Annotated in this window: 51 protein-coding genes and 1 other RNA gene (1 of these 52 running past the window's edge); 38 read left to right on the forward strand and 14 right to left on the reverse strand. The window is 33.5% G+C overall.

Translation table 11 applies throughout. The annotated features are described in order from the left end of the window. Positions 1-298: hypothetical protein (locus tag DFR66_RS13960; protein ID WP_208630918.1), on the forward strand; the 298-nt coding region annotated here is incomplete at its 5' end. 78 nt (positions 299-376) lie between these two features. Next, complete coding sequence (locus DFR66_RS01995; protein ID WP_114753186.1) at positions 377-658, forward strand: GNAT family N-acetyltransferase; 282 nt, start codon at positions 377-379, stop codon at positions 656-658. Between the two features lie 70 nt (positions 659-728). Here DFR66_RS01995 and DFR66_RS02000 read toward each other — a convergent pair whose 3' ends face one another. From DFR66_RS02000 to hutH, 3 genes are read right to left on the reverse strand one after another with little or no spacing between them, the layout of a single operon-like run. Further along, on the reverse strand, positions 729-2,075 hold the full coding sequence (locus tag DFR66_RS02000; RefSeq protein ID WP_114753187.1) for an inorganic phosphate transporter: 1,347 nt from the start codon (positions 2,073-2,075) through the stop codon (positions 729-731). Positions 2,076-2,105: 30 nt separating this feature from the next. Continuing rightward, positions 2,106-2,750 (reverse strand): DUF47 domain-containing protein, encoded by a 645-nt coding sequence (locus DFR66_RS02005; protein ID WP_114753188.1) that lies wholly within the window; start codon positions 2,748-2,750, stop codon positions 2,106-2,108. A gap of 49 nt (positions 2,751-2,799) precedes the next feature. Beyond that, the gene (gene hutH, locus DFR66_RS02010; protein ID WP_114753189.1) at positions 2,800-4,314 is read right to left on the reverse strand and encodes a histidine ammonia-lyase; all 1,515 of its coding nucleotides are present in this window, start codon (positions 4,312-4,314) and stop codon (positions 2,800-2,802) included. Between the two features lie 633 nt (positions 4,315-4,947). Between hutH and thrA the strand changes: the two genes are divergently transcribed. From thrA to DFR66_RS02045, 7 genes are all read left to right on the forward strand, one after another. Beyond that, a complete protein-coding gene (gene thrA / locus DFR66_RS02015; protein ID WP_114753190.1) occupies positions 4,948-7,395 on the forward strand; it encodes a bifunctional aspartate kinase/homoserine dehydrogenase I in 2,448 nt (815 codons plus the stop codon). A gap of 108 nt (positions 7,396-7,503) precedes the next feature. Further along, positions 7,504-8,424 carry a homoserine kinase gene (locus tag DFR66_RS02020; RefSeq protein ID WP_114753191.1) on the forward strand — a complete coding sequence of 307 codons (921 nt, stop codon included), beginning with the start codon at positions 7,504-7,506 and terminating at the stop codon, positions 8,422-8,424. A gap of 132 nt (positions 8,425-8,556) precedes the next feature. Continuing rightward, positions 8,557-9,846, forward strand: coding sequence for a threonine synthase (gene thrC, locus DFR66_RS02025; RefSeq protein WP_114753192.1), 1,290 nt, complete (start codon positions 8,557-8,559; stop codon positions 9,844-9,846). A 394-nt stretch (positions 9,847-10,240) separates the two neighbouring features. Beyond that, positions 10,241-10,957: an FkbM family methyltransferase gene (locus DFR66_RS02030; RefSeq protein WP_114753193.1), complete on the forward strand. Its 717-nt coding sequence runs from the start codon at positions 10,241-10,243 to the stop codon at positions 10,955-10,957. 200 nt (positions 10,958-11,157) lie between these two features. Next, the gene (locus DFR66_RS02035) at positions 11,158-11,667 is read left to right on the forward strand and encodes a GNAT family N-acetyltransferase (protein WP_114753194.1); all 510 of its coding nucleotides are present in this window, start codon (positions 11,158-11,160) and stop codon (positions 11,665-11,667) included. A gap of 141 nt (positions 11,668-11,808) precedes the next feature. Next, positions 11,809-12,312 carry an SRPBCC family protein gene (locus tag DFR66_RS02040; RefSeq protein WP_114753195.1) on the forward strand — a complete coding sequence of 168 codons (504 nt, stop codon included), beginning with the start codon at positions 11,809-11,811 and terminating at the stop codon, positions 12,310-12,312. A 225-nt stretch (positions 12,313-12,537) separates the two neighbouring features. After that, entirely contained in the window at positions 12,538-13,728 is a 1,191-nt protein-coding gene (locus tag DFR66_RS02045; protein ID WP_114753196.1) for a BaiN/RdsA family NAD(P)/FAD-dependent oxidoreductase, read from the forward strand. 78 nt (positions 13,729-13,806) lie between these two features. Here the strand turns inward: DFR66_RS02045 and DFR66_RS02050 are convergent, their stop codons facing one another. From DFR66_RS02050 to DFR66_RS02060, 3 genes are all read right to left on the reverse strand, one after another. After that, positions 13,807-14,190 carry a DUF3037 domain-containing protein gene (locus tag DFR66_RS02050; protein ID WP_114753197.1) on the reverse strand — a complete coding sequence of 128 codons (384 nt, stop codon included), beginning with the start codon at positions 14,188-14,190 and terminating at the stop codon, positions 13,807-13,809. Continuing rightward, on the reverse strand, positions 14,168-14,962 hold the full coding sequence (locus DFR66_RS02055; RefSeq protein WP_114753441.1) for a HipA family kinase: 795 nt from the start codon (positions 14,960-14,962) through the stop codon (positions 14,168-14,170). Before DFR66_RS02055 ends, DFR66_RS02050 begins: the two co-directional genes overlap by 23 nt. 269 nt (positions 14,963-15,231) lie before the next feature. Beyond that, a complete protein-coding gene (locus DFR66_RS02060) occupies positions 15,232-16,086 on the reverse strand; it encodes an NAD(P)H-hydrate dehydratase (RefSeq protein ID WP_114753198.1) in 855 nt (284 codons plus the stop codon). Positions 16,087-16,459: 373 nt separating this feature from the next. Here DFR66_RS02060 and gcvT point away from each other — a divergent pair, with 373 nt between their 5' ends. The 3 genes from gcvT to DFR66_RS02075 all read left to right on the forward strand — a co-directional run bounded on the left by gcvT (position 16,460) and on the right by DFR66_RS02075 (position 20,786). Then, positions 16,460-17,542, forward strand: a complete 1,083-nt coding sequence (gcvT, locus tag DFR66_RS02065) for a glycine cleavage system aminomethyltransferase GcvT (protein WP_114753199.1) — start codon at positions 16,460-16,462, stop codon at positions 17,540-17,542. 58 nt (positions 17,543-17,600) lie between these two features. Beyond that, a complete protein-coding gene (locus tag DFR66_RS02070; RefSeq protein WP_114753200.1) occupies positions 17,601-18,314 on the forward strand; it encodes a YebC/PmpR family DNA-binding transcriptional regulator in 714 nt (237 codons plus the stop codon). Between the two features lie 399 nt (positions 18,315-18,713). Beyond that, entirely contained in the window at positions 18,714-20,786 is a 2,073-nt protein-coding gene (locus DFR66_RS02075) for a hypothetical protein (protein WP_114753201.1), read from the forward strand. 84 nt (positions 20,787-20,870) lie between these two features. Here DFR66_RS02075 and DFR66_RS02080 read toward each other — a convergent pair whose 3' ends face one another. Further along, a complete protein-coding gene (locus tag DFR66_RS02080; protein WP_114753202.1) occupies positions 20,871-21,911 on the reverse strand; it encodes a PLP-dependent cysteine synthase family protein in 1,041 nt (346 codons plus the stop codon). Positions 21,912-21,981: 70 nt separating this feature from the next. Then, positions 21,982-24,117 (reverse strand): S9 family peptidase, encoded by a 2,136-nt coding sequence (locus DFR66_RS02085; RefSeq protein WP_199755480.1) that lies wholly within the window; start codon positions 24,115-24,117, stop codon positions 21,982-21,984. A 69-nt stretch (positions 24,118-24,186) separates the two neighbouring features. Between DFR66_RS02085 and DFR66_RS02090 the strand changes: the two genes are divergently transcribed. Continuing rightward, entirely contained in the window at positions 24,187-24,507 is a 321-nt protein-coding gene (locus tag DFR66_RS02090; protein ID WP_114753204.1) for a YbaB/EbfC family nucleoid-associated protein, read from the forward strand. Between the two features lie 73 nt (positions 24,508-24,580). On the opposite strand, the gene DFR66_RS02095 is transcribed toward DFR66_RS02090, so the two are convergent. Next, positions 24,581-25,603 (reverse strand): threonine aldolase family protein, encoded by a 1,023-nt coding sequence (locus tag DFR66_RS02095; protein ID WP_114753442.1) that lies wholly within the window; start codon positions 25,601-25,603, stop codon positions 24,581-24,583. Positions 25,604-25,798: 195 nt separating this feature from the next. Between DFR66_RS02095 and prfB the strand changes: the two genes are divergently transcribed. From prfB to DFR66_RS02125, 6 genes are all read left to right on the forward strand, one after another. Further along, positions 25,799-26,894 (forward strand): peptide chain release factor 2 gene (prfB, locus tag DFR66_RS02100; protein WP_114753205.1). Its coding sequence is split into 2 segments (ribosomal slippage): positions 25,799-25,861 and positions 25,863-26,894, totalling 1,095 coding nucleotides; the frame shifts between segments, so codons are not numbered across the junction. A gap of 93 nt (positions 26,895-26,987) precedes the next feature. Beyond that, positions 26,988-27,713, forward strand: coding sequence for an energy transducer TonB (locus tag DFR66_RS02105; RefSeq protein WP_114753206.1), 726 nt, complete (start codon positions 26,988-26,990; stop codon positions 27,711-27,713). An 89-nt stretch (positions 27,714-27,802) separates the two neighbouring features. Further along, on the forward strand, positions 27,803-28,801 hold the full coding sequence (gene lpxD, locus DFR66_RS02110; RefSeq protein WP_114753207.1) for a UDP-3-O-(3-hydroxymyristoyl)glucosamine N-acyltransferase: 999 nt from the start codon (positions 27,803-27,805) through the stop codon (positions 28,799-28,801). A 165-nt stretch (positions 28,802-28,966) separates the two neighbouring features. Next, positions 28,967-30,595, forward strand: a complete 1,629-nt coding sequence (locus DFR66_RS02115; RefSeq protein ID WP_114753208.1) for an acyl-CoA carboxylase subunit beta — start codon at positions 28,967-28,969, stop codon at positions 30,593-30,595. Between the two features lie 255 nt (positions 30,596-30,850). Then, a complete protein-coding gene (locus DFR66_RS02120) occupies positions 30,851-31,672 on the forward strand; it encodes a carboxypeptidase-like regulatory domain-containing protein (RefSeq protein ID WP_114753209.1) in 822 nt (273 codons plus the stop codon). Between the two features lie 497 nt (positions 31,673-32,169). Then, the gene (locus tag DFR66_RS02125; protein WP_114753210.1) at positions 32,170-32,592 is read left to right on the forward strand and encodes a DoxX family protein; all 423 of its coding nucleotides are present in this window, start codon (positions 32,170-32,172) and stop codon (positions 32,590-32,592) included. A gap of 54 nt (positions 32,593-32,646) precedes the next feature. Here DFR66_RS02125 and DFR66_RS02130 read toward each other — a convergent pair whose 3' ends face one another. Beyond that, positions 32,647-33,696, reverse strand: a complete 1,050-nt coding sequence (locus tag DFR66_RS02130; RefSeq protein ID WP_114753211.1) for an AMP-binding protein — start codon at positions 33,694-33,696, stop codon at positions 32,647-32,649. Positions 33,697-33,737: 41 nt separating this feature from the next. After that, on the reverse strand, positions 33,738-34,649 hold the full coding sequence (locus tag DFR66_RS02135; RefSeq protein WP_114753212.1) for a CPBP family intramembrane glutamic endopeptidase: 912 nt from the start codon (positions 34,647-34,649) through the stop codon (positions 33,738-33,740). A gap of 97 nt (positions 34,650-34,746) precedes the next feature. On the opposite strand from DFR66_RS02135, the gene arsC reads away from it, so the two are divergent. Then, on the forward strand, positions 34,747-35,091 hold the full coding sequence (gene arsC / locus DFR66_RS02140) for an arsenate reductase (glutaredoxin) (protein WP_114753213.1): 345 nt from the start codon (positions 34,747-34,749) through the stop codon (positions 35,089-35,091). Positions 35,092-35,188: 97 nt separating this feature from the next. Continuing rightward, positions 35,189-37,648 (forward strand): outer membrane beta-barrel family protein, encoded by a 2,460-nt coding sequence (locus DFR66_RS02145; protein WP_114753214.1) that lies wholly within the window; start codon positions 35,189-35,191, stop codon positions 37,646-37,648. A 127-nt stretch (positions 37,649-37,775) separates the two neighbouring features. Here the strand turns inward: DFR66_RS02145 and DFR66_RS02150 are convergent, their stop codons facing one another. Beyond that, positions 37,776-37,973, reverse strand: a complete 198-nt coding sequence (locus DFR66_RS02150; protein ID WP_167400480.1) for a hypothetical protein — start codon at positions 37,971-37,973, stop codon at positions 37,776-37,778. A gap of 220 nt (positions 37,974-38,193) precedes the next feature. On the opposite strand from DFR66_RS02150, the gene fumC reads away from it, so the two are divergent. Beyond that, positions 38,194-39,591 carry a class II fumarate hydratase gene (fumC, locus tag DFR66_RS02155; protein WP_114753215.1) on the forward strand — a complete coding sequence of 466 codons (1,398 nt, stop codon included), beginning with the start codon at positions 38,194-38,196 and terminating at the stop codon, positions 39,589-39,591. Between the two features lie 103 nt (positions 39,592-39,694). On the opposite strand, the gene DFR66_RS02160 is transcribed toward fumC, so the two are convergent. Beyond that, positions 39,695-40,693, reverse strand: coding sequence for an LLM class flavin-dependent oxidoreductase (locus DFR66_RS02160; protein WP_114753216.1), 999 nt, complete (start codon positions 40,691-40,693; stop codon positions 39,695-39,697). Between the two features lie 171 nt (positions 40,694-40,864). Continuing rightward, the gene (locus DFR66_RS02165; protein WP_114753217.1) at positions 40,865-42,067 is read right to left on the reverse strand and encodes an NAD(P)-dependent oxidoreductase; all 1,203 of its coding nucleotides are present in this window, start codon (positions 42,065-42,067) and stop codon (positions 40,865-40,867) included. Between the two features lie 246 nt (positions 42,068-42,313). On the opposite strand from DFR66_RS02165, the gene DFR66_RS02170 reads away from it, so the two are divergent. From DFR66_RS02170 to DFR66_RS02245, 16 genes are all read left to right on the forward strand, one after another. Further along, positions 42,314-43,513: a serine hydrolase domain-containing protein gene (locus DFR66_RS02170; protein WP_114753218.1), complete on the forward strand. Its 1,200-nt coding sequence runs from the start codon at positions 42,314-42,316 to the stop codon at positions 43,511-43,513. Between the two features lie 108 nt (positions 43,514-43,621). Then, positions 43,622-44,018, forward strand: a transfer-messenger RNA (tmRNA) gene (gene ssrA, locus DFR66_RS02175). A gap of 260 nt (positions 44,019-44,278) precedes the next feature. Beyond that, positions 44,279-45,124 (forward strand): EamA family transporter, encoded by an 846-nt coding sequence (locus DFR66_RS02180; protein WP_114753219.1) that lies wholly within the window; start codon positions 44,279-44,281, stop codon positions 45,122-45,124. A gap of 230 nt (positions 45,125-45,354) precedes the next feature. Further along, positions 45,355-46,152 carry a sulfite exporter TauE/SafE family protein gene (locus tag DFR66_RS02185; RefSeq protein ID WP_114753220.1) on the forward strand — a complete coding sequence of 266 codons (798 nt, stop codon included), beginning with the start codon at positions 45,355-45,357 and terminating at the stop codon, positions 46,150-46,152. Between the two features lie 103 nt (positions 46,153-46,255). Further along, positions 46,256-46,924: a carbonic anhydrase gene (locus tag DFR66_RS02190; RefSeq protein WP_114753221.1), complete on the forward strand. Its 669-nt coding sequence runs from the start codon at positions 46,256-46,258 to the stop codon at positions 46,922-46,924. Between the two features lie 85 nt (positions 46,925-47,009). Continuing rightward, complete coding sequence (locus DFR66_RS02195) at positions 47,010-48,410, forward strand: MBL fold metallo-hydrolase (protein ID WP_114753222.1); 1,401 nt, start codon at positions 47,010-47,012, stop codon at positions 48,408-48,410. An 11-nt stretch (positions 48,411-48,421) separates the two neighbouring features. Next, positions 48,422-48,739, forward strand: coding sequence for a rhodanese-like domain-containing protein (locus DFR66_RS02200; protein WP_114753223.1), 318 nt, complete (start codon positions 48,422-48,424; stop codon positions 48,737-48,739). A 425-nt stretch (positions 48,740-49,164) separates the two neighbouring features. Continuing rightward, positions 49,165-49,473 (forward strand): DUF202 domain-containing protein, encoded by a 309-nt coding sequence (locus tag DFR66_RS02205; protein ID WP_114753224.1) that lies wholly within the window; start codon positions 49,165-49,167, stop codon positions 49,471-49,473. 49 nt (positions 49,474-49,522) lie between these two features. Continuing rightward, the gene (locus DFR66_RS02210) at positions 49,523-50,737 is read left to right on the forward strand and encodes an MFS transporter (RefSeq protein ID WP_242008622.1); all 1,215 of its coding nucleotides are present in this window, start codon (positions 49,523-49,525) and stop codon (positions 50,735-50,737) included. 60 nt (positions 50,738-50,797) lie between these two features. Further along, complete coding sequence (locus DFR66_RS02215; RefSeq protein WP_114753225.1) at positions 50,798-51,370, forward strand: TlpA family protein disulfide reductase; 573 nt, start codon at positions 50,798-50,800, stop codon at positions 51,368-51,370. A gap of 280 nt (positions 51,371-51,650) precedes the next feature. Then, positions 51,651-52,214 (forward strand): YeeE/YedE family protein, encoded by a 564-nt coding sequence (locus DFR66_RS02220; protein ID WP_114753445.1) that lies wholly within the window; start codon positions 51,651-51,653, stop codon positions 52,212-52,214. A 10-nt stretch (positions 52,215-52,224) separates the two neighbouring features. Continuing rightward, the gene (locus tag DFR66_RS02225) at positions 52,225-52,722 is read left to right on the forward strand and encodes a DUF6691 family protein (RefSeq protein WP_114753226.1); all 498 of its coding nucleotides are present in this window, start codon (positions 52,225-52,227) and stop codon (positions 52,720-52,722) included. A gap of 261 nt (positions 52,723-52,983) precedes the next feature. Next, entirely contained in the window at positions 52,984-54,048 is a 1,065-nt protein-coding gene (locus DFR66_RS02230; RefSeq protein WP_199755478.1) for a c-type cytochrome, read from the forward strand. 23 nt (positions 54,049-54,071) lie between these two features. Continuing rightward, entirely contained in the window at positions 54,072-54,497 is a 426-nt protein-coding gene (locus tag DFR66_RS02235; protein ID WP_114753227.1) for a DsrE family protein, read from the forward strand. 413 nt (positions 54,498-54,910) lie between these two features. Then, entirely contained in the window at positions 54,911-56,191 is a 1,281-nt protein-coding gene (locus tag DFR66_RS02240) for an OmpP1/FadL family transporter (protein ID WP_114753228.1), read from the forward strand. A gap of 31 nt (positions 56,192-56,222) precedes the next feature. Further along, positions 56,223-57,671 carry the 5' portion of a bifunctional metallophosphatase/5'-nucleotidase gene (locus DFR66_RS02245; protein ID WP_114753229.1) on the forward strand. The gene runs 252 nt beyond the window's last position, so only the first 1,449 of its 1,701 coding nucleotides appear in the window; its start codon is at positions 56,223-56,225; its stop codon lies beyond the right edge, outside the window.

The raw sequence follows: 57,671 nt of genomic DNA on the forward strand, positions 1-57,671 counted from the left end.
TTGGTTTGTTTTGCAACTTCAAGATACTGAATTTCAGTATCTTGACCAATATCTTTCCCCGATTTTTTTCCTTAATTTAATTTCACCCAACGGGTTACAAAATGTAATAAGTATAAAAAATGAACGAGTACTTTGCGATAATTCTTCGCAGCAGTGCCGTTTTTTTTTATATATCAATAGTGTTATTTCTATTAGGTTAAAAATATTTGTGACAACTGAACTGCGCAGCGATAATATTATTGCTACTTATCAATACCCCCTTTTAAAACGCTATGATAAAAACAAAACTAGTTTTTAGGGAGGTTTTCCCTAAGCGTAAATAGCAATAATTAAAAACTCTTAAATTGTAAAGTAACAAGAATTAAATAAGATATTCATGAAAATAGAACATATAAACGAAACTACAAGTGGCCATTTTAAAGCCGTTATACAAGAAGTAGAAATTGGAAAAATGACCTATACTTGGTCAGGAACTAAAACATTTATCATTGACCACACCGAGGTAAATCCTGATTTTAAAGGTCAAAGTGTGGGAAAGAAAATGATATTAGAAGCTGTACAATATGCTCGAGAAAACAATTTTAAAATTATACCCACTTGCTCTTTTGCAAAAAGCATATTTGATAAAACTAAGGAAATTCAGGATATACAATTGTAGAAGCTTAATTTTAGAGCATAAAAAAACCATTCATATAAGAATGGTTTTTTTGATGTTTGTAATTTAAGTATTAAATAAAAATACTAAATATATAATAAATGATTGCTGCTAATATTGCAGAAATTGGAATTGTTAAAACCCAAGCCCATAATAAGCTAACTGTCATTCCCCATCGTACAGCAGAAACTCTTTTAGTAAGTCCAACTCCAATAATAGATCCAGTGATAGTGTGTGTGGTACTTACAGGCACTTTAAAATGTTCCGTAAAATATAATGTCAAAGCTCCGGCGGTTTCTGCTGCAACACCTTCAAAAGAAGTTACTTTTGTGATTTTAGACCCCATTGTTTTCACAATTTTCCATCCTCCACTCAAAGTACCAGCTGCAATTGCAGAATAACAGGCAAGAGGAATCCACTCTGGCATTTTGAAAACCCCATTTTCGTCCGGAAGAACAACATCTAACCAATCTGGTAAACTTTCTTGAGCAATTCCACTAGTTTGAATGTAAACAGTTACTGCTGCGGCAATAATCCCCATAACTTTTTGAGAGTCATTACCACCGTGACCTAAACTAAAAGCTGCAGATGACAATAACTGCATTTTCTTTAACCAAAAAGTTGATTGGTGCAGGTTTAAACTACTAAAAAACAAACAAAAAGAACTTATAGATAGTATAATAAATGCAACTAAAAACCACTTAATATTATGCGATTCAAAAACTACACTCCAAAAATGAGAGTCAAATCGAGTTTTTTTGATGTCATCGAAATAAACCATTTGACTTTCCACAAACCAGATAGTCAATAACATTAATAAAATTGTAAAAATCTTAGGATATACACTTCTTCTAGAGGCATTTAGAAGCCATATTGAAATCAAATAAGACATCAAAGCACCCAATAAAGGAGCTAAAACGATAAAAGCGATAATTATTAAAACCCCAGAAGGGAAACCTCCATTTTTTCCTGCAGTATACCAGTTTACAGTATCATACCAGTATGCTGTATGAACTTGTGTTCCTTCAATAACTTCATATCCAAAAAAACCATGAACTGCAATAGCATGTGCAATGGCAGCTCCAGCAAATCCTCCGATAAGAGTATGTGATGAACTCGATGGAATTCCTTGCCACCAAGTGAACAAATTCCAAATAATTGCAGCTATAACTCCGGCAAGGATTACAACTAAATTAATTTCCAAAGTATTGGCTGTTTTTGCAACTGTATCAGCAACACCAAAACCAAAAACCCAATACGCCAAAAAGTTAAAGAATGCCGCCCAAACTACTGCTTGGAAAGGAGTTAATACTTTTGTAGCAACAACAGTCGCTATAGCATTAGCAGCATCATGAAAACCGTTGATGTAATCAAATATTAAAGCCAGAACTATAATGACTATAAGTAGAGTAAATTCCATAACTATAATTTCAGAATAAAACCGGTTGGGTTAAGAATGTTTAACAGAAATTGACTCTAAAACACTTGCTACACTTTTACATTTATCTGCCGCAGTTTCTAGAACTGACAATACTTCTTTGTACTTGATAATATTTTTTGCATCCGTTTCGTTTTCAAATAAATCAAGAACTGCTTTATCATAAACATTATCTGATTTATTCTCCAATTTATTTATTCTAACACAAGCATCAGTAATATTCTTGATTTTTTTCAAATCTCTCAACTCTCTAACCGCAATATCAATATTTTGACAAGCTTCAAGATTAATTTCAGTTAATTTACGAATTGATTTAGTGATTTTATCTACTTGATACAACCTCATTCTACTTGCTGCACCGTGAAGGTTATCTGCTACATTATCTATAGAAGTAATCAATGAGTGTATGTCTTCCCTATCAAAAGGTGTAATGAAATTTCTACTTAATTCTAAATTTGTTTGACGAGTAATATCTTCTCCTTTTTGCTCTAAAGCATCAATTTTCTGAAAAAGAACTTCACGTTCCCTCAAAGGAAGATTTACAGCTTCGTGCAAGTTTGTAGCAATTTCAATTAAATTACTAGATGCTTCTTCAAATAGAGGAAAGAACTTTTTGTCTTTAGGAACCAAAAATTGGAAAAAATTATTTATATTCATTTCATTAAAATTTAGTTTGGCAAAATTACTTCATTATTCAATGCTAATGTTAAGCCATTGTTAACAAATCATTTTCTATTTGAAAAGTGTTTAAAAACGAAACCGTATTCTCAATATCATAATGCAAGATTCTATCCTCTTTTATCAAAGGAACTTCCTGACGATAGGCGCTTAAAAACATTTCGATAAAATCGCTGGATTGCAATGGTCGTCTGTATTCAATAGCCTGAGAAGCATTCATAAGTTCAATCGCTAAAATACGTTCTAAATTATCTAAAACACGTAACGCTTTTGTAGCTGCATTAGCACCCATACTTACATGATCTTCTTGTCCGTTACTGGAAACAATACTGTCAATACTGGCAGGAGTTGCCAATTGTTTATTTTGACTGGCGATACTTGCCGCTGTATATTGTGGAATCATCAAACCGGAATTTAATCCTGGATTATCCACTAAAAATGCAGGAAGACTTCTCAAACCAGAAATCAACTGATAGGTTCTTCGTTCCGAAATACTTCCTAGTTCAGCTAAAGCAATTGCCATAAAATCTAAAGCTAATGCTAAAGGTTGCCCGTGAAAATTACCTCCAGAAATAATTTGGTCACTTTCAATGAATATATTAGGATTATCCGTCACCGAATTAATCTCTGTTTTAAAAACTTTCTTTACGTAATCAAATGCATCTTTTGATGCGCCGTGGACTTGAGGCATACATCTAAAAGAATAGGGATCTTGAACATGTTTTTTTTCTTGTTCGATGATTGTACTTCCTTCCAAAAATCCTTTTATACGATTTGCAGTTACAATTTGTCCTTTATGAGGTCTGATAAAATGTATCAATTCATGAAAAGGCTCTATTCTTCCATCAAAAGCTTCTAATGAAATAGTTCCTATTAAATCTGCCAAATAAGAAAATTTACTTACTTTCATCAAAATATGAGCTCCATAGGCACTCATAAATTGAGTCCCATTCAATAAAGCCAATCCTTCTTTAGACTGCAATACAATTGGTTCCCAATCAAATTGTTTCAAAACTAAACCTGAATGTACTTTCTTACCTTCAAAATGTACCTCGCCTTCACCTAATAATGGTAACGATAAATGTGCTAATGGAGCTAAATCTCCCGAGGCTCCTAGAGATCCTTGTGTATAAATTACAGGAAGAATATCATTATTGTAAAACGCAATCAATCGTTCCACCGTTTGTAATTGAATTCCGGAATGTCCATAACTCAATGACTGGATTTTAAGCAACAACATCAATTTTACAATTTCTGTTGGCACTTCCTCTCCTGTTCCACAAGAATGCGATTTGACTAAATTTTCTTGTAACTGTGATAAGTTTTCTTTTGAAATCTTCACATTACAAAGTGAACCAAATCCCGTATTAATTCCATAGATAGGCTCTGAATGAGAAGCCATTTTTTTATCTAAATAATCCCTACATTTCTGAATATTTACTTTAGCCTCTTCAGAAAGTGCTAATAATTTACCATGAGAAATAATCTCTTCTAAGGTTTCAAAACTGAGTAATTGCGTACTTATATAATGTGTGTTGTCCATTTTTATATCTTATTTAAAGGGTAAAATTCAATAAATCTATATTAATACACAACTTTTATTAACGATAATTAAAAATTCAAGCTAAAAAACAAACACACATAATTTTCACGAATGAATGATTGTAAATTAACCAACTTATAATCCGAGACATAAAGCACAATAATTAATAGTTATTTCCCTCTCAAAAATTTTAAAAAAGTTGCAAAATTCCTCAAAATGGCATTATTCATAGAATTAAAATATTTTTAAAAAGTGATATAACGAATCGCAAATCAATTAATTTTTTCCTAAAAATACGAATAGCTCCAACATAGACCTTGAAAACTAAACAATATTCAATAATCGTCTGAATGGTTTTGAAAAATTAAAATATTCGTAAAAAGGAAATTTGAGGCTTCCAATTTTATAAAAAACAGTACTTTTGAAAAATCAAATGATAAACAACAGAAAAACATATTACTCTTCTTTTACAACTCAACTTCGAGTTGTTTCTTCTGTTACATTTACAACAACTACTACCCCTTAGGGGTATACATTTTACATATAATCCTATTTATTATATTTTTTTTCTAAAGAAAGAAAGTACTTGGGTATATAATAAACATTTGCATTTTTTAAATTAAACAAACAAAAATGAAAGTATTAAAATTTGGAGGAACTTCAGTTGCCAATGCACAAAATATAAAACTGGTTTTAGATATTGTTATCAATAAAGCAAAAGAAGAAAAATTAATCGTTGTGGTTTCCGCTTTCAGCAAAATAACTGATTTGCTTCAACTTGCTTCGCAAAAAGCGGCTGCTGGAGATGAGAGTTTCAAAGATATTCTTGCAGAAATCGAGAAAAAGCACTTAGATGCCTTAAAAGAACTTATCCCTGTGAGCTCACAAAGCAGTCTTTTGAGCCACATCAAAAGAATCGTCAATCACCTGGAAACCTTATTGGATGGATGTTATCTTTTAGGTGAATTATCATCCAGAACTTCAGATACAATTTTGAGTTTTGGTGAATTGTTGTCTTCGTATATCATCGCAGAAGCTTTAAAACAAAATCTAGTAAATAGCAGTTATAAAGACAGTCGAGAATTAATAAAAACTAACAACCATTTTGGAAAAGCAGTTGTTAATTTTGATGTTTCCAATGAATTAATTGTGGACTATTTTGCTTCAAATGAAAATCAGGTGGTCGTTATGCCAGGATTTATTGCTGCTTCACTTGACGGAATCAATACTACTTTAGGTCGCGGTGGATCGGATTATACAGCCGCAATTCTTGCAGGCGCACTTGATGCAAATGAATTAGAAATTTGGACTGACGTTAACGGAATGTTTACTGCCAATCCAAAAATTGTAAAACAAGCACAACCTATCGCCTTCATTTCCTATCAGGAAGCTATGGAGCTTTCGCATTTTGGTGCCAAAGTTTTATACCCGCCAACTATTCAACCGGTATTGAGAAAGAATATTCCCATTCTGATTAAAAACACTTTCGAACCAGCAGCAGAAGGAACATACATTTCCAATCAGGTTTTTGCACAATCCAATCCCGTAAAAGGAATCACACACATTGATGCAATCACACTGATAACACTCGAAGGCTCTGGAATGATTGGTGTTTCCGGCTCTTCTAAAAGGCTTTTTGAAGTATTATCCAATAAAAATATCAACGTAATTTTCATTACTCAAGCCTCATCAGAACATTCTATTTGTATCGGAATATTAAATTCTGATGCCGATGTGGCGGAAGAAGCTATCAACAAAGCTTTTGAAGTGGAAATTTCACAAAATAAAGTAGAACCTTGCATTGTCGAGAAAAACCTTTGCATTATTGCTTTAGTCGGTGAAAACATGAAAAATCATCAAGGTCTAAGCGGTAGAATGTTTAGCACTTTAGGTAAAAACAATGTCAACATCAGAGCCATTGCACAAGGTGCTTCTGAAAGAAATATTTCAGCAGTTATCAATGAAAGAGATGTAAAAAAAGCATTGAATACGCTACACGAAAACTTTTTTGAAGAAAATACCAAACAGTTGAACCTATTTGTAATGGGCGTTGGAAATGTAGGTGAAAAATTCATAGAGCAAGTTCACCAACAAAAGAAATTCCTGAAAAATAATTTAAAAATAAACCTACGCGTTGTTGCTTTATCTAATTCCAGAAAGATGTACTTTGATGAAGATGGAATCGCATTAAAAGAATGGCAGTTTTTACTGGAAACAGGAGAACCTGCTGACAAAGAAAAGTTTATTTCAAATGTTAAAGAACTGAATTTACGCAACAGTATTTTTGTGGATATCACAGCAAATGAAAGTGTTTCTAAAACGTACGAACAGTATTTAAAACGAAATATTGCTGTAGTAACTTGTAACAAAATTGCCTGTGCTTCTGAGTATGACAATTACAAAAAACTGAAGAAATTATCCAGACAATTTAATGCACCTTTCCTTTTTGAAACAAATGTTGGAGCTGGATTACCAATTATTGATACGGTTAAAAACTTAGTTGCTTCTGGCGATAAAGTCAATAAAATTCAAGCCGTTTTATCTGGAAGTTTGAACTTTATCTTTAATAATTTTGATGAAAACAATACTTTTCATAATGTCGTTAAAGAAGCTGGTGTACAAGGATTTACAGAGCCGGATCCAAAGATAGATTTGAGCGGAATTGACGTTGCCAGAAAGATATTAATCTTGATTCGTGAAAGTGGTTACAAAATGGAAATTGATGAGATTGAAAACGAATCGTTTATGCCAGCGGAATGTTTGGATACTACTTCTAATGAAGCGTTTTTTGAATCTCTACAGACACATGCAGCTAATTTTGAAACTATTTATAAAGAAGCGTTAAGCAAAGAATCTCGTTTGAAATACGTAGCGCAATTCGAAAATGGAAAAGCAAATGTTGGTTTAAGATTCATCCCGAAAGACCATCCGTTTTACAATTTGGAAGGAAAAGACAATATCGTATTATTTTTCACTGATCGTTATGTGGATCAACCTTTATTAATAAAAGGTGCCGGTGCCGGAGCAGCAGTTACCGCTTCAGGAATATTTGCTGATGTGATTAGAATTGGAAACGTATAAACAAGTCGTAAAGTCGAATGTCGTAAAGTCTAAAAGTTATCTACTTGATTTTACTCTCATTACTTAGACTTTACCACTTTATGACTTTAGACTTTAAGACTATTATATATGAACGTAATAAAAATATTTTGCCCCGCCACAATCGCTAATCTTTCCTGCGGATTTGATGTCCTTGGACTGTGTTTGGAAACTGCAGGTGACGAAATGATTATTCGGAAATCAGATGTAAAAGGGATTCGCATCACAAAAATTGTGGGTGCCGACCTGCCTTTGGAAACCGAAAAAAATGTTGCAGGAGTTTCGGCTTTGGCGATGTTGGAAGCTATTGAAACCGAATTTGGATTCGAAATTGAAATTTACAAAAACATCAAAGCCGGAAGCGGAATTGGAAGCAGTGCCGCGAGTTCAGCGGGAGCAGTTTTTGGAATCAATGAATTACTCGGACGCCCATTTACGAGAAAAGAATTAGTATTATTTGCGATGCAAGGCGAAAAATTAGCCAGTGGAAACGCTCACGCTGATAATGTTGCTCCTGCCCTTTTGGGTGGATTTACATTAGTGAGAAGTTCGAATCCATTAGATATTATCAAAATAGAAAGTCCATCAGAATTGTACGCCACGGTTATCCATCCTCAAATTGAGTTAAAAACTTCGGATGCACGTTCAGTATTAAAACAAACCGTTTCCTTGAAAAGTGCGATTACGCAATGGGGAAATGTGGGCGGATTAATCGCCGGATTGTACACTAAAGATTACGACTTAATCGGACGTTCGTTGCATGACGAAATCGTAGAACCGTTGCGAAGTGTTTTGATTCCCGGATTTGATTTAATTAAGAAAACATCCTACGAAAATGGCGCTTTAGGTTCCGGAATATCAGGTTCTGGTCCTTCCATTTTTGCTTTAAGCAAAGGAAAGGAAACCGCTGATAAAATCGCAAAGGCCATGAGCGCCGTCTATGACGAAATGAATTTACCATATGAAATTCACGTTTCTAAGGTGAATGACGAAGGGATGAAAATTATATAATCCCCCTAACCCCCGAAGGGGGAATAAAAGGAATACGATTATTGATTTTAAAATTACAACAACACATTCTGAATCCAGTTTCGTCTCCCTTCCCTTCGGGGAGGTTTGGGGATTCAACAATTACTAAACACAATGAAATACTACAGTTTAAACCATAACGCACCCACAGTTTCTTTTCAAGAAGCTGTAATTCAAGGATTAGCATCTGATAAAGGATTGTATTTTCCGGAAAACATAACACCATTACCACAAGATTTTTTTGATACAATCGAAAATTTAAGTAATGAAGAAATTGCTTTTCAAGCGATACAACAATTTGTGGGTGACGAAATAGCCGAAGATACTTTAAAACAAATCATTGCTGAAACTTTATGTTTCGATTTCCCTGTGGTCGAAGTCGAAAAAGGCATTTATTCCCTAGAATTATTTCATGGTCCAACGATGGCTTTCAAGGACGTAGGCGCGCGATTCATGTCGCGTTGTTTGGGTTATTTTAATAAAGATAAATCCGACAGTGAAAACACCGTTCTTGTAGCGACTTCTGGCGATACCGGAGGAGCTGTGGCCAGCGGTTTCCTAGGTGTTAAAGGCGTTGAAGTAATTATCCTCTATCCCTCAGGGAAAGTGAGTGATATTCAGGAACGACAATTGACAACATTAGGACAAAATATAAAAGCGCTTGAAGTAGACGGAGTTTTTGATGATTGCCAAGATATGGTCAAAAAAGCGTTCTTGGACGAAAGTCTAAAACATAAAAACTTGACATCAGCTAATTCGATAAATATTGCGCGCTGGTTACCTCAAATGTTTTATTTCTTCTTTGCCTATAAAGCATTAAAGAAACAAAACAAACCATTAGTTTTCTCTTGCCCAAGCGGGAATTTTGGGAATATTTGTGCGGGAATTATTGCCAAAAAAATGGGATTGCCTGTTGAACATTTCGTAGCTGCTACGAATGTGAATGATACAGTTCCAAGATTTTTAGAAAACGGAATCTATGACCCAAAACCTTCTATTGCTACTATTTCGAATGCGATGGATGTGGGAAATCCAAGTAATTTCATCCGAATTCAGGAAATGTATCACAATGATTTGGAGCAGTTCAAAAAGGATTTTTCATCCTTTACCTTTTCAGATGCAGAAACGATTGAAGCCATGAAAACCATTTACAATACCGATGGTTACGTTTCAGAACCGCACGGAGCTGTTGGATATCTAGGATTGAAAAAAGAATTACATAACCACCTGAATGCTATTGGTATTTTCCTAGAAACTGCCCATCCGATAAAGTTTTTGGATACGGTTGAACCAACATTAAATGTACAATTACCGATTCCAACACAAATTGAAAGTGTTTTAGGTAAGGAAAAAGTTAGCGTTAAAATTAAAACATACGAGGAATTGAAAGCGTTTTTGACGTAATATTTCAATACTCGAAAAAAATTACAAACCGACTGAAAAGTGATTTTCGGGCGGTTTTTTTATGGATTAGTTTTCTGTAAGTAAAATTATAAGGTTTGACTAAATACAGAAACACGCTATTTGAAGAATAAAGCTAATCAATTTTTAAAATGACTTATAGCTTATTTAATGATTTATTGACTGGTGAACCGAGAGCAACAAGCTAATAAAAGTGATTTATGTATTTTCCCAAATATTTCTACCCTTTTTACAAACAAATAAGCTTCTGTATTTAAATTCACACACTGTTCATTCAAAAAAATTCTGTAATATTGGACAGCTAACATAAATGCAAACTGCTATACATTGTAATAATAAAAAGTCAATTAATTTTAACTAGTACGAATAATTAAAAATGATATCGAAAAGAAAAATAAGAGAATTTGCAAGAAATTTTGGCATTGACATCATAAAATATAACTCAGACACACGGGGAATTGACTCTTATCATGATATTTTCCAAATAATTAATTGTGAAAAACCTATGGTTTTTGATATAGGAGCTAATACAGGTCAAACAATATACAATTTTAAAAAAATTTTTAAAAATTGTACTATTAACTCTTTTGAACCTAGTCCTTCAACTTTTGAAATATTAAAAAAGAACAGCAGTACTATTGAAAATGTCCAAATTTGGAATTCAGGAATTGGCTCTTCCATAAGTACACTAATGTTAAATGAAAATTCAGGGTCAGATATGAGTTCTTTTCTTGAGTTAGGTAACGAAGGCTGGGGTGAAATTAAGAACAAGACAGAAGTAGCGGTAACCACGATTGACCAGTTTTGTCAAGAGCAAAATATTGAAATAATTGATGTTTTAAAAATAGACACACAAGGATATGAACTTGAAGTATTTAAGGGTGCTGTAAACTCGATGCTTGAGAATAAAATTGGTTTACTTTATTTTGAAGTTACTTTTATCGATATGTATAAAGGACTTCCATCTTTTTCAACATTATATGATTTTGCTACAAATCATGGATTTGAGTTAATTGCCATTTATCCCATTAAATATAAAAATAATAAAGCGGGTTGGACTGATGTACTCTTTAAGCACAAAAACTACAAATAGCTATTTTGTATTATTATAGTCTTGTCTGAAAATAGGTTTAATAAAAAGTGTAAAATATGATTATCAATGTTTTGATTATTCCAACTGCAAGATTAATCTAAATCAAAAAATATTTATAAAAAAGTGAATCTCTATCGATATACAATTGTATTTAGCTTTTTTTTACCTTTGAAAATTACTAAAACATAAGAGTATTACGGATGATTACAAAAGCAACACAAGAAGACGTTTCGCAATTAAATACATTAATCAATTCAGCATATCGTGGCGAATCCTCAAAAAAAGGATGGACTACTGAAGCAAATATATTAGAAGGCCTCCGAACGACTGAAGATGAACTGTCAACCACAATTTTGAATCCAAAAAATTCGATTCTCAAGTTTACTGAAAATAATCAAATTATAGGTTGTGTTTTGTTAGTTGAAAAAGATCAAGAATTGTATTTAGGCATGCTAACCGTTTCCCCCGAATTACAAAACAGTGGCATTGGAAAAAAATTATTGCAACAGGCCGAAATACAAGCTAAAGAGTTAAAATTGCCGAAAATTGTCATGACTGTAATATCTGTTAGAGATGAATTAATTGCTTGGTACAAACGCAACGGTTATGAAGATACTGGCTCAAGACAACCCTTTCCGGCAAGTGATGTTCATATTCCAATTACAGAAGAGCCCTTGGAATTTGTTGTTTTGAAAAAAAATATTTTGTAATTTTAATCGATTGATTTACAGTTAATTGTATATTTTTTTAAATAAAATTAATTTTATTTATTTTGTTTTCGTTCTTAGTAATAAAGCTATCAATAACTTTAATCTAATAGTTTTATATTTTCAATCTTAAATCGAAATAAAATGGAAAATACTCCCAAAACACTTGTTGTAAAAGATTTAGAAGAAAAAACAATTCTAGTTTCAAGCACATTTAGTGCCGAACTAGAAAAAGTTTGGCGTGCCTATACAGAAAATGAATTGTTAGAACAATGGTGGGCACCAAAACCCTGGAAAGCTGAAACCAAAAGGATGGATTTTTCTGTTGGCGGACACTGGTTGTATGCCATGGTAGGTCCTGAAAATGAAAAACATTGGGGACGCATGGACTACACAGCCATTACGCCGCAATTAAGTTTTGAAATTAAAGATAGTTTTTGTGATGAAGAAGGAAATGTAAATACTTCGTTTCCGATTGCTACAGGAATTATTGTTTTTACAAAAACAGCATCTGGAACATTGGTAGAATTCAAAATGTTTTATTCCAATGAAAAAGAGATTGAAACCATGATTGAAATGGGTTTTGAACAAGGGATTACTGCTTGTATTGAGCAATTGAAAATGTTATTTCAAGAAAATAAAATCTAGCAATAAGCCAAATTTTTCCTCATTTTCGAGATGCTCGCGTAAGGGATTGCGGCGGCATCCTTTATTTTTTTTCTTTAAAAAAATAAAGATAGAGCCAAAAGCCCGACCCCAAAGTTGCAGATACGTAAATGGAAAGAAAAATTTTCTGCTTTAGGGTTACGCCCAAACCCTAATATAAAACCTATTATTATGGGTAATGGGTAAAACAAAACCTATTTTTGTGGTGTGAAAAAATCAGTTTCAATTATTGGAGGAGGACCCGCAGCGCTTATACTTGCTGCATTATTAGATTGTAATAAATTCACGGTTACTGTTTACGAGAAAAATAAAACACTGGGTCGAAAATTTCTAGTAGCTGGAAAAGGAGGATTCAACCTCACCCATTCGGAACCCATTGGGGAGTTGATTGCGCGCTACACTCCACCCCATTTTCTGGAGAAAGCACTCCTTGATTTTGATAACGAAGACTTTAGAAAGTGGATTGATTCGATTGGTATTCCAACATACATAGGCAGTAGTAAGCGCGTGTATCCTGAAAGTGGTATCAAACCTATAACAGTTCTCAACGCTATTATGGATGTGCTGAATAAGCAAGGTGTTGCGATTGAGTACCAACACACTTGGAAGGGATGGACGAGCAATGATACTCTTGTTTTTAATACCGATACTACAATAAAATCCGACTATACCATTTTTGCCATGGGCGGCGGGAGCTGGAAAGTTACTGGTTCTGATGGCATCTGGCTTGATTTATTTGAAAGAGAAAATATTCCTGTAGTTCTTTTTCAATCTTCGAATTGTGCGTATCGTGTGGCATGGCCGGAAGATTTTATCTTAGAACATGAGGGCAGTCCGCTTAAAAATATTGCGATTAGCTGTTTGAATAAAAGGCAAAAAGGGGAAGCGGTAATTACGCGTTTCGGTTTAGAAGGCAACGCTATTTATGCGCTTAGTCCGCAAATTCGGGAGGAATTGGAGCGCCATCAAAAAGCTATAATTTCCCTAGATTTGAAACCAACCTTGCGGTATGAAGATTTGCTAGACAAAATCAGAAAATCAACTTTCAAAAAGACAAGCGAAACATTATTGAAAGAAATAAAATTGAGTCCTGCACAGATAGGACTGTTGAAAAAATACCTTTCAAAAGAAACGTATTTGAATTCGGAATTATTGGCACAAAACATAAAAAGACTGAATATCGAAATCACTGGCACTGCACTATTGAATGATGCAATATCTACAACAGGAGGCATACAACTAGATGCAGTGGATGAAAATTTCCAACTAAAAAATAAAAAAAACAATTATTGTATTGGTGAAATGCTCGACTGGGATGCGCCCACCGGTGGTTATCTTCTTCAGGCTTGCTTTAGTATGGGGATGCATCTTGCGCGTCACTTGAATAGCACAGCCTAATTTTTAATATTTACTGATGTTGATCGTCCAATAATTATTTTCTTTATAAAATAACTTTTTAACAGTTTTAAAATTTATTTACAATACCATTTCTTCAAACAAACGTTGCGTCGTTTGTTCCAAATCATCACACAAACCCGGGTGTGGTCTTGAGGTTTGAATCGCTGAACTGCGAAGCGCTGTTAACCAACGGAAACGCGATGGAATATCAAATTGCGATATAGGCCCGCCAGATTTTTCACCATGAGCTACTTTTGCAAATGCTTGTACATTTAAATGCAGTTGTTCCACATCCAAATCATCTGCAAAAAGTTGGAGTTTTGCTTCATTTACCAAATACAAAACCTTTATAAATTTTGCTTTTTTACAAAAAAGAATAATACCCACATTGAGGAATTCTTCGCGTTCTACCCTAGGCACAACACGGATTACGGCATACTCATATAAGTGCTTCTCTTGCATTTTGTGCTTCGTTTATAAAAATTTCGGAATGGTTCAAACGTATGGATAAAAACTGAAAATAGACTTCCCGAATAGCTTCGGGGGTTTCATCGCTGTCTTCCCACTGTAGCCAAACTTCTGGAATAAGATTTACGATATTTTGTAATACCTCTTTCGTCAATATTTTTTTGAAAGTCTCGTCCGTTTCAGGCAATAAAGAAGCCTGAGGCAACAAAACATGATCTTTTATTAGTGCAAAAGGACTTTGTGCGTGTTTTTCCCAATTGGTCCAAGAATGATGAAAATAAAGACTTGCTCCATGATCGATCAGCCATAATTCTTTATGCCAAATCAACATATTGGTGTTTCTAAAGGTTCTGTCGACATTAGTAATAAAAGCATCCAACCAAACAATTTGGGAAGCTAGTTTTGGGTCAACCAAAGTCACAACTGGATCAAAATTAATGGCTCCAGATAAATAATGTAATGCCAAGTTAAGTCCCTGACTCCCTTGAAGCAAGTCTTGAATTTCTTCGTCGGCTTCACTACGTCCAAAAGCTTCATCGAGATTGGCATAAACCAATTCCGGCATTTTCAAGTTTAAAACACGTGCAATTTCGCCGCCAATTAATTCGGCAATTAAGGCTTTTACGCCATGACCCGCACCTTTAAATTTCAGTACATACTTAAAATCATCATCGGCTTCAGCGAGCGCAGGCAAAGAACCGCCTTCCCGCAATGGAGTAATGTATCGCGTAACATTTACGGTTCTAAGATGAGGTGTTTTTTCCATAATTGAATTGGATAAAGCAATTTTGCTTGGATACAAACTTACGAATAAGTGGTGTAAAATTCATTATCATTTTCTTGAATGATTGGTAGTAAACTATCATTCCGACGAAGGAGGAATCTCATCATAAACATTTTTTCATCATTACATTACATCCATAATAAGGTGATGAATACGCAGTTTATAAATAAAATACGCACTTAAAACTATAATGAGATTTCTCCTTCGTCGGAATGACAAAAGGAACAGAAATTAAAAGAAAACACAAATTACTACTCCTGTTTTTCTAAACTCAAAAAAGCTTTCCCAATATTCGCAATCACATCTGAAGCGATAAAAGACTGATAACCGGTTTCCGGCAGCGCAATATCAGCGGTTAATCCGTGTAGATAAACGCCAAGTATTGCGGCGCTAACAGGTTCATAGGATTGAGCCAATAAACTGCTAATCATTCCCGTTAAAACATCGCCAGTTCCGGCGGTTGCAAGCGCGGCATTACCGGTGGTGTTTTCATAAACAGTTTCGCCATCGATGATTCTGGTGGGTGCGCCTTTCATTACGATTATCACATCGTATTGTTTGGAGAGGGAGATTGTTCTGCTCATTTTTTCCTCTTCGGAATCCCATTTTCCTATCAATCGTTCCAGTTCTTTGGGATGTGGCGTGATGACCGTTTTTGGTTTTACTAAAGCTAATAATTTTTTATTATTAGAGATAATATTCAATGCGTCAGCGTCTATAACTAGCGGAATTGTGTTCCTTTTTAGGAATTCATACAGCGCATTTTGGGTTTCTACGGCTTGACCCAAACCGGGACCAATTCCGATAGCTTGAGGTGTAATTTCGAAAGTGATATTAGAAATTATTTCCTCCTGAATATCTGTAAGAACCATAACTTCGGGAATTGCGGTTTGCAGAATAGTGTAGCCACATTTAGGAATAAAAACGGAGACTAATCCGCAACCAGTTTTTAAACAAGCTTTAGAGGACAAACTCACTGCTCCTATTTTGCCATAACTTCCGCCAATGATTAATGCATGTCCTTGAATTCCTTTGTGTGTATGTTTATCGGGTTCTTTGTAATGTTTCAGAATTTCTTTTTGGTCGATATAAATAGGATTCGTCATGAAAATTTGTTTGTCTAAAAATACAGATTTTATAGGAAACAAATTCGTTAGTGGAACCGAAATTAACTAGCCCTAATTACTTCACTTTACTACTATTCTATTAGGTGTTCAGTGAACTTCGTTTAAAGCGGCATCTCCCGCTTTAGAAAAATAAGGCTTTTTAGCCGTAGTTTTTGTTAAGCGGGAATACAGCGGATACAGGACCCGAGCGAAGCGAAGTGACGAAGTAAATAGCTCCTAAGAAAATGGTTGTAAACTCTATAATATGAATTGTTTCGAAAACGTTTGAAACTTTAAATTTTGCTTCGCTCTGCCTTTGTAACCCGAAATAAAATCAATAAATTAGCCACTTCAAATTTTATATAAAAACACAATGAAAAATACTGCGCTTACGCACATACACGAGAGTTTGGGAGCAAAAATGCTTCCGTTTGCCGGATACAATATGCCCATTTTATATGAAGGCGTGAATGCTGAACATGAAACGGTGCGTAATGCCGTGGGTGTTTTTGACGTTTCTCACATGGGTGAATTCCTGCTTACGGGACCAAATGCATTGGCTTTGATTCAAAAAGTGACTTCAAATGATGCTTCGACTTTGACTATTGGAAAAGCGCAATATTCTTGCTTGCCAAACAATGATGGTGGAATTGTAGACGATTTGCTGGTTTATAAAATGAAAGACGAGCAGTACTTATTAGTGGTAAATGCATCGAATATTGACAAGGATTGGGATTGGATTTCGGCTCAAAATGATTTGGGTGTGGAGATGAAAAACCTTTCGGATGATTATTCTTTATTGGCGATTCAAGGACCCAAAGCGGTTGAAGCGATGCAATCGTTGACTTCAAAAGATCTATCAGCGATTCCGTATTATCATTTTGAAGTGGGTGAATTTGCAGGTATTGAAAACGTAATAATATCAGCAACGGGTTATACTGGTTCTGGAGGTTTTGAAATATATTGTAAAAACGAAGAGATAGAACAAATTTGGAATAAAGTTTTTGAAGCGGGTGCGAATTTTGGCATCAAGCCAATTGGTCTTGCGGCTCGTGACACGTTGCGATTAGAAATGGGTTTCTGTTTATACGGAAATGACATCAATGACACAACTTCCCCTTTGGAAGCAGGTTTGGGCTGGATTACGAAATTCACTAAAGAATTCACCAATTCAGAAAACTTGAAAACACAAAAAGAAGCTGGGGTTACTAAAAAATTAGTAGCTTTTGAAATGCAAGAGCGCGCGGTGCCAAGACATGATTATGAAATCGTAGATGCAGCTGGAAATGTAATAGGGATTGTGACTTCCGGAACGATGTCGCCATCTATGAATAAGGGAATAGGAATGGGTTATGTAACTGTTGAAAACAGTGCTTTAGAGAGCGATATTTTTATCAGAATTCGTAAAAATGATGTTCCTGCCAAAGTGGTAAAATTACCTTTTTACAAGAAATAAAATCATTGCATAAAGTTTAGAATAAGTGTATTTTTGCAGTTCAAAATAAGAAAAAGAAATGGGAAGAGCGTTTGAGTTTAGAAAAGGAAGAAAAATGAAACGTTGGTCAGCAATGGCCAAAGCATTTACCAGAATAGGTAAAGATATTGTAATGGCGGTTAAAGAAGGTGGTCCAAATCCAGAGGCCAACTCCAGACTAAGAGCTGTCATCCAAAACTCGAAGGCAGTAAACATGCCTAAAGAAAATGTAGAGCGTGCTATCAAAAAAGCTACCGATAAAGATACTGCAAACTACAAAGAACAATTATTTGAAGGCTATGCACCACACGGGATTGCAATTTTGATAGAAACGGCAACGGATAACAATAACCGAACTGTAGCTAACATAAGAAGCTATTTTAATAAATGCAACGGTACCTTAGGAACACAAGGTTCTGTTGAGTTTATGTTTGATCATACTTGTAATTTTAGAATTCCAAATAACAATCAAGACGTAGAAGAACTAGAATTAGAGTTTATTGATTTTGGCGCCGAAGAAATTTTTGCTGATGAAGATGGAATCCTAATTTATGCTCCTTTTGGAAGTTTTGGAACCATCCAAAAAGAACTTGAAAGCCGCGGCATAGAAATTTTATCTTCAGGTTTTGAACGTATTCCGCAAATCACTAAAAAATTAACGGAAGCAGAAATGGCTGATGTGGAGAAATTAATTGAAAAAATTGAAGAAGATGATGACGTGATGAACGTATATCATACCATGGAAGAAGCTTAGACCTCATGACTATTATATTTAAAACTCTAGCTATGCTAGAGTTTTTTTTGCTTAATAATATATGAATCAATAACATAACTACTATATTTTTTTGTTTAAAGGATTCATTTATACTTTGACAAACAAGTTTTTATATCTTTTTTACTCTCTCAAGTTTCATATATTTGCTAACTCTTAAAAAAAAATTGTATCAACTTGAAAACAAGCAGTACATCAAACTATTGGGAGCACCATGATTTTTAAAGATTTCATTATTTAAAACAAAGGACGCACAGAGAAAATTTAATTTTTTTTTGAATTTATTACACAATATAGTCTGTGATTGAATGTATTTATTTAATTAGCTATATAGCAAAATACAGAATATCGTTCTAACGAACGTATAAAATTATAAGTTTTATGACCAACAACATTCTAATAGAAAATCAATATAAAAGAAACAGTTTATTTGAAAAAGAAAACGTTGACTATTTAGTTCGCATTCTAAAAAGATTTAATACTGTACCTAAGATAAATAATATCGATATTATCACTTCAACCAGTGAGCCTACTATTTTCAAAATTGTTCCGAATAAATCAATTATAATTGGTTCTGATTTTTTGGACAAGCCTATTTTAGCTCTAGTCTATTTAAGATATGGAATCGAATGGCAACTATGGTACAAAGCTTTGGATGCCGAAAAAAAAGATGTTGTTTTATGTGATATTGCAGCTCTTGAGGTGACTCGTATATTTTATAATTTATTACCTAAAGATGATAAAGAAAAATTAAAAAATCTTGATTATGTTTTAACTAATTTAATTAAAAATAGTACCAATTTAAATACTGAAACTCCATTAATAAACGAAGAGCTTCAAACATTTCATGGTTTACAAAATTTAAACATTGAAATCAAAGAATCTTGGAAACCTATTATTGAAAATCTTGCAAAACCCACAGAATTCTTGTTAATGTCTGGAGGAGATCTTAGATTGAATATCGACGAAATTCATTTGCTAAACAAATACGGATGTCGCCCATTTCCAAGACCTGACGCATTTACTTTTGCCTCGTCTACGGCGTCCAGTGTCTCTAATTTTGCATTTGATAAGACCGACAAAGTGAGAAGTATGCTAATTAGAAATAGCTTGAAAAATGGTTTTAAAAATACAACTATCGAGTTTTCTGAATTATTAAAAAACAATCTTAGAAAAACATTCAAATTAAATGAGGAATGTGAAATAATTTTTTCACCATCAGGTACGGATTCTTCACTTCAAATAGCAGCTATAACACAAATTATTTCCGATAAAGAAGTTACACATATTCTGGTTGCTTCTGATGAAACCGGTAGCGGAGTAGCAGCAGCATTGAAAGGATGTCATTTTGAAAACACTACTGCATTAAATTATCCAATAAAAAAAGATACAAAAATTGAAGGTTTTAGAGATGTTGATTTAATTCAAATCCCATTTAGAGATCAAAATGGCGCATTAAAATCTTCCGCTCAATTAGATAAGGAAGTATTTGACGCGGTAGTTAGAACCAAAAATTTAGGCAGGCATATTGTATTACACACTATGGACCAATCTAAATTAGGGTATCAATCTCCAAGTGATGAGTTTGCTAAAAAACTAAAAACACTAGAGGATTTATCAATTCAAATAATTGTAGATGGTTCGCAACTTAGACTAGATCCAAAAGACATACAAAATTATTTAAACAAAGGATATATTGTTACCATAACAGGAAGTAAGTTCTTCACAGGACCACCTTACTGCGGTGCATTGATTTTACCGCAGAGTGTCAATAAATTAATTCATTCTGTAAAAAACACTTTGCCAAAAGGCCTAACTCAGTATTATAATCGATCTGATTGGCCTACTACATGGTTTTGTTCCAATGAATTATCAGATGGCTATAACTATGGCTCTTATATGCGCTGGAATGCTGCTGTTGTTGAAATGGACAGGTATTACAAAACACCCGTTTTATATCGAAATATGGGTATTGAGATGTTTTGCAATTTTGTGGATGACTCCATAAAAGAGGCTACTTTTTTACAGCCTATTTATGATGATGAAACAAAAACGAAAAGTTACAACAGTAAAGAATTTGGAATAAGAAACATTCGTACTATTTTTCCATTCTTTATTTTTAGAAACAATGAAGTGTTAACAGTTGATAAAGTTAAAAAACTATATACTTTATTAAATTCTGATTTATCGGATCAGTTTGAAGGTTCTTCATTAGAAATCATTCGGCTTGCTGCCCAAAAATGTCATATTGGCCAAGCAGTTAATGTCAAATATACTACTGAAATTGAAAGTGCTATTTTAAGAATTAGTTTAGGCGCCAGAGTTATTTCTGAAAGTTGGGTCAATAGAGATATCAGTCTCTTTTTTAGAAATATAGAACTGCAAATGAGTCAAATCACAATCACAATTAAAAAAATTGAGTTAATTCTTAATAATCCTGAATTATTGGAATAAAAAATAATTCTTCTTATCTCCATAAAAAAAGTCCCAATTGCTCTTTTGCAAATAGGACTTTTTTATTTATTTGTGATGTAAAAACTATTTTATCATTTCAATTTTTTGAACTTCTTCCTCATTGATGCTATCAAAGAAACCTTGTTCATTCATCCAATCATCGCTAAATACTTTACTCATATAACGAGAACCGTGATCAGGAAAAATTGCTATTACGTTACTGTTTTCGTCAAATTCACCTTCTTCTGCATATTGACGTATTGCTTGCATTACAGCTCCTGAGGTGTATCCAACAAATAAACCTTCTTTTCTGGCTATTTCTCTTGTAGCATGAGCACTTTCCTCGTCTGTAACTTTCATGAACTTGTCAATAATATCAAAATCTGTAGCAGATGGAATTAAATTTTTACCCAAGCCTTCAATTCGATACGGATAAATTTCATCATTATCGAATTCTTTGGTTTCATGATATTTTTTCAATACTGAACCAAATGCATCCACTCCAAGAATTCTAATATTTGGATTTTGCTCTTTTAAGTATTTTGCCGTACCAGAAATAGTTCCACCCGTTCCACTGCATGCAATTAAGTGTGTAATTGCACCATTAGTTTGTTTCCAAATTTCTGGACCAGTCGACTTGTAATGTGCGTCAACATTCAACTGATTGAAATACTGATTGATATAAACCGAACCTTTTGTTTCCTCGTGCAAACGTTTGGCTACGTTATAATAAGAACGTTCATCATCTGCAGAAACATGAGCGGGACAAACATATACTTTAGCACCCAAGCTGCGAAGCATGTCAATTTTATCTTTAGATGATTTAGAACTAACAGCTAGAATACAGTTGTAACCTTTTATGATACTGACCATTGCTAAACTAAAACCTGTATTACCGGATGTAGTTTCAATTATGGTATCACCAGGTGATAAAATACCTCTCTTTTCCGCTTCCTCAATTATGAATAATGCAATTCTATCTTTAGATGAATGTCCAGGGTTAAAAGCTTCTACTTTAGCGTAGAAATTACCTTTTAAATCTTCTGTGACTTTATTTAGCTTAATAAGCGGAGTATTACCTATCAATTCTAACACATTACTATAAGCAGTTATTTCTTTTTTCATAAAAAAATAGTTAGTCGTGGCAATTTTTTATTAAACCTCGAATGTTACAAATCTAACAATAAATATCTAATTAGTTTTTAATTTCTTCTAAATCTAATAAAAAACTATATTCCTTTGCTAATTCCTTAAGGGCTTCAAATCGACCAGAAGCACCACCGTGCCCTGCATCCATATTTGTATTTAGATACAAAACGGTATCATTTGTTTTTACAGTTCTTAGTTTTGCAACCCACTTGGCAGGTTCCCAATATTGTACTTGAGAATCATGAAGTCCAGTAGAAACATACATATTGGGGTATTTTTGCGCTTTTACATTATCATAAGGCGAATACGACAACATATAATCATACGATTTTTTTTCATTTGGGTTTCCCCACTCGTCGTATTCTCCTGTTGTAAGCGGAATCGTGTCATCAAGCATAGTTGTGATAACATCCACAAAAGGAACCTGAGCTATTACTCCATTATACAGTTCTGGTGCCATATTGATTACCGCTCCCATCAACAAACCTCCTGCTGAACCACCTTCGGCATATAAATGCTTAGGTGAAGTATATTTTTCCTGAATTAAAAATTTGGAACAATCAATAAAATCAGTAAATGTATTTTTCTTTTTCAATAATTTTCCGTCTTCATACCATTGTCTACCTAAATCTTCACCACCACGAATGTGTGCAATTGCAAAAACAAATCCACGGTCTAAAATTGACAAACGTGTTGATGAAAAGTACGTATCCATTGTCACTCCATAAGAACCATACGCATAAAGCAATACTGGATTATTTCCGTCTTTTATTAACCCTTTCTTGTACACCATAGAAATTGGCACTTTGGTTCCATCAGTTGCAGTAGCCCAAACGCGTTCTTCGATGTAATTATTTTTATCAAATTTTCCACCTAAAACCTGTTGTTCTTTCATGATTTCTTTATCCTTGGTCTTCATATTAAAATCAATAACTGAAGATGGTGTAGCCAATGATTGGTAGCTGTAACGCAAGATATCAGTGTCAAAATCAACATTTGTAGTGGTGTAAGCATTGTACGTTTCACTACCAAAAGGCAAGTAATACTCTCCTTCTCCACTCCATGGCATTATGCGAATATGATTTAAACCATTAGAACGTTCCTCGACAACCAAATAGTTGCTAAAAATCTCAATATCTTCAAGTAAAACATCTTCTCGGTGCGGAATTACATCTTTCCAATTTTCTTTTGCAGTAGCGTTTTCAGGAGTTTTCATCAACTTAAAATTAGTTGCTTTATCCTTATTTGTCATGATATAAAAAGAATCTCCAAAATGAGAAATACTGTATTCTAATCCGCGAACTCTTGGTTGAAAAACTACAAATTCTCCGTCTGGATTTTCTGAATTTAAAATTCTATACTCAGTAGTTAACGTACTTCCTGAACCTATTACAATATATTTTTTGGATTTTTCTTTACTCACCGAAACGTTGAATGTATCGTCTTTTTCATTAAAAACCAAAACATCATCTGTAGCATCAGTCGCTAATTTATGTTTATACACTTTATCGGAGCGCAACGTAACTTTATCTTGTCTGGTGTAAAATATAGTTTTATTATCATTAGCCCAAACTGAACTTCCGGTAGCATTCTCAATCTTGTCCGAAAGAATTTCTCCCGTTTCAAGATTTTTAATTTGTATGGTGTAAATACGTCTCCCTACGGTATCGATTCCAAAACTCGCAAATTTATTATCTGGACTCACGCTCAAACCTCCCAGCTGAAAGTAGCTTTGTCCTTTTGCCAAATCATTACAATTGAATAAAATTTCTTCATTAGCTGTAAGACTTCCTTTTTTTCTGGAATAAATAGGATAATCTTTTCCGGTTTCAAAACGGGTAATATAATAATAGCCATTGTATAAATAAGGAACCGACTGGTCGTCTTCCTTAATACGGGCTTTCATTTCTTCGTACAATTCTTTCTGAAAACCTTTCGTGTCCGCAGTCATAGCCTCATAATAGCTGTTTTCTTGATTCAAATAATCAATCACTTCCGGATTCTCTCTATCGTTTAACCAGAAATAATTGTCTACACGTTTTTGGTTGTGCTTTTCTAAGGTTTTTGGAATTAATTTAGCTGTTGGTGTAGGAATATTTTTTAACATTTGTTGTGCTTTAATTTTATAAATTGATGGTACAAAAATAACACAAAGACAACTTATGATGAGTTTATTTTTCATGAATATTTTATTGAATATGACTATGCAATATAGTAATTTTGTAATTCAATTAATTTAAAAAATTAAAACATGGATTTAATGGGAATGATGGGTAAACTTAAAGAAACCCAACAAAAGATAGAAGACACAAAGAAACGTTTAGACACAGTTCTTATAGACGAACAAAGTACTGATGGTTTATTGAAAGTAACACTAACTGCCAATCGCTCAGTTAAATCAATCACTATTGACGACTCGTTGTTAGAAGATAAAGAACAACTAGAAGACTATATGATTTTAGTAATTAATAAAGCAATCGAAAAAGCTACTAAGGTAAATGAAGCTGAACTTGATGCTGTTGCTAAAATGGATATGCCAATGATTCCAGGTATGGATAATTTGTTTAAGTAATTATGAATTATAAGTTATGAATTATGAGTTTTGACAACTTGAAAAACTCATAATTCATAACTTATAACTTTTCTTAAACCAGTTTTTGCAATGTTTCCAAAACATAAGTGTGCATCACTTCTTTATAATCAAGATGCGTAACTATTCTTAATTTTCCATGACCCATGGAACTAATTAAAATATTCTTTTGTTTCAATAATTCAATCAAATTCTTTTCAATACAATTTGGAACCAATGTAAATATCAAAATATTAGTCTCAACAGGTTCCACTGATGCAACCCAACTTACATTTTTCAAAACTTCAGCAATTTCTTTAGCTCTTCGATGATCTTCTGCAAGGCGTTCTATATTGTTATCCAAAGCATAAATTCCAGCTGCTGCTAAATATCCTACTTGACGCATTCCCCCACCCAGAATTTTTCGGATACGAAGCGCTCTGTGAATCGTTGCTTTGTCAGCCAACAAAACGGAACCTATTGGCGCCCCTAATCCTTTAGACAAACAAACTGAAATAGTATCGAATAATTTACCAAAAGCTTTTGGATCTTGATTTTTTGCAACCAAGGCATTCCAAATTCGGGCACCATCCATGTGAAATTTTAAATTATTGGCATCACAAACCATCTTTATTTTTTGCAAATCTTCCAGTTCATAACAAGCACCACCGCCTTTATTGGTTGTATTTTCTACACAAACTAAACTAGTTAAAGGACTGTGGTAAAATTCCGGATCATTGATAGCTCCTGCCACTTGTTCCGCAGTTATCATGCCGCGATTTCCATCTAATAAACAACACGAAACACCACTATTAAAAGAAACTCCACCACCTTCGTAATGATAAACATGCGCATATTTGTCGGCAATCAATTGTTCTCCAGGCTGTGTATGTAGTTTTATCGCCGTTTGATTGGCCATCGTACCTGAAGGAAAGAAAAGTCCCGCTTCCATTCCGAACATTTCGGCAACTTTTGCTTCAAGTTCAATAACCGTAGGATCTTGTTTGTAAACGTCATCACCTACTACAGCATTTAACATGTGTACCAACATTTCGCGTGAAGGTTTTGTAATCGTATCGCTAATTAAATTTATTTCCATATTTATTATTATCAGTACGGACGGTTCTTGAATTGTCCTTTGTAAAATTTTTCTATTTTTGTGCCACAAATTTACACAATACCGTTTGTTAATTCCAACTAGTTCCGTTAAAACTAAACTAATTGTATTACACAACGTGATTTTTGATAAATTGTGATAAATATTAAAAATAGACATACAAATTAATATAAATTTATGACAACTACCGAACAAATTAAAGGTATTGTAGAGCGCCTTGGTGCGTTGAGGAGGTATCTTTGACGTTGATGCCAAGCTCATTGAGATTTCAAACGAAGAAGAAAAAACTTTTGCACCTGACTTTTGGAACAATCCAAAAGAAGCTGAACTAATTGTAAAAAACCTTCGAAACAAGAAAAAATGGATTGAAGATTATAATAAAGCGGTCGAAATGACTGATGAATTGCAACTCGCCTATGATTTCTACAAGGATGGAGAACTAACTACCGAGGAGTTAGACGAACATTACAGCGCTACACAAGCGCATATTGAAGGCATTGAATTCAAGAACATGCTTTCGGACGAAGGTGACACTTTGAGTGCTGTGGTACAAATAACAGCTGGTGCCGGTGGAACTGAAAGTTGCGATTGGGCTGAAATGCTCATGCGTATGTACATGATGTGGGGCGAAAAATATGGATTTAAAATAAAAGAACTGAATTTCCAAAAAGGAGAAGCTGCGGGTATAAAAACCGTAACACTTGAATTTGAAGGAGATTATTCTTTTGGATATTTAAAAGGAGAAAACGGCGTCCATCGATTGGTGCGTATTTCACCATTTGACAGTAATGCTAAACGTCATACCTCATTTGCATCTGTTTATGTATATCCGCTTGTAGATGATAGCATCGAAATTGATATAAATCCTGCAGATATAGAGATTACGACATCTAGATCCAGTGGTGCTGGAGGGCAAAATGTAAATAAAGTAGAAACTAAAGTACAATTATTTCATAAACCTACAGGAATTCAAATTCAATGTTCAGAAACACGTTCGCAACAAGATAACAGACAGCGCGCCATGCAAATGTTACGATCTCAATTATACGAAATTGAGTTAAAAAAGAAACAGGCACAACGTGCTGATATTGAAGCGGGGAAAATGAAAATAGAATGGGGTTCCCAAATAAGGAATTATGTGATGCAACCCTATAAATTAGTCAAAGATGTTCGAACAGGTTATGAAACCAGCAATGTTGATGGTGTAATGAATGGAGAAATTGATGAATTCCTGAAAGCCTATCTGATGATGATGGGACAAAAAGAAGAGTGATATTATCCTACAATTAAATAATATCCTACAATAAGCAAATCGCTATATTGTAGGATTTTTTATTATTTTTGTTCTACTAACAATCAATTTTCAATGAAAAACTTACTTCTTCTCTTCGTTTTGTTATCCTCCACAACTTTTTATGCTCAGAAAAAAGTATACTTTACTGAAGACTTTAAAGAATTACCATCTGCAAATAAAGCGATTTATTATTCTATTTATGAAGAGAATACAGAAGGAACTACACGAACTACTTACTACTTAGATAATACTCTTTATTCCAAAGATCAATTTTCAAATTATAAAAAACGAATTTTACATGGAACATCCGAACGTTGGTATAAAAATGGCGCAAAAGAAATGCTAACAAATTATAGTAAAGGCAAACAAGAAGGTGTTCAAACTCGTTATTTTGAAAATGGACAAATAAAACGAACCGAAAATTTTAAAAAAGGGGAGTTTATTGATGGAAAATGTTTTGATGAAAATGGAACTGAAATTGAATTTTTCCCATACTTTATAAAACCAGAATTTCCAGGAGGAATGAAAGCTTTTTATGATTTCATTTCCTCTAATTTTAAAGCGCCAAATAACGGTATAGGCGAGGTAATAATTGGATTTTCAGTAGAATTGGACGGGGCTTTAAATCATTTTGAAGTAATAAAAAGTGTGAACAAACAAATTGATCTAACAGTGATCAAGACTTTAGTTAAATGTCCAAAATGGATACCGGGAAAAATTGATGGTAAGGCAGTAGTAATAAAGTATAAAATACCTATTAACATACAAGACTTGAATAACAATCAAGTAATACGTTAACAGCACTAAAATCTATGATTAATTAGGATAACTACAAGTAAATTCTTTTATTTGATAATTATTTAACAACCAAATCCAATTTATACTTAATGAAATCTTACACAATTCAAGAAATAAATGAGGTTCTTAAGGGAGAGATAATTGGGAATACAACCAAAAAAATTACAGCTCCTGAACAATTAGAAATGGCCAATATTTCTGAAATTTCATTTATTGGAAATAAAAAATATGAAAAATATTGGGCAACATCTAAGGCTTGTGTTGCCGTTGTAAACGAAGATATCGCTATAGAACCAGGGGAAGACAGAGCATTCATAAAAGTAAAAAATGCAGATTTAGCAATGTCTCAGGTATTAGAACTTTTTGCACCTCCCACTCCATTATTTGCTATTGATATTCATCCAACGGCAGTGATTGACCCAACTGCAACGATTTGTAACGGTGCCCGAATTGGTGCTGGTTGCTATATTGGACCCAAAGTTGTAATTGGGGACAACACTACCATTTATCCAAATGTGACTATCCTTGATGAATGTACAATAGGAAAAAATACTGTAATATGGTCTGGAACCGTTATTAGAGAGCGCTGTCATATTGGGAATGATTGCATATTGCATCCCAATGCTACAATTGGTGCTGATGGTTTTGGATTTCGTCCTGACCCACAACGCGGTTTAGTAAAAATTCCACAAATTGGAAATGTAATTATTGGTAATAGCGTCGAGATTGGTGCTAACTCTTGTGTTGATAGAGGAAAATTCAGTTCTACCGTTTTAGGTGATGGTTGCAAAATTGATAATTTAGTGCAAATAGGACATAATAGTAAATTGGGTAAATTTTGTATTATGGCTGGAAATAGTGGATTAGCAGGATCCGTAACTTTAGGTAACGGCGTAATTATTGGCGGAAGCGCATCTATAAAAGATCACACTACTATTGGCGATGGTGCCATTGTAGGAGCAGGTTCAGGTGTTACAGGAGATATTCCTGCGGGTAAAACCATGTTAGGATATCCAGCTGTAGAAGCTAGAGATGCATTGAAACAATGGGCAATTTTAAAAAGACTGGTAAACGATTCAAAAAAATAAATAGTATCTTTTTTATTGAATTCACAAAAAAACAGAAGTTCGCTTCTGTTTTTTTGTTTTAATAGTAAACAAATATTCGATTTTCATTATTTACACATTAAAATAATAAAATTTATTTAGTTGGATTTTGTATTTTAGCGCAAACATTTTTAACATTATTTCATCATGGATTTGAACTTCAACAAAAACGAAGACCACAATAAACTTTTACTTTCAGCATTGCGACAAAAATTAAGTGTAGTCAAATTAGGAGGCGGTGAAAAACGCATTCAGAAATTACATGGTGAAGGCAAAATGACAGCACGTGAACGTATCGAATATTTATTAGATCCAAAATCAAAATGTATCGAAATTGGCGCATTTGTTGGTGAAGGAATGTATGCGGAACACGGTGGTTGCCCATCAGGTGGAGTTGTGGTAAAAATAGGATACATCCGAGGGAAACAATGTATTGTAGTGGCTAATGATGCAACTGTAAAAGCGGGAGCTTGGTTTCCTATTACTGCTAAGAAAAATTTACGTGCTCAAGAAATAGCAATGGAAAATCGTCTACCAATAATCTATCTAGTGGATAGCGCAGGAGTTTATTTGCCTTTGCAAGATGAAATTTTCCCTGATAAAGAGCATTTTGGTCGTATTTTTAGAAATAATGCACAAATGAGCAGCATGGGAATCACCCAAATAGCCGCCGTAATGGGAAGTTGTGTTGCTGGTGGTGCTTATTTGCCAATCATGAGTGATGAAGCTATGATTGTAGATAAAACAGGTAGTATTTTCTTAGCGGGAAGTTATTTAGTTAAAGCTGCCATTGGCGAAAGCATTGACAATGAAACGTTAGGAGGAGCTACTACACATTGTGAAATTTCGGGAGTTACAGATTATAAAGCCAAAGATGACAAAGATGCTTTAGACAAAATAAAAAACATAGTTGACAAAATAGGTGATTTTGATAAAGCAGGTTACAGCCGAATTAAAGCAGAAAAACCAGCATTAGACGAAAAAGAAATCTATGGTGTTTTGCCAAAAGCTAGAAATGAACAATATGACATGATGGAAATCATCAATCGATTAGTTGATAATTCCGAGTTTGAACCCTATAAAGATGGTTACGGACAAACCATAATCACAGGTTATGCCAGAATTGACGGTTGGGCCGTAGGAATTGTAGCTAACCAACGAAAAGTGGTGAAAACTAAAAATGGCGAAATGCAGTTTGGAGGCGTAATCTACTCCGATAGTGCGGACAAAGCCACTCGTTTTATTGCTAATTGCAACCAAAAGAAAATTCCTTTAGTTTTTGTTCAAGATGTTACCGGATTTATGGTTGGATCTAAATCTGAACATGGTGGAATTATAAAAGACGGTGCTAAAATGGTGAATGCAGTATCCAATTCCGTTGTGCCAAAATTTACGGTAATAGTAGGAAATTCCTATGGAGCCGGAAATTATGCTATGTGTGGAAAAGCCTATGATCCTAGATTAATTTTTGCTTGGCCAAGCGCTGAATTAGCTGTTATGGGTGGAACACAAGCCGCAAAAGTATTGGCTCAGATAGAAGCTTCTTCACTTAAAGCAAAAGGCGAAATGGTAGATGAAACCAAAGAGAAGGAATTGTTTGATAAAATTAAGGCCAGATATGACGAACAAGTTTCACCATACTATGCAGCTTCTAGATTATGGACAGATGCAATAATTGATCCTTTAGACACACGAACCTGGATTTCTATGGGTATTGAAGCGGCTAACCACTCGCCTATTGAGAAGAAATTTAACTTAGGTGTAATCCAAGTTTAACTTTTTGTTTAAAAACAACTTACACTCACTTTTGAAGGTTTATAATGCTTTTAGGAATTAATTATATAATTCCTAAAAGCATTTATAGTATCCTTAGATTCTAAACCTATTGTAATTCTACTAATTAGATCTTCTTTATTGTAACATTGTTTTCATCTACAAAAAAATAACTGAGGACATTTTTTAATAAAAAAAGAAAGCTTTTTATCTTTAAACAGTTTTAAATATAGTTGTAGGCAATCTAGCACCAAAATTATGAGAATAAATATAGCAATAACCCTTCTCCTTTTTTACAATTCTTTTTTTGGTCAAGTTTTAGTCAATGGAAAAATAAAAAGCGAAGATGGTAAAGAATTGCAATTTGTAAATATTGGGATTAAAAATAAAAACATTGGAACTATTTCTGATGAAAACGGAAACTTTTCATTGATAATTGACAATTCAAAGACGAATGAAATATTAACTTTTTCATACATAGGTTTTGAAGAGTTAAATGCTAAGATTGAAGATGTTTTAAAATTAAAAAATAAGGAACTCGTTCTTAAGCAAAAAACAACTGATTTATCTGAAGTTATTATTGTGGCTACCAAAGCAACAGAATTAGAAATTGGCACGAAATCTTACAGTAGTATGGTTGCAGGTTATGTAAGAGCAAATAATGATAAAAACAAAGACATTCAAGAATTTGCAAAGAAAATTAAGTTAAAAAAACCCTCAAAAATACTAAATGTAAATATCAATTTATTTAATGTAAATGCTGATACGACAAGATTTAGAATCAACTTTTATAACATTAAAGATAACTTACCATTTGAAAAAATAAATACTGAAAATATCATTGTGAAACAAAAAGTTGAAAATGGTTGGAATAAATTTGACTTGACTGATTTTGACCTAAAATTTGATATCCCATTATTTATTACGATTGAATATATCCCCGAAAAATTAGATGAAAAAGAACCATTCCGATATAGTGGGCAACTTTTCGGTGAATCCATAACTCGTTCTTCAAGTTTAGGAACTTGGAATACAAAAAAAGGGTTAACTATGGCAATGTATGTAACCGTAAAACAATAGCCAGCCTAAAATAGCATTTTGGCAATATTTGGGCTTCGGGCTTAACTTAAAAAATATATAATTGCCCTATAATAAACACCAATTCTTAAAAAAAAGACAAAAAAATACTACCTCAAAAAATACATCTACAATTTGGAATTTACTACGGAAATCAAATAGGAATGTTTTAATAAATAAGATTGATTTTTCTCTTAATTTCTTACCATTTTTAGCTCATTTTCATTTAAAAAACAGTGATTGTTTAAGAATAAATAATCGTTGATTAAATTATTATGATGACATTAAGTGTAATAAATAACTAAATCTTTTTAAAATATAACTTCTCTACTCTTACTATTCTTAAATGTTGAAAAGCAAAGTTTAAAGTGTATTTACAAAATCTGAAAGTCAATTCTTTTGAATAAATAAAAAGATTCCACGTTTAGCTTTTTGTAAAAAATACCTCTATTAATTTAAAAATCAGTAACTTAGAGTTTAACATTTTAACCTATAGTATTATGAACAGCGTAAAAAGTTTAAATAAATGGGCGAATGCGCACACTTATTTACCCGTGGATTTGGTACGTATAGCACTTGGTGTATTTTTGTTTATGAAAGGAATCTCTTTTATAACGAACATCCAATATTTAAATGATCTCATTTCTCCAATTGACAAAATTGGAGGTGGAATGTTTCTCGTACATTATATTGCTCCAGCTCAATTGATTGGCGGAATAATGATTGCATTTGGTTTACTTACTAGATGGGCAATAATTGCACAACTACCCATATTAATAGGGGCTATATTTATAAATTTTATGGGAGAAATGCAATCCCAAAATTTACTTTTAGCATTACTGATATTATGTATTTGTATCTTTTTCTTTTTCTACGGAAGTGGAAAAAATTCAGCTGATTATTACTTTAAAATGCAAAAATAATTAAACAAAGAAGCTTCCTAAAAATTAGGAAGCTTCTTTGTTATTAATATAGATTTAAATACTTTCTACAATTTCTTTACGCTTTATTTTTCCGCTTTCGGTTTCACTAAATTTAGCAACATAAAACACTTCTTTGGGTTTTTCATATTTGTCTAAATCCTCAAAAATACTTTCATCTAAGGTTTGTGGTTCGCCTTCAATAACAAGAACTAACTTTTCACCTAAAACAGCATCTTCTTTTCCTGTTACAAAAAATCTTGAATTAATTTTATCTGATAACTTGTCTTCAATTTTTTCAGGGATTAATTTGATCCCACCACTATTTATCACATTATCAATACGTCCTAGGAAAACAAACTGATTATCGCCTACCAATTCTACTAAATCATTGGTAACAATGGATTCTTCTGAAATTTTTAAAGCATCAATCACCAGACAATTTCTATCATCTTGGCTAATTTTAATATTTGGTAAAATAGAAAAAGCGTTTTCTCCTATCTTTTTAGCTGCAATATGAGTAATGGTCTCTGTCATACCATAGGTTTCATATACTTTTGTTTTCAATTTAGAAAGTCCTTTTTCAAGTGTTTTGCTCATTTTAACTCCCCCAACAATCATCTTTTTTACATTTTTTAATTCCAATAAAGAATTTTGAGCTTGTAAAGGTACCATAGCTACAAAATCATATTGAGAATCGTTATGCAACATAGGATGAGAACTTGGAGCAACAAAATCAATATCTAAACCAAGAATAAAACTTCTCACAAACATCATTTTGCCAGCGATAAATTTAGTTGGCAAACAATGTAATGCTTTATCACCCGGTTTTAAGTCAAAAAAATCTCCAGTTGCAATTGCTGAATTAACCATCGCTTGTTTATCTACACGAATTAATTTAGGAGTTCCTGTTGTTCCAGAAGTATTGATTTCGATATACGATTTGTTATCAAACCAATCGAGTATAAAATCTCCAACTGATTTTTCAAATTCCTCTCCTTCTTTAATAAAACTGTAGGCTACTCTGCATAAATCATTTCGATTCAGATGAAATCCGTTTAATTTAAATAGATTGTGGACATTTTGATATGTTAATGTATCGGTCATGATAGTATTTTTTTTTTTAAATTATTCAACAGTTGAAATGTTTAGATATTTCCCGTTAATTTTTCTTTCCAATTGGTCCAATTGTATTTTTTACTAAAGATATATAAAAGTATTGGGTAAATAAGAACAACTGGAAGTATAACATCTAATCCGGCTGAAGGCTCTGAAATATCTTTAAAAATAGAATTGGTTTGAAATGCAGACCAATCTGATGTAATTAGTAAAGCACCAACTAAATTATTGGCAGCATGAAATCCTAAAGCCAGTTCCATACCTTCATCCATCAATGTCATTATTCCTAGCATTAGTCCAGTTCCTATGTAATAAACAAGTACAACATATCCCATTTTAGCCACTTCAGGATTAAAAATGTGCATTCCTCCAAAAATAAGCGAAGTCATCAATAAAGGAAACCATTTATTCCGTGAAAGATTAGCGAATCCCTGCATTAAGTAACCTCTAAAAATATATTCCTCAGAACTTGTTTGTACAGGAATTAAAAGCACCGCTATTACAACTAAAATTGCAAATGGGACTGGTTTAAAATTGAATACGAAATCGTTAGGATTAGAAAAATAGAACAGTAAAGTAGATACAATAGTAATTAAGGACCAAATCATAAAAGAAAAACCAACTCTTTTCCAATCTAATTTAGCTCTTGATGTTGTAACTGATAGCATCGTTTGTTCATGTAAATTGCGGACGACTAACACTATACCAAGCATAATAAAAACGAACGAAATTAGAATTAATAACAATGTCAAATTAGAGTCAAAAAAACGCATTACCGCTTCATTACTTGTTGGATAAGCCTTGTCATAAAAAATTGTTTCATATAAAATTCCTATCAAAAGTGGCAACTGGCCCACAAAAGAAGAACAAATTATTATTAATGAACCAATAATATATTTCCAAAAATAATTCTCCGATTTTATTCCTTGTTCTATAAACATATATTTTTCATTTAGTATTTATACTTAATTAGTGAAGCAAATGCTATTTTTGTTACACAATTATTAATCCTTAAATTACTGTTAACAATAATTAAATATGATACAAATATACCATAATTCGCGCTGTGGAAAATCCAGAAACTGTCTGGCATTTTTAGAAAATTCAAAAAAAGAATATGAGATAATCAATTATCTGGTAAACCCACCTTCTTTTGATGAGTTGTATGCTATTATCCAGAAATTAAATATAAACCCAATTGATTTAGTTCGTCAAAAAGAAAAAATTTGGATAGAAAATTTTAAAAACCAAAAAATGAATGACGAACAAATTATTCAAGCTATGATTTTAAATCCAATATTAATTGAAAGACCAATAGTAATAACAGAGAATTCAGCAATTATAGGACGTGATTTAGAAAAAGTGGAATCTTTTATTTTTTAAAAACCTGTTGGTTTAATTAACATTATTTTGTGATTTGTAGTATTAAACCAAATCCTACTTTTACCATCTTAAGTTCATAACCAAAGTTTTTTTAAAAATGAAAAAAATAAAATCCGTTTTAATTCTCGTTCTCTTTTTTACTACCCTACTCAGTTTTGCTCAAGCTCCACAAGGACCTGCAGTTCCAAAAATTAAAATAACAGGTAAGGTAGTTGAGAAAATAAGCAAACAACCACTTGAATACGCTACAATTACTTTTTTAATTCCAAATAATCCAAAACCAGTTGCTGGAGGAATTACAAATCCAAATGGTGAATTTGATATTGAGGTTAAACCGGGAATTTATGATATAAAAATTGAATTTATATCTTTCAAAATAAGCGAAATTAAACAGAAAAACCTTCAGAAAAGTACTAGCTTAGGTATGATTAGTTTAGAGGAAGATGCCAATCAATTAAATGAAGTTGTTATTCGCTCTGAAAAAACTACAGTCGAAATTAAATTAGACAAAAAAGTTTACAATGTAGGAAGCGATCTTATGGTTAAAGGAGGAACTGTAAGCGACGTTTTGGATAATATACCATCCGTTTCAGTTGATGTTGAAGGAAATGTGAGCCTACGAGGAAATGACAATGTAAGAGTTCTTATTGATGGTAGACCTTCAAATGCTATTAACATTGCCGAAGCATTGAGATTGATCCCAGCAGATGCGATTGAAAAAGTAGAAGTTATTACCAATCCGTCAGCACGTTATGATGCTGAAGGTGGTGGAGGTTTATTGAATATTATATTGAAAAAAGGTAAAAACCAAGGATTAAACGGAACATTTATTGCCTCAGCGGGGTATCCTGAAAATTATGGTTTGAGCGGTACAATCAATTATAAGTCAAAAAACTTTAACTTATTTACAACTCAAGGAATTAATGATCGTAGCAATCCAGGAAATGCTATAACCAATACGAATTATCTAAACGATAACAATGATATCACTAATTCTGTAAATGAATCTAGGAAAAATGAAAGATTAAATAAGGGATACAATGGAAACTTTGGTATAGAATGGTACTTGACCGAAAGTACAGCCTGGACCAACACATTTAATTACAGAAAAAGTAATGGGGATAATGTTGATAATGTCTTTCAAAATAATATTAATGGAGACGGTAGTTTTGACTACAGACGTAATAGGATTAATGAAGAGAGCAGCAATAGCGAAAGTGTAGAATTTGCAACAAATTTTACAAAAAAATTCAATAAAGACGGGCATAAATTAACTATTGATGGTTCATTCTCTACTAGTGACGATCTAAATTATGCTATAATAACAGATCGTGCAACTAATACAACATTAGTAAAATTTGACAATACCATTAACAATCAGACTCAAAATAGAAATTTACTTCAATTGGATTATGTATTGCCTTTTGGAAAAGGAAGTCAGTTTGAAGCAGGTTATCGAGGTGATTTCACTGAATTACTTACAGATTACAAAGTTGAAAATGATGGGGTAATCAATAGAAATTTTACCAATACTTTAGAATATAAGGAGAAAGTAAACGCAGTATATACTCAATATGGAGTGAAAATAAATAAATTTTCAGCACTTTTTGGATTGCGTTTTGAGGATTCTAATATCGAAATCAATCAATTAGCAACTAATGATTTTAACACAAAAAAGTACAATAATTTTTTTCCAAGTGCTTTCTTTACTTACGAAATATCAGATAAGAGCAGTACTTCTGTAAGCTACAGCCGCAGAATACAGAGACCAAGAGGAAGAATGTTAAACCCATTCAGTAACCTATCTAGTAATATCAACATCTTTGTGGGAAATCCTGATTTAGATCCAGCTTTTACAGATGCACTAGACTTTGGATACATCAAAAGATGGGAAAAACTGACTTTCAATACTTCGTTATATGTAAATAAAACTACTGATGTATTTCAATTTGCAAGAAGAGAATCAGGAGACTTTGTAAACGGAATACCAGTGACAATAAGCTCACCTATTAACTTAGCTACGGAATACAGAGCAGGTTTTGAATTTACATTAAACTATTCTCCATACAAATGGTGGAAATTAAATGGTAATTTCAACTTCTTCAGAAATGAAACTCAAGGTAACTATGTGTATACTGACTTTAACAACAATGAAATCGTACAAGATTTTAACAACACTGCCTCTTCATGGTTTACTAGAATTACCTCTAAAATTACTTTACCTTACAAAATAGATTGGCAGACAAACGCGACTTACAACGGACCGCAAAATAATGCTCAAGGAAGAAGTTTAGGTGTTTTTGCAGCAAACTTAGCCTTTAGCAAAGATATACTGAAAGACAAAGGAACACTTTCATTTAATATCAGTGACGTTTTTAATTCGAGAAAAAGATTAATGGAAACTTACTTACCTCAATTTGCTAATTCATACAGTGAAATGCAGTGGAGAGAAAGACAATTTACACTTTCATTTACGTACCGTATTAACAAACCTAAAAACGAAAGAGAACAACCAAGACGAAATCAAGGTGATAATGAAGGAGATTATCAAGGATAATAAGTTAAGGACTCATGAAAATGGGTCCTTTTTTTTATAAATTAAATAGTTAATTTATTTATTTGAAAAGTACAAGCATAAAAAAAAGGGCCCATAAAATGAGTCCTTTTTTTATTTAACAAAAAGTTTAAACTGATTGTTCTTGCTTCTTTTTTTCTCTTTTCTCTTTGTATGCTTCCCAACTTGCTCCACCTACCCAATAGGATACGAAACCAACTAGAAAAAACATTAACCAAAACCCAATAGTAAGAATGGTTAAGAAAAGTAAAAAGCCTAAGTACTGTGAAAATTCAAACATGTTTTCCGGAATTTTGAATGTAGCCACAAATGTAAGTTTAATTCCTTTTCTTACCAATAAAAAACATAAAAACTATCAACCAATTTTTATAAAAAAGGAATTATCCGTATTTTAGGACTCTGATTCTGGAGCTGTTTTCAGCTGTTCACTTCAATCTTTTCTTTTTTAAAGAAAAAAAGAAAAAATTTCCATTCCTGTCAAGTATAAAAAGTAGTATTTGACATTATTATTCCTAAATAACAACAAAATGAAATACAGAATAGAAAAAGACACCATGGGTGAAGTACAGGTTCCTGCTGATAAGTATTGGGGAGCACAAACAGAACGTTCAAGAAACAACTTCAAAATTGGTCCATCGGCTTCGATGCCAAAAGAAATTATTGAAGGTTTTGCTTATCTTAAAAAAGCAGCTGCTTATGCCAATTGTGATTTAGGAGTTTTACCAGTCGATAAAAGAGATGCAATTGGTGCTGTTTGTGATGAAATCCTTGCGGGAAAATTAGATAATGAATTCCCATTAGTGATTTGGCAAACAGGTTCAGGTACACAAAGTAACATGAATGTAAACGAAGTTGTAGCAAACCGTGCACAAGTTCTTAAAGGATTCAACATTGGCGAAGGCGAACAATTCATTAAAGCCAATGACGATGTAAATAAATCACAATCTTCAAATGACACCTTCCCTACCGGTATGCACATAGCAGCCTACAAAGCAGTTGTTGAAGTTAGCATTCCAGGAGTAGAAAAACTAAGAGATACACTTCATGCAAAAGCAATTAAATTCAATAATTTGGTCAAAATAGGTCGTACACACTTAATGGATGCTACGCCACTTACATTAGGACAGGAAATTTCAGGATATGTAGCACAATTAAACTACGGATTGAAAGCTGTCAAAAATACTTTAGCTCACTTATCAGAAGTCGCTTTAGGGGGAACTGCTGTAGGAACTGGATTAAATACTCCAGAAGGATATGACGTAAAAGTGGCTGAATATATTGCTGAATTTACAGGACATCCATTTGTAACTGCCGAAAATAAATTTGAAGCGCTTGCTGCACACGATGCCATCGTAGAAACTCATGGAGCATTAAAACAACTGGCGGTTTCTTTGAACAAAATTGCTAATGATGTTCTCATGCTTGCTTCTGGACCACGTTCCGGAATTGGAGAAATCCTCATTCCAGAAAACGAGCCAGGATCTTCAATCATGCCAGGAAAAGTAAACCCAACACAGTGTGAAGCATTGACTATGGTTTGCGCTCAAGTTATGGGGAATGATGTTGCAATCTCTATTGGAGGAATGCAAGGTCATTATGAGCTGAATGTTTTCAAACCATTGATGGCTGCAAATTTCATACAATCAGCTAGATTACTTGGTGATGCTTGTATGTCTTTTGACGAACATTGTGCACAAGGTATCGAACCTAACTACAAACGCATCAAAGAATTGGTTGACAACTCATTAATGTTAGTTACTGCATTGAATACTAAAATAGGATATTACAAATCCGCTGAAATTGCACAAACGGCACATAAAAACGGCACAACACTTAAAGAAGAAGCTGTACGATTAGGATACGTTACTCCAGAAGATTTTGATGCTTGGGTTAAACCCGAAGAAATGGTAGGAAGTCTTAAATAATTAATTATCAATGACATATTGATAATTATGAGTAATAAATTAATAATCCTGCAATGTTTAACGTTGCAGGATTATTTTATTTTTAAGAAGATAATAAATACTATTATATTGTATCGATAACTTCTTTCATTATTCGAATGCTTTTCAATTTATCGTCGTGATTAAAAATTGGACTGGTAATGATCAATTCATCTATTTTAGTGTAATCAATAAACTGTTTTAATTCAGTCACTAATTTTTCTTTACTCCCTACAAAAGAACAAGCAGTCATTTGATTGACATGAAAATGTTCTTCTTCGCTCATAATTCCATCGAGGGAATCAACTGGAGGTTGCAATGGTTTTCTATCATTCCGAATTAAATTCAGAAACATCTGAGTCAAACTCGTCGACAATTTTTCGGCATCATCATCCGTATCGGCAGCAATAGCATTTACACAAGCCATCGTTTTGGGTTGGTCTAAATATTCTGAAGGTTCAAAATTATCTCTATAAAACTGAAATGCCTGATACATCTGTTTTGGTGCAAAATGTCCTGCAAAAGCATACGGTAATCCATTGGCAGCAGCTAAAGCAGCACTATCCATACTAGATCCTAATATCCAAATAGGAACTTTAATCCCTTCAGCAGGAAAAGCACGTACTTTTGAATTAGCATTATCCACCGAGAAAAACTCCTGTAACGCGGCCACATTTTGAGGAAATCGCTGTGATTGCTCAAAGAAATCTTTCCGAATCGCCTGTGCGGTTAATCCATCTGTTCCTGGTGCTCTTCCTAATCCTAAATCAATACGGTTGGGATATAGTAATTCGAGTGTGCCAAATTGTTCTGCAATAATCAAAGGAGCATGATTGGGTAACATAATACCTCCTGAACCTACTCTAATATTCTTGGTTTGACTGGCAATATAACCAATCAATACAACCGTTGCACTGCTGGCAACATGAGCCATATTATGATGTTCGGCCAACCAAAAACGGCTGTACCCTAAACTGTCAGCCAATTGCGCTAGTGCTTTTGTTTTTTGTAATGTTTCGCTTGCATTACTATTTTCGGTAATTATCGCTAATTCTAGTAAGGAAATTGGAATATTTTTTGACATTATAAATTTCAAATTTTGAACAAAATTAGGCAATTACAATCGAGTCAAAAATTGTGCGGTGTTAATTGATTTATAATATTTCAAATGTAAAACATATTTTCAGCCACTAATTTGAATAAAAAAACCTGCAACATTACATTACAGGTTTAAAAAATCATCTAAAAACAGGTCTTATTTCCCATCGACAAAATCTTGTAAATAGCTAAATCTTGATGTTAGTTTTCCATTTTCAGTAATTTTGGCTCTTTGTAAAATCCCATCTTTATCACCATTGAAAAATGCAGGTATTACATGTTGCATAAACATTTCTCCAAATCCTTCACTAGCGTCTTTTGGCAACTCACATGGTAGGTTATCGACTGCCATTACTACAATTGCTGCAGGATGAAAAACATCAACTTCCTTATCCTCACTAGGCAAATACCCATATAAAGGTTCAGCAATTGTTGATGATCTTAGGGTGCAAGCTATTGGACCATTAACATCACAGGAAACATCAGCGACAATCTTAATTTTACAATCTTTAGATTGTAGCATTTCACGAGTCAAAATTACTGGAGCTTCATTGGCATAAAAATGTCCTGTGATATAAACATCAGAAACTTTAGTAAATCGTTCAAAGTCAGAAATGTATTCTTTTGGGTTGTGATAAAAATCAGTAAAATCTAATACTTTACCATCCATGCGTTTGTTGTAATCCAAGACATCTATTTGAGTATAAACCGGCTGAGTGTAGTTTTTCGATAAATAATTCTCTACTGAAACTTCCTTAATTTTTATGGCATCCAAAATCTCTTTTGCACCATTACCTACTTTTCCTGATCCCGTAATTACAAATTTCAAGGGAGGCAAAACCACTCTTTTTAAATGTGTAATTAATGCTTCTTTTCCGGATAATGTTTCTGCTTTTGGTAATTTAAACAATTCAAATTTGATTCCAAAAGCACGAATGCTATTATAAGTCCCCACTATACCAGCATAACGGCCAAAACCAATTAACCTGCGATTATGCGAATCTACAATTGTTTCATGATCATATAAATCAATATTTTTTTCTAAAACTGCTTGCAATAATTTTCTGTTGTAAGGTTGTTTTTTTATGGTATGCGAAAAAAAGAAATAGGCTTTGTTAGGAATTAAATTTTCTACTGGAACTTCTTTAACACCAAATAAAACATCACAATCAGTTACATCATCAGTTACTTCAATTCCAAAACTTTTATATTGATTATCCGTAAACACTCTAATATCTGAACTTTCTACTTTGATAGAAGTACCTTCATACAGCTGTTTTAATCTAGCTAATTCATCTGGTGAGAAAATAACTCTTCTGTCTGGCGGGTTTTTTCTCTCTTTTAAAATTCCGAATCTCATATGTATATACTTTTGATTTGATTTATTATAACTTTATTTAATTTATTTGTTACAAATATAACAATTTAAACAAAATTCAGTTAATTTTTTTTTAATTTAAACAAACTTGAAACTACTATTAGCTGATGTACAAAATGATACGAAAAAGCAGCCTTGGAGTTACTAATAAAATAGTGTTAAGGTTTAGAAAAAACAACGTATCAAAAGACATTGATTCTATATATTTGCCTTTCTAGCACTACAGAAATGATTTTTATAAAAAAAACAAAGATACTATATATTTTCCTCCTCTTTTTAGTTTTAAGCTCTTGCAATAAAGAGAAAAAGAAAGTTGAAATAAGTGATGCCCAACTCCCAAAGAGTACATTACCTAAAATGAAGCCGTTAGGTAATCCTGAGGCCAAACTTACTGCTGAATACATCAATTCAAAAAAACAAGAAATAGATTCTTTCTATAAAAAAAACTGGCCTAATAACAGCGCCAACGGGAGCTTTTTAGTTGCTAAAAACGGCCAAATTATATATGAGAAATATGAAGGCTACTCTAATTTTAGAGATAAAACATTAATTACTAAGTCTACTCCTTTACATATTGCATCTGTAAGTAAGGTTATAACGGCAACCGCTATTTTAAAATTAGTAAATGCTAAACGAATCGAATTAGATCAGAAGGTCAACACAATCTTGAAAGAGTTTCCTTATCCAGATGTAACCATAAGGACATTATTGAATCATAGAAGTGGAATGCGTCATTATGCCTATTTTACAGATCGTGACAAAACCATCTGGGACAGACACAACATATTGACCAATCAAGACATACTTACAATAATGGCTACAAAAGATATCGGTTTAGAATTCAAAACAGATACCCGTTTCAGTTATTGTAATACTAATTATGCGATGCTGGCATTAGTTATTGAAAAAATTACAAAACTTCCGTACAAAGAGGCCATGAAACAAATCATTTTCGAGCCACTTGGCATGAAAAATACTTACGTTTTTGACTACGAAAAAGATAAAGATACAGCAGTAACTTCCTATAAAGGCAACAAAGTAGAAATAGGAAAAGATTATTTAGATGCCATTTATGGAGATAAGAATATCTACTCTACACCGCGTGATTTATTGAAATTTGACAGAGCCAGAAACAATTCGGCTTTTTTAACGGCAGACCTTCAAAGTCAAGTATATAAACCATACAGTAATGAACGTAAAGGAACAAAAAATTATGGTCTAGGAATTCGGATGGTGAACTGGGAAACAGGACAAAATTTTTATTTCCACAATGGCTGGTGGCATGGTAATACTTCTTCTTATATAACGTTAAGAAAAGAAGGTGTTACTATAATAGCACTTTCAAATAAATTTACCCGAAAAACCTATGATATTAGGAAACTAGCAACTCTATTTGGCGACTATCCATTCCGATTAAAAGACGAATAAAAAAGGTATGATTTTTGAAATAGTGTTTCTAATTCTACATCAGTAGTTCAGATAAAAAGTGTACATTTGCAAACTCAAAATTAGGGTTGGGATTTTGAAATAAAAAAAGGGGTCGACTGGTTTTGACAGCAAGTCGAATTGATTAGTAAGCACGTCGAGCATTGAGACCTTGCTCGTAAATATAAGATCTTACAATTTTACACGGCGAAAATAACTACGCTTTAGCTGCATAATCCGAATTATAGTACGATTACGCCACGTTCCTATCAGATAGGAAAGCTGGATTCTCCTTGAAAGCCTTGGTTTGTGGCGTTCAGTTTAGGGGAACCGTAAAAATAAACCTAGATTTCCATGAGCTTCGGGTGGATTTCAAAATTAAGAAGATAAGTATTGTGTGGCTGTTTCTGGCCTAGCACATTATCGAAAATTCAATCAGGAAATAAACGCGTAGAAAGCTTCTTAGTTGCTTGTTTGGACCCGGGTTCGATTCCCGGCGACTCCACAAAACAAAACCGTAATCACTTACTCAATAAGTGTTTACGGTTTTTTTTATTTACAACATTCCCCATGTTTTAGTATGTTCAAAATAGGCAAATATTTTTATATTAAATTCTTGCCGTTTCTCCAGAAATTTATTTCTTCATTCGGATTTTATGTTTCCTACAGTAATTGCTCTTAAAGTTTTACTGTTACATGAATATAAAATATCAACACTTGCTTTAATTTTTAAATTTTGTAGTTTTACCCGACTATATTGAACTTTGCATGAAACTTAAACCTATCAACATTCCTCCTTTACCAGCCGTACTTTTAGCAATAATAAGTGTGCAATCTGGAGCAGCTATAGCTAAAGGTCTTTTTCCAGCTATAGGTGCTGCAGGAACTGCTTCATTGAGGATTGGTATTTCAGCATTGATACTATTGGCAGTTTACAGGCCAAACCTAAAAAAAATAACTGCAAACCAATGGAAATTGGTAATTCCTTACGGTTTGTCTCTGGGAGCTATGAATTTAATTTTTTATCTATCAATTGAAAGAATTCCCATAGGACTTGCAGTAACACTTGAATTTATCGGTCCTTTATTCGTAGCTGTTTTCGGTTCTAAGCGCATTATTGATTTTTTTTGGGTACTTCTTGCAGCAGCAGGAATTGTTTTGATTGCTCCTTGGTCAAATAATGGATTGGATATTTTGGGAGTACTTTTTGCGCTTTTAGCTGGTGCGCTTTGGGCGGCATATATAGTATTGGGAGGGAAAATTTCTAAAATAATGAAAGGTGGAGAAGCAGTTACTGTAGGAATGTTATTTGGATCTATGCTTATAGTTCCTTTTGGCATTCTAGGAAATGGCTTGAGTAACCTTACACCTCAACTATTAGGTTTAGGAGTAGCACTTGCTCTATTATCCAGCGCAATTCCTTTTACATTAGAAATGAAAGCGCTCAAACAACTTCCCGCTCGCACCTTTAGTATATTAATGAGTTTAGAACCTGCTGCTGCTTCAATTTGTGCTTTTATATTTTTGCAAGAATACCTTACTTTTAATGAAGTTTTAGCGGTTATTTTTGTAATAATAGCTTCTGCGGGATCTACAATTACATCAAAAAGATAAACTCTTACTCTTTTAAAACAATCATTTATAACTTAAATTCCGTTTTTTTAAACCAAACGGGGCTACGATGCTTTTTTTTTAAATAAAATTCAACACTTCTAAATAACAGCTTACATTTTTAGATCGAAGAACAATTGTCATAAATTTATTTAAAAAAAACACCAATGTGATAAATGTTACTGTACATAGAATTTTATCTGACAATATTTGCAGTATAAAATTTTACAATTATGGAATATATCGGTTATTTTACATCTATACTCATTGGCGTTGCTCTGGGGTTAATTGGTGGTGGAGGCAGTATTCTTACCGTACCCGTTTTAGTCTATTTGTTTGCTATCGAACCCGTTATCGCAACTGCTTACTCCTTATTCATTGTTGGCTTAACAAGTGCTGTGGGTAGTGTTGGATATTTCAAAAAAGGATTGGTTAACATTAAAACGGCTATTGTTTTTGGTATCCCATCTATTATTGCAGTTTTTACAACAAGAGCTTTGATAGTGCCTGCAATTCCAAAAGAAATAATCTCGATAGGAGACTTTATCCTGACAAAAGACCTTTTCTTAATGCTCCTTTTCGCAGTGATTATGATTATTGCTTCCTACAGCATGATAAAAAAAGACAAACAAATAGCTTCTGAAGAACCTCAGGAACAAAAATTTAATTACCCAATTATCCTTATTGAAGGAGCATTAGTAGGCATAATCACTGGGCTTGTAGGAGCTGGAGGTGGATTCCTGATTATTCCTGCTTTGGTTATTTTAAGTAAACTTCCCATGAAAGAAGCCGTTGGAACTTCATTAGTCATTATTGCTGCAAAATCACTCATTGGTTTCTTTGGAGAAGGCGGAGAAAATGGAATCGATTGGCAATTTTTGCTTACCATTTCAGCATTTGCAATTGTTGGTATATTTATTGGCACAGCATTATCTAAAAAAATTGATGGGAATAAACTGAAACCTGCCTTTGGTTGGTTTGTTTTAGTAATGGGAATTTATATTATAACCAAGGAGCTTTTTATGAAGTAACAAAATTACTATCAGTAATTCTCTACTTTACAATTATGAAGTTTTAAGCCTTCATGAAATTATTAAATTTAGTGCATCTAATGCAAAATGAAAACTCAGTGTTATGAAAAAAATAATTTTAGTCTCTTTCTTAATACTTTTCGCTATCAGCGGATGTGATAAAACTGATTCAAAAACCTTGGAAGACACTAAAAATCAATCTTCATTAGAAAAATTAGTTTCAGGAAATAAGCGCTTTTTAGAAGAAAAAACAATTCATCCGCATCAAAATAAAAAATCAATTTTAGATAATCAAAACGCACAACATCCTTTTGCTGTTGTGGTTACTTGTTCAGACAGCAGGGTTTCACCTGAAATTTTGTTCGATCAAGGAATAGGCGATTTATTTGTAATTAGAAATGCGGGGAATTTGATTTCTGATATTGATATGGGTAGTATTGAATATGCAGTTGAGCATCTGGATGTAAAATTAATCGTCATTTTAGGACACACAGAATGCGGAGCTATTAAAGCATATATTAATGATAAAGATGATAATTACAAAAAGCATTTAACTCATATTGATGACATTATAGAAACTATTGCAGAGGAAAAAGAAGAACTAGCAGCTGAAAAACAAACTCCGAAACAAGACAACATATTAGGTTGCATCAATGCAAATATTGAACATTCTAATAGGCTGATTCAAGAAAATTCAATTGTAAAAAAGCATAAAACTAAAATTATTTCCATGCGCTACGACGTGCATACAGGCAAAATAATTGAGTTATAAAAGGCTATGTAACATAAGTCACTAAATTTCAATAATTCATACATTAATTTTGTCCTATAAATTAGAAACTTAAAAAAATAAAAATATGTACTTTCAACACATTTACGACAAGAGTCTTGCACAAGCAAGTTATTTTATTGGCTGTCAAAAAGCAGGAGTAGCCGCAGTTATCGATCCTAAAAGGGATGTTGACACCTACCTTGAGATTGCCAAACAAAACAATATGAAAATTACTCATATTTTAGAAACTCACATTCATGCTGATTTCCTTGCAGGTTCCAGAGAATTAGCTGCTTTAACAGGAGCAGAAATGTATCTTTCAGCAGAAGGTGGACCCGACTGGAAATATGAATTCCCACACGTTGACATCAAAGATGGTGATGTTCTAAAAGTAGGGAATTTAAAAATAGAAGTGGTTCACACTCCAGGACATACTCCGGAAAGCATCAGTTTTTTGTTGACAGATGTACCTGCTAGCGAAGAGCCAGTTATGTTGTTCACAGGTGACTTTGTGTTTGTGGGAGACATAGGAAGACCTGATTTACTTGAAAAAGCAGCAGGGATGAAAGGAACTCAAGACGTAGGTGCCAAACAAATGTATCAATCTATCAATAAATTTGATGCATTACCTGAATACATCCAAGTTTGGCCAGGCCACGGAGCAGGTTCTGCATGCGGAAAAGCGTTAGGTGCTGTACCAAGTACGACTGTGGGCTATGAAAAAGTAAGAAACTGGGCTTTTCAGCATAAAAATGATGAAGCTGGATTTGTAAAATATTTATTAGAAGACCAACCGGAACCGCCTAAGTATTTTGCAATGATGAAAAAACTTAATAAAGTAGATCGTCCGTTGCTTACAACTGTTCCAAAATTAAAACAACTGGATTACAACGAATTAACAGCGGCTTTAGCCAACGGAACTAAATTAATTGATGCCAGAGATAAAACGGAATTTTCTAAAGGATTTATTCCTGGAAGTATTAACATTCAGGGGAACAATTCCTTTGCAACTTGGGCAGGATGGTTTCTTACATACGAAGAACCTTTTATCTTGCTTGCCGATGAATCGCAATTGGATGATTTGACCAGAAAACTTATGAGAATAGGACTAGACAATATCCACGGTTTTATTCCTTCTACGAAAATATGGGAAGAAAATGGCGGTTCTTTGGAGAATGTGAATCAGATTACTATCGAAGAATTTAAAGCCTTACAACAAGAAAAAGACGTTCAGGTGGTTGATCTTCGTGGTGTTGCAGAATACAATGCAGGTCATATCAAAGGAGCAGACAATGTGTTTGTAGGTACTTTAGTAAATAATCTAGACAAAATAAGTAAAGATAAAAAAGTTCTAATCCATTGCCAAGGAGGCGATAGAGCGGCAATTGCCTATTCTTTATTAGCAAAACATGGTTATAATAATGTACTTAATTATAGTCCAGGAATGAATGAATGGATGAGTCAAAATAATCCTATTGAATACTAAAAAACGCAATTATGTTCGGAATTTTTAAAAATATGTTTTCAAAAAAAGACACCACACAAATGGAAAAAATAATAAAAGATGGTGCGTTCCTGGTAGATGTTCGCACACCGGCAGAATTTGCTGAAGGTAACGTAAAAGGATCAACCAATATTCCTTTGGATCAAGTGGCGAGCCAACTAGAAAAATTTAAAGGAAAAGAGCACATTATTGTTTTCTGTCGAAGTGGAAATCGCAGCGGTCAAGCCAAAATGATTTTGGAACAAAATGGTTTCAAAAACGTTACCAATGGCGGTACTTGGCAGGACGTAAACGAAATGATTCATAAATAACAGCTACAGTTATAGAATAGTGTGCAGTTTAAAACAAGAAAAATACCTGTTTTAAACTGCACACTTATTATTTAGCGATCTAAATTAATTACATTGGTATTAGTAACCTTCATTCATATTGACTTAAATAAAGAGTAAATTTGATAGTATTTCTAGCAAAAATATTCATTTTACCGTTTTTAGAAAACGACGATGACTAAGCTCAGTAATAAGAATCAAACAATGTTGCATTTTTTTTACCATATAAGTCAGGTAAGTTTAAGTTTCGATTGTGTTAGTCTTATGTAACTTAAACAATCATAAGGTCATTTAAGGTTTAATTCTTATTTGACTTATATGTTAAATATTATTTCGCTCATTTTTTAGTATGACATTAAATAGGTCCAACTACTTACTTTTGCAATAATTTAAACAAATAAAATACCATGGAAGAGAAAAAACCAGCAAACAAAGACTTAATTTTAAGAGAAAAATTAGCATTGCAACGAACAACATTGGCAAACCAATCTACTTTTCTTTCCTTTCTAAGAACCTCTATGTATTTTTTGATTGCAGGTCTGAGTTTACGAAATCTATTAAAAATTGAAAATAGTTTACTCATTGAAATAGCACTTTTTATTACTTCATTCATCATATTTATTTTTGGAACAGTGAACTATTTTAAACACAAAAAATCCATAGCTGAAAATAAAAAACACATAGGCGATTACCAATTAGAGTATTACAAACTGTAACAGTAACTCTATTAGCACCAAATTTCTTTACCAAATAAATCCACATCAATTGAAAACAAAATCAACCAAACTTGGACTAAAAGAAAATTGGAAACAGTTTACTATTTTAGTTATTGTCAATGCCTTTGTCGGCGGAATGATAGGAATGGAACGAACCATTATTCCCAAGTTTGCTGAAATTGAATTTGGCATTGCTTCAAAAACGGCTATTCTATCTTTCATCGTTGCTTTTGGAATCACAAAAGCCATTACCAATTATTTTACAGGCAAACTGGCAAACCGTTTTGGCAGAAAAAATTTGCTATTATTTGGTTGGATTCTAGCCCTACCTATTCCTTTCATTTTGATTTATGCTGAATCGTGGAACTGGGTTATTTTTGCCAATATTCTTTTGGGAATTAGCCAAGGACTAACTTGGAGCAGCACTGTGGTGATGAAAATTGATTTGGTTGGCGAAAAAGATCGCGGACTTGCGATGGGACTCAACGAGTTTGCCGGTTATTTTGCCGTTGGATTAGTTGCTTTTCTATCAGGCTATATCGCCCAAAAATATGGCATTACGCCCTACCCTTTTTACTTGGGAATTGGGATTTCAATAATTGGTTTTCTTTTGACTTTAATCTTTGTGAAAGACACTCGAGTATTTGTGCAACAAGAAAATACTACCAATACAACTGAAAAATTAGATAATATTTTTCTCGAAACCACTTTCAAAAATAAAACATTAAGCGCCATAACGCAAGCAGGATTAGTCAATAACCTAAATGATGGTATGATTTGGGGTCTGTTGCCTATAGTGTTGCTTTCGCTGAATTATGATTCTCAGAATATTGGCATTATAACCGCTATTTACCCTACCGTTTGGGGTTTTGGACAATTAATAACCGGAAAAATGTCTGATGTTTACTCGAAAAAAAAGATGCTGTTTTGGGGAATGTTACTACAGGGAATTGCGATACTTTTTATTCCTTTTGCTGAAGCATTTTATCAATTGGCTGCCATTTCAGCATTTTTAGGATTAGGAACAGCATTGGTTTATCCCACTTTTCTATCAGCCATTGCGCAAGCGACAACTCCGCACCAGAGAGCCGAAAGTATTGGTACATTCCGACTTTGGAGAGATTTAGGATATGCAATAGGCGCTATTATTTCAGGAATAACCGCTGATATATTTGGAATTGATTACGCCATACTATTGATTGGAATTATCACTATAGTATCATCGGTGATTATTAAAATCCGAATGCCGATAGACACTAAATAAAATAACAAACTGCTAAAATTGAACAAAAAACATTCACTTTTTAGATAATAAAATTCAAAAATGGAACCAAAGAAATCAAAAAAAACTACTATTCAAAATATCATTTTTATCGTTTTTATAGCATTGCTTTTATTTAGTCCGCTGGGCACTTTTGTAAAAGTACATTTAAACCGATTAATTGCTTTTTCGCCAAAAACTATCGCAGTAACCGACCAAAAAATGATTTCCAGTTATCAATGGCAATTAAAAGACGCCAGCGGAAAGACTGTGTCGCTGGAATCATACAAAGGAAAAATAATATTTATTAATTTCTGGGCCACTTGGTGTCCGCCTTGTATTGCCGAAATGCCAAGCATCCAAAAATTATATGCTGATTATCAAGATAAAATGGTCTTTTTATTTGTGACAACGGATTCATTCGAAAAAGCAAATGCGTTCATGATTAAAGAAAACCTGACGCTTCCTGTACATCAATCACTTAGCAATCCGCCTTTAGAATTGGAATCTTCAACCATTCCAGCAACTTATCTAGTTGATCAATCGGGAAATATAATTGTAGCCAAAATTGGAACTGCAGATTGGAACAGTGACTCGTTCCGAGAAAAGCTGAATGAGCTATTAAAAAACAATTAGAATCAATAATTTATTTCTAAACACCTTATAATCAACTATAAAAAAATACTTTAGAAAAGCAAAAGCCACATTATTTTTAGTGAAAAAGTAAAAGTATCTTAGAAATTTGATACTTTTTTTGTTTTATAATAGTACCTTTTTACTATAATCACAAAAATTAAAATCTTCAAAAAAAGATATTTATCATATTTTATAAATATTTTTTCCTTGTGTGACAAAAGTAACATAACTACTCATTTGTAATTACAACCTTTGCTGTTATAAAAATATAATTATGGAAATTTTAGAATTGATCAAAGAACCTTGGCCTTGGTATATTGCGGGTCCATTAGTTGGACTTACGGTTCCAGCTTTGTTAATCATGGGTAATAAATCATTTGGTATTAGCGCTTCATTGCGTCATACCTGCGCCATCTGCTTACCAGCAAACATCAAATTTTTCAAATACGATTGGAAAAAAGAAATCTGGAATATGTTTTTCGTTTTTGGTATTTTATTGGGAGGTGTAATCGCATACAGCTTTTTGTCAAATCCTAATCCAATAATGATTGATGAAAATCTAAAAACTGAGTTAGCTAGTTACGGCATAACCGAAATATATGGAATGCTACCGGAACAACTGTTCTCATGGGAAAGTTTATTTACGCTCAAAGGATTTTTTATGATGGTTATTGGTGGCTTTTTTATTGGTTTTGGTTCTCGTTATGCGGGAGGTTGCACTAGTGGTCACGCTATTTCTGGTTTGTCTAATTTACAAATGCCTTCGCTTATTGCAACATGTTGTTTCTTCATTGGCGGATTGATTATGGCAAATGTTATTTTACCATTTATTCTTTCACTTTAAATCACAAATTATGAACATAAAAGATCAAAATACAGATTTCGAAACCCGTTCCTTAGACACGGTTTGTATCAACGAGAGTCAATTGGAACACAAATGGTACCACAACTTAAAATACTTAGTCATTGGTATTTTGTTTGGCATTGTTTTCATCAAAGCAGAAATTATCAGCTGGTATCGCATTCAGGAAATGTTCCGTTTCCAATCTTTTCACATGTATGGCGTTATAGGAAGCGCGGTTGTGGTGGGAATAATATCCGTTTTTCTGATAAAAAAATTTAATATTAAAACCATTTACGGAGAAAAAATTGAGTTCCACGACAAAACCTTCAACAAAGGTCAAATATATGGTGGACTTATTTTTGGATTAGGTTGGGCAGTAACTGGTGCTTGTCCTGGTCCATTGTTTGCACAAATTGGAACGGGAGCCACCGTGATGCTTGTTACCTTATTCTTTGCAATTGTGGGAACTTGGGTTTATGGCTATTTTAGAGATAAACTGCCTCATTAATAAATTAATATAGAAGGGATAATTGATTTTTTTAACCACATAGAAACATAGATTGTAAAGTTTTTAAAAAGCGTTACACTTTTTTAGATAGAACCATCGTTGTTTGAGCCCAAGACATGAGTGATAGCGAACAGGCAAAGCAATTGGGTTTTTACTCTTTTTTTCTGTGCTCTAACCCGCACAATGTGAAGTCAAAGTGTGTTTGAATTTTCTTTATTAAGATTAATTAAAATTTTATTAATTACACCCAAAGTGCAAATTATGAATCCTGAAAAACAAAATATTGTCCAATTTAAATCACTCGTAAAAAGGCTGATTTATCTGTTTACAACCATTATCTCCTTGGTAGTGGTATTGTTCGTCGTTTTGTTTTTTAATACATCAATCACGGCATGGTTTCAAAATAATGATGCGCAACTCGATTCGCTTTATGTAGATGCAGAGAAAAAAGTGATTTTACAAAATGAGATGGCAAAATTCTGGAAACCTGCCGATATCACTCTAATTAAAGATTCAACTTTAAAGCAAGAAGTTGAATATGGTAAAGATTTAATTGCTCATACTTCAAAATATTTGGGGCCAAATGGTAGTGTGAAAAAAATCACTAATGGGATGAATTGCAACAATTGTCATCTGGATGCCGGTACAAAGCCTTGGGGAAACAATTATGGTTCGGTATATTCGATGTATCCAAAAATGAGAGCACGAAGTGGGCAAGTGGAAAATCTGTACAAAAGAGTCAATGATTGTATGGAAAGAAGCTTGAACGGTCAGCCACTCACAAAAGACGACAGGGAAATGAAGGCCATGATTGCCTACATTGAATACATTGGTAGCAATGTTCCCAAGGGCAAAGAAGCAAACGCATCTGGAATTTATGATTTAGAATATTTAGATCGCGCAGCTAATCCAATAAAAGGGAAAACGCTTTATGATGCCAAATGTGCAAGTTGCCATCAAGTGAATGGTGAAGGAATTATGGCAGCGGACAAAACAGAATTTACATATCCGCCACTTTGGGGTAAAAACTCCTATAATACTGGTGCCGGACTTTTTAGAATCAGTCGATTTGCAGGGTACATAAAATACAATATGCCATTGGGAGCAACCTATGATAATCCCCAATTATCCGATGAAGAGTCATGGGATATTGCAGCTTATGTCGAAAGCCTTGACAGACCTAAAAAAGATTTAAGTTTAGACTGGCCCGATATTTCAAAAAAACCGGTGGATCATCCTTTTGGACCTTTTTCAGATTCGTTTACAGAAAACCAACATAAATTTGGACCTTTCAAACCGATTAAAGAAGCAAAAAAGAAAAAATAAAATTAACTCCTTAAAAGCAAATTATGAAAAACCTCACGCTTTCATTTATTCTTGTATTTAGCATGATTTCAATTGCAGCTTTGGCACAAAAAAAACCAAACAACCACAAAATCATTTTTCAGTTTACCAATGCTACCGATACTTTACAACAAAAAGCAATCATAAACCAGTTGAATAACCTAACAACGCATTGGCCTAAAGCAAAATACGAAGTAGTGATTCACAGCATGGGTTTACCATTTGTAATGTCAGGAAAGTCGAAGCAGATACAAGCTATAAAAACGCTACGGGATAAAGGTGTTCGTTTTGTAGTATGTGAAAATACTTTAAAAAGTCAAAAAGTAACTAAAGACCAATTGATTCAGGAAGTAGAATATGTACCTGTAGGAATCGCTGAAATAGTAGAAAAACAAGAGCAAGGCTGGAGCTATATCAAAGGAGGATTTTAAGTAATTCCCCTTAAGAGAGCTACAAATTCAATTACACCAGCCAGTGCCATTTATATCAGCCCCAGCAAAATCGAAGTTATTGTTTTGTTTTAAATCGGTATACTATTTTAAATGACAACTGCCACGCGACATTTTTTCATTTCCATTAAATTACAGAGAGTTCAACAGGCTTTTTTTCAATAGCGTCTGGAAAATATATAGGGAAATAGCCTTAAAATTACTAAATCGATTGCGTAAATAGTAAAAGAAAACACGCACTATAACGGATGGATTCAATTGGCAATCATTATATTATAAATCAGTATAAGGCGCTGTTAGTTTAAGTTTTAAGCGTCCATTAACTTTAAACCATTAAAGCAACATTAAATAAAAAAAACAAAACTATTAACCACAAAAAAAAACCACAAAAACCTATGAAAAACAGACTAACCATCATTTCGCTTTTATTCATTACAAACCTTATCGCGCAATCTGGACATTTAATGCAAGGAGTTGGAGCTGTAAATATGTCTATGGGCGGTGCTTCAACTGCGCAACCAATTGACATTAACGGTTCTTTAAAATGGAATCCCGCTGCAATATCCGTATTTGAAGGCAGAACTATTTCCTTAAATATGGGTTTATTTATGGCAAATCCAGAGCTATCATCAACCGTACCAACACCTAATGGACCTATGAGTGGTACGTCTACTGATATAAAAAGTAATTCAATCATGCCTTCCTTGGGTTTTGTTTACGGAAAAAAAGACAGTAAACATACCTTTGGAGCATTTGCGTTTGGAGTAAGCGGTTTTGGTGTTGATTTTCCTGAAAGCACGACAAACCCGATAAACATGCCTCAATCTATGGGCGGTTTTGGAAATTTAACTTCTAATTATATGATGCTTCAAACTGGTTTAAGTTACGCCTATAAACTATCTAAATCAGTTTCTATCGGCTTGAGTCCAAACTTCAATATTGCTACATTAGAATTAAAACCAAATCCTACCGCTAGCCCGACAATGGCTGGTTATCCATCAACTAATAATGCTATGGCAACAGGCTTTGGAGGACAAATAGGTATTTATTACCAAAATGAAGAAGGTTTTAAATTAGGAGCTAGTTACAAAACAGAACAACAGTTCTCTAATTTTGAATTTGAAAATACCTATTTAGACAATTCCAGTTCCGAAAACTCTTTTAAAATGAATTTCCCCGCAGTTTATTCATTAGGAGTTGGTTATTCAAACAGTAAAGTAGATTTAGCATTTGATTTTAGACAAGTTGAATACTCTAAAACAGAAGGTTTTGAGGAATTCGGATGGACTGCAGCAGGTGCCGTTCAAGGATTTGGCTGGAAAAACATGCAAGTATTATCGCTAGGAGCACAATATAAAGGAATCAAAAAATTACCTTTAAGAGTAGGCTATACCTACAATACCAATCCTATAAAACCAGAACTTGCGTTTTTCTCAACTTCTGCAACTGCAGTAATTCAAAATGCATATCAATTTGGTTTTGGATATGAATTTTCAAAAAAATTAACGTTGAATGCGGTTTACCATAATGCTACAAGCGATGGCAGTACCGCAGGACCTATATACAACCCAATGTTAGCTGGGCAAAACAATACATTAGGTGCTGTTCCTAATAGTAAAGTTTCTTACAATATGAACACAAGTATGTTTATGCTAGGCATTTCATACAATTTATAGTTTTAAATAATAATCATTTTAAATAAATAAAATGGAATCAAATAATAACCGACGAAATTTCCTAAAATCAGTAGGAACACTAAGTCTAGGAGCGGCGATTATTTCGCCACTTTCAGCTTTTCCAAATACAACTGAAATAGAAGAAATAAACGTGGACACAACAATCGACCGTAGCAAACCTCAAACAATTTCTATTCTTCAAACCACCGATGTGCATTGTCAGATTCACCCACATGATGAGTTGTTTTGGGAAAATGAGAAAGCTGTTTTTAGAAAAACTGGCGGGTATGCTTACATAGCAACATTACTCAAACAACTCAAAAAGAAAAACCCAAACACCTATATCATCGACACCGGTGATATGTTTCAGGGTAGCGAATTAAGTGTGGAAACTACTGGTGAAGCTTTTATTCCCATTTTAAATGCGTTGAATTACGACTTATTTCTTCCAGGAAACTGGGAAGTAATTTACGGAAAAAGAAAAATGCAAACCCTTTTAGGTTCATTAGATGCTCCAAAAATTTGTACCAATATGTACCATGATTTAGGCGAAGGAAAACGAGGCGAACTTATTTTTCAGCCTTACACAATTTGGCATGTTGCCGGAGCAAAAATTGGTTTTCTAGGCTACACCGATCCATTGGTACCCTTGAGACAAAGTCCCAATTACAGCAAAGGAATTATTTATACACAGCCCGAAGAAAATCTGGCTCATTATGTTGATGTGCTTAGAAATCAGGAACAATGCAGTTATGTGATTATGATTGCTCACCTTGGTTTATCGCAACAAATAGCATTGGCAAACATGCCACAATGCGAGGGTGTCAATTATATTTTAGGAGGCGACACCCACGAAAGAGTCCGCAAACCTATTGTTTGTAAATATTCTAAAGTGGTTGAACCGGGAGCATTTGGCTCTTTTATTGGAAAATTAGATTTGACGGTTTTAAACGGAAAAGTGGTTAGTGACAGCTATGAATTAATAGAAGTTGATTCTCCAAAAATAAAACCGGATGCAAAAATTGAAAAATTATTAAAAGAAAAAGAATCCATTTATCAGGAAAAAATCAATCAAGTTATTGGGTACAGCACAATTCCTTTGTACCGCTATTTTGTGGTAGAAAACCCTATTGATACGATGATTCTGAATGCCTTAAACTGGAAATTTCCTGAAATTGACATTAATCTTTCCAATGGATTCCGTTTTTGTCCACCAAAAACTACTCCGGATCAAACCGGAAATATTCCCATCACAAACGGATTTATTTTTGATATGTTACCCGTTGACAGCACAGTAAGAACAGCAAAAGTTACTGGGAAACAACTGAAAAACTGGTTAGAAAAAGAATTAAATAATGTCTTTGCTGAAGACGCTGCAAAACGTTTTGGTGGTTGGGTTGTCAAGTTCAAAGGAATGGAAGTACGCTTTAATGCTTTTGCAGAAATGGATAAAAGGGTACAAAGTATTACCGTGAAAAAC

The organism is Flavobacterium glaciei (genome assembly GCF_003350545.1).
Lineage (GTDB): Bacteria > Bacteroidota > Bacteroidia > Flavobacteriales > Flavobacteriaceae > Flavobacterium > Flavobacterium glaciei.

What these genes read in the sequence shown, in the direction of transcription:
- DFR66_RS01995 (WP_114753186.1), top strand. Translation starts at nt 377, where the DNA reads ATGAAAATAGAACATATAAACGAAACTACAAGTGGCCATTTTAAAGCC.
- DFR66_RS02000 (WP_114753187.1), bottom strand. Translation starts at nt 2,075, where the DNA reads ATGGAATTTACTCTACTTATAGTCATTATAGTTCTGGCTTTAATATTT.
- DFR66_RS02005 (WP_114753188.1), bottom strand. Translation starts at nt 2,750, where the DNA reads ATGAATATAAATAATTTTTTCCAATTTTTGGTTCCTAAAGACAAAAAG.
- hutH (WP_114753189.1), bottom strand. Translation starts at nt 4,314, where the DNA reads ATGGACAACACACATTATATAAGTACGCAATTACTCAGTTTTGAAACC.
- thrA (WP_114753190.1), top strand. Translation starts at nt 4,948, where the DNA reads ATGAAAGTATTAAAATTTGGAGGAACTTCAGTTGCCAATGCACAAAAT.
- DFR66_RS02020 (WP_114753191.1), top strand. Translation starts at nt 7,504, where the DNA reads ATGAACGTAATAAAAATATTTTGCCCCGCCACAATCGCTAATCTTTCC.
- thrC (WP_114753192.1), top strand. Translation starts at nt 8,557, where the DNA reads ATGAAATACTACAGTTTAAACCATAACGCACCCACAGTTTCTTTTCAA.
- DFR66_RS02030 (WP_114753193.1), top strand. Translation starts at nt 10,241, where the DNA reads ATGATATCGAAAAGAAAAATAAGAGAATTTGCAAGAAATTTTGGCATT.
- DFR66_RS02035 (WP_114753194.1), top strand. Translation starts at nt 11,158, where the DNA reads ATGATTACAAAAGCAACACAAGAAGACGTTTCGCAATTAAATACATTA.
- DFR66_RS02040 (WP_114753195.1), top strand. Translation starts at nt 11,809, where the DNA reads ATGGAAAATACTCCCAAAACACTTGTTGTAAAAGATTTAGAAGAAAAA.
- DFR66_RS02050 (WP_114753197.1), bottom strand. Translation starts at nt 14,190, where the DNA reads ATGCAAGAGAAGCACTTATATGAGTATGCCGTAATCCGTGTTGTGCCT.
- DFR66_RS02055 (WP_114753441.1), bottom strand. Translation starts at nt 14,962, where the DNA reads ATGGAAAAAACACCTCATCTTAGAACCGTAAATGTTACGCGATACATT.
- DFR66_RS02060 (WP_114753198.1), bottom strand. Translation starts at nt 16,086, where the DNA reads ATGACGAATCCTATTTATATCGACCAAAAAGAAATTCTGAAACATTAC.
- gcvT (WP_114753199.1), top strand. Translation starts at nt 16,460, where the DNA reads ATGAAAAATACTGCGCTTACGCACATACACGAGAGTTTGGGAGCAAAA.
- DFR66_RS02070 (WP_114753200.1), top strand. Translation starts at nt 17,601, where the DNA reads ATGGGAAGAGCGTTTGAGTTTAGAAAAGGAAGAAAAATGAAACGTTGG.
- DFR66_RS02075 (WP_114753201.1), top strand. Translation starts at nt 18,714, where the DNA reads ATGACCAACAACATTCTAATAGAAAATCAATATAAAAGAAACAGTTTA.
- DFR66_RS02080 (WP_114753202.1), bottom strand. Translation starts at nt 21,911, where the DNA reads ATGAAAAAAGAAATAACTGCTTATAGTAATGTGTTAGAATTGATAGGT.
- DFR66_RS02085 (WP_199755480.1), bottom strand. Translation starts at nt 24,117, where the DNA reads ATGAAAAATAAACTCATCATAAGTTGTCTTTGTGTTATTTTTGTACCA.
- DFR66_RS02090 (WP_114753204.1), top strand. Translation starts at nt 24,187, where the DNA reads ATGGATTTAATGGGAATGATGGGTAAACTTAAAGAAACCCAACAAAAG.
- DFR66_RS02095 (WP_114753442.1), bottom strand. Translation starts at nt 25,603, where the DNA reads ATGGAAATAAATTTAATTAGCGATACGATTACAAAACCTTCACGCGAA.
- DFR66_RS02105 (WP_114753206.1), top strand. Translation starts at nt 26,988, where the DNA reads ATGAAAAACTTACTTCTTCTCTTCGTTTTGTTATCCTCCACAACTTTT.
- lpxD (WP_114753207.1), top strand. Translation starts at nt 27,803, where the DNA reads ATGAAATCTTACACAATTCAAGAAATAAATGAGGTTCTTAAGGGAGAG.
- DFR66_RS02115 (WP_114753208.1), top strand. Translation starts at nt 28,967, where the DNA reads ATGGATTTGAACTTCAACAAAAACGAAGACCACAATAAACTTTTACTT.
- DFR66_RS02120 (WP_114753209.1), top strand. Translation starts at nt 30,851, where the DNA reads ATGAGAATAAATATAGCAATAACCCTTCTCCTTTTTTACAATTCTTTT.
- DFR66_RS02125 (WP_114753210.1), top strand. Translation starts at nt 32,170, where the DNA reads ATGAACAGCGTAAAAAGTTTAAATAAATGGGCGAATGCGCACACTTAT.
- DFR66_RS02130 (WP_114753211.1), bottom strand. Translation starts at nt 33,696, where the DNA reads ATGACCGATACATTAACATATCAAAATGTCCACAATCTATTTAAATTA.
- DFR66_RS02135 (WP_114753212.1), bottom strand. Translation starts at nt 34,649, where the DNA reads ATGTTTATAGAACAAGGAATAAAATCGGAGAATTATTTTTGGAAATAT.
- arsC (WP_114753213.1), top strand. Translation starts at nt 34,747, where the DNA reads ATGATACAAATATACCATAATTCGCGCTGTGGAAAATCCAGAAACTGT.
- DFR66_RS02145 (WP_114753214.1), top strand. Translation starts at nt 35,189, where the DNA reads ATGAAAAAAATAAAATCCGTTTTAATTCTCGTTCTCTTTTTTACTACC.
- fumC (WP_114753215.1), top strand. Translation starts at nt 38,194, where the DNA reads ATGAAATACAGAATAGAAAAAGACACCATGGGTGAAGTACAGGTTCCT.
- DFR66_RS02160 (WP_114753216.1), bottom strand. Translation starts at nt 40,693, where the DNA reads ATGTCAAAAAATATTCCAATTTCCTTACTAGAATTAGCGATAATTACC.
- DFR66_RS02165 (WP_114753217.1), bottom strand. Translation starts at nt 42,067, where the DNA reads ATGAGATTCGGAATTTTAAAAGAGAGAAAAAACCCGCCAGACAGAAGA.
- DFR66_RS02170 (WP_114753218.1), top strand. Translation starts at nt 42,314, where the DNA reads ATGATTTTTATAAAAAAAACAAAGATACTATATATTTTCCTCCTCTTT.
- DFR66_RS02180 (WP_114753219.1), top strand. Translation starts at nt 44,279, where the DNA reads ATGAAACTTAAACCTATCAACATTCCTCCTTTACCAGCCGTACTTTTA.
- DFR66_RS02185 (WP_114753220.1), top strand. Translation starts at nt 45,355, where the DNA reads ATGGAATATATCGGTTATTTTACATCTATACTCATTGGCGTTGCTCTG.
- DFR66_RS02190 (WP_114753221.1), top strand. Translation starts at nt 46,256, where the DNA reads ATGAAAAAAATAATTTTAGTCTCTTTCTTAATACTTTTCGCTATCAGC.
- DFR66_RS02195 (WP_114753222.1), top strand. Translation starts at nt 47,010, where the DNA reads ATGTACTTTCAACACATTTACGACAAGAGTCTTGCACAAGCAAGTTAT.
- DFR66_RS02200 (WP_114753223.1), top strand. Translation starts at nt 48,422, where the DNA reads ATGTTCGGAATTTTTAAAAATATGTTTTCAAAAAAAGACACCACACAA.
- DFR66_RS02205 (WP_114753224.1), top strand. Translation starts at nt 49,165, where the DNA reads ATGGAAGAGAAAAAACCAGCAAACAAAGACTTAATTTTAAGAGAAAAA.
- DFR66_RS02215 (WP_114753225.1), top strand. Translation starts at nt 50,798, where the DNA reads ATGGAACCAAAGAAATCAAAAAAAACTACTATTCAAAATATCATTTTT.
- DFR66_RS02225 (WP_114753226.1), top strand. Translation starts at nt 52,225, where the DNA reads ATGAACATAAAAGATCAAAATACAGATTTCGAAACCCGTTCCTTAGAC.
- DFR66_RS02230 (WP_199755478.1), top strand. Translation starts at nt 52,984, where the DNA reads ATGAATCCTGAAAAACAAAATATTGTCCAATTTAAATCACTCGTAAAA.
- DFR66_RS02235 (WP_114753227.1), top strand. Translation starts at nt 54,072, where the DNA reads ATGAAAAACCTCACGCTTTCATTTATTCTTGTATTTAGCATGATTTCA.
- DFR66_RS02240 (WP_114753228.1), top strand. Translation starts at nt 54,911, where the DNA reads ATGAAAAACAGACTAACCATCATTTCGCTTTTATTCATTACAAACCTT.